This window comes from Psychrobacter sp. TB67 (assembly GCF_000511065.1).
In the GTDB taxonomy this organism is placed as follows: domain Bacteria; phylum Pseudomonadota; class Gammaproteobacteria; order Pseudomonadales; family Moraxellaceae; genus Psychrobacter; species Psychrobacter okhotskensis.
Window position 1 is genome coordinate 113,338 of record NZ_AYYA01000054.1, and the last position, 48,367, is coordinate 161,704.

General features: G+C 43.4%; 45 protein-coding genes and 1 rRNA gene (1 of these 46 cut by a window edge). 32 read left to right on the forward strand and 14 right to left on the reverse strand.

All coding sequences use genetic code 11. The features are described 5' to 3' along the window. Nucleotides 1-320 carry the 5' portion of an L-threonylcarbamoyladenylate synthase gene (locus tag W293_RS0109470; RefSeq protein ID WP_025652196.1) on the reverse strand. It extends 301 nt beyond the left edge of the window, so only the first 320 of its 621 coding nucleotides appear in the window; it begins with the start codon at nucleotides 318-320; the stop codon falls past the left edge of the window. Between the two features lie 253 nt (nucleotides 321-573). Then, the gene (locus W293_RS0109475) at nucleotides 574-1,308 is read right to left on the reverse strand and encodes an elongation factor P hydroxylase (protein WP_025652197.1); all 735 of its coding nucleotides are present in this window, start codon (nucleotides 1,306-1,308) and stop codon (nucleotides 574-576) included. Nucleotides 1,309-1,690: 382 nt separating this feature from the next. Here W293_RS0109475 and W293_RS0109480 point away from each other — a divergent pair, with 382 nt between their 5' ends. The 6 genes from W293_RS0109480 (at nucleotide 1,691) to lysM (ending at nucleotide 6,189) form a co-directional block, all read left to right on the forward strand. Then, complete coding sequence (locus W293_RS0109480) at nucleotides 1,691-2,284, forward strand: YceD family protein (RefSeq protein WP_025652198.1); 594 nt, start codon at nucleotides 1,691-1,693, stop codon at nucleotides 2,282-2,284. 318 nt (nucleotides 2,285-2,602) lie between these two features. Beyond that, nucleotides 2,603-2,785 (forward strand): 50S ribosomal protein L32, encoded by a 183-nt coding sequence (gene rpmF, locus W293_RS0109485; protein WP_010196743.1) that lies wholly within the window; start codon nucleotides 2,603-2,605, stop codon nucleotides 2,783-2,785. A gap of 423 nt (nucleotides 2,786-3,208) precedes the next feature. After that, nucleotides 3,209-4,177 carry an ACP S-malonyltransferase gene (gene fabD / locus W293_RS0109490; RefSeq protein ID WP_025652199.1) on the forward strand — a complete coding sequence of 323 codons (969 nt, stop codon included), beginning with the start codon at nucleotides 3,209-3,211 and terminating at the stop codon, nucleotides 4,175-4,177. After that, nucleotides 4,168-4,902, forward strand: coding sequence for a 3-oxoacyl-ACP reductase FabG (gene fabG, locus W293_RS0109495; RefSeq protein ID WP_240990841.1), 735 nt, complete (start codon nucleotides 4,168-4,170; stop codon nucleotides 4,900-4,902). Before fabD ends, fabG begins: the two co-directional genes overlap by 10 nt. A 272-nt stretch (nucleotides 4,903-5,174) precedes the next feature. Then, nucleotides 5,175-5,411, forward strand: a complete 237-nt coding sequence (gene acpP / locus W293_RS0109500) for an acyl carrier protein (protein ID WP_025652201.1) — start codon at nucleotides 5,175-5,177, stop codon at nucleotides 5,409-5,411. 268 nt (nucleotides 5,412-5,679) lie between these two features. Continuing rightward, nucleotides 5,680-6,189 (forward strand): peptidoglycan-binding protein LysM, encoded by a 510-nt coding sequence (gene lysM / locus W293_RS0109505; RefSeq protein ID WP_025652202.1) that lies wholly within the window; start codon nucleotides 5,680-5,682, stop codon nucleotides 6,187-6,189. A 145-nt stretch (nucleotides 6,190-6,334) separates the two neighbouring features. Here lysM and queG read toward each other — a convergent pair whose 3' ends face one another. Further along, nucleotides 6,335-7,561 carry a tRNA epoxyqueuosine(34) reductase QueG gene (gene queG, locus W293_RS0109510; RefSeq protein WP_025652203.1) on the reverse strand — a complete coding sequence of 409 codons (1,227 nt, stop codon included), beginning with the start codon at nucleotides 7,559-7,561 and terminating at the stop codon, nucleotides 6,335-6,337. 190 nt (nucleotides 7,562-7,751) lie between these two features. On the opposite strand from queG, the gene W293_RS0109515 reads away from it, so the two are divergent. After that, nucleotides 7,752-9,542 carry a bifunctional ADP-dependent NAD(P)H-hydrate dehydratase/NAD(P)H-hydrate epimerase gene (locus tag W293_RS0109515; protein WP_025652204.1) on the forward strand — a complete coding sequence of 597 codons (1,791 nt, stop codon included), beginning with the start codon at nucleotides 7,752-7,754 and terminating at the stop codon, nucleotides 9,540-9,542. Nucleotides 9,543-9,571: 29 nt separating this feature from the next. On the opposite strand, the gene W293_RS0109520 is transcribed toward W293_RS0109515, so the two are convergent. Further along, nucleotides 9,572-10,075, reverse strand: coding sequence for a DUF4124 domain-containing protein (locus W293_RS0109520; RefSeq protein ID WP_025652205.1), 504 nt, complete (start codon nucleotides 10,073-10,075; stop codon nucleotides 9,572-9,574). Between the two features lie 977 nt (nucleotides 10,076-11,052). Here W293_RS0109520 and W293_RS0109530 point away from each other — a divergent pair. The 9 genes from W293_RS0109530 to W293_RS0109570 all read left to right on the forward strand — a co-directional run bounded on the left by W293_RS0109530 (nucleotide 11,053) and on the right by W293_RS0109570 (nucleotide 19,787). After that, nucleotides 11,053-12,765, forward strand: coding sequence for an acetolactate synthase 3 large subunit (locus W293_RS0109530; protein ID WP_198015438.1), 1,713 nt, complete (start codon nucleotides 11,053-11,055; stop codon nucleotides 12,763-12,765). After that, complete coding sequence (ilvN, locus tag W293_RS0109535; RefSeq protein WP_025652207.1) at nucleotides 12,765-13,262, forward strand: acetolactate synthase small subunit; 498 nt, start codon at nucleotides 12,765-12,767, stop codon at nucleotides 13,260-13,262. The genes W293_RS0109530 and ilvN overlap by 1 nt, the downstream gene beginning before the upstream one ends. A gap of 164 nt (nucleotides 13,263-13,426) precedes the next feature. After that, nucleotides 13,427-14,443: a ketol-acid reductoisomerase gene (ilvC, locus tag W293_RS0109540; RefSeq protein WP_010196778.1), complete on the forward strand. Its 1,017-nt coding sequence runs from the start codon at nucleotides 13,427-13,429 to the stop codon at nucleotides 14,441-14,443. 238 nt (nucleotides 14,444-14,681) lie between these two features. Then, on the forward strand, nucleotides 14,682-15,107 hold the full coding sequence (locus W293_RS0109545) for a hypothetical protein (protein WP_025652209.1): 426 nt from the start codon (nucleotides 14,682-14,684) through the stop codon (nucleotides 15,105-15,107). 355 nt (nucleotides 15,108-15,462) lie between these two features. Continuing rightward, a complete protein-coding gene (locus W293_RS0109550; RefSeq protein ID WP_010196799.1) occupies nucleotides 15,463-15,675 on the forward strand; it encodes a cold-shock protein in 213 nt (70 codons plus the stop codon). Nucleotides 15,676-16,205: 530 nt separating this feature from the next. Continuing rightward, nucleotides 16,206-16,766: a DUF421 domain-containing protein gene (locus tag W293_RS0109555; protein WP_025652211.1), complete on the forward strand. Its 561-nt coding sequence runs from the start codon at nucleotides 16,206-16,208 to the stop codon at nucleotides 16,764-16,766. Nucleotides 16,767-17,216: 450 nt separating this feature from the next. Then, on the forward strand, nucleotides 17,217-17,966 hold the full coding sequence (locus W293_RS0109560; RefSeq protein WP_010196801.1) for an electron transfer flavoprotein subunit beta/FixA family protein: 750 nt from the start codon (nucleotides 17,217-17,219) through the stop codon (nucleotides 17,964-17,966). Between the two features lie 132 nt (nucleotides 17,967-18,098). Further along, complete coding sequence (locus W293_RS0109565) at nucleotides 18,099-19,031, forward strand: electron transfer flavoprotein subunit alpha/FixB family protein (protein ID WP_025652213.1); 933 nt, start codon at nucleotides 18,099-18,101, stop codon at nucleotides 19,029-19,031. A gap of 345 nt (nucleotides 19,032-19,376) precedes the next feature. Further along, nucleotides 19,377-19,787, forward strand: a complete 411-nt coding sequence (locus W293_RS0109570) for a hypothetical protein (RefSeq protein ID WP_025652214.1) — start codon at nucleotides 19,377-19,379, stop codon at nucleotides 19,785-19,787. 317 nt (nucleotides 19,788-20,104) lie between these two features. Here the strand turns inward: W293_RS0109570 and W293_RS0109575 are convergent, their stop codons facing one another. Together W293_RS0109575 and W293_RS0109580 are read right to left on the reverse strand one after the other, a co-directional pair. After that, nucleotides 20,105-20,899: a TrmH family RNA methyltransferase gene (locus tag W293_RS0109575; protein ID WP_037025324.1), complete on the reverse strand. Its 795-nt coding sequence runs from the start codon at nucleotides 20,897-20,899 to the stop codon at nucleotides 20,105-20,107. 99 nt (nucleotides 20,900-20,998) lie between these two features. Then, nucleotides 20,999-21,982: a class 1 fructose-bisphosphatase gene (locus W293_RS0109580; RefSeq protein ID WP_025652216.1), complete on the reverse strand. Its 984-nt coding sequence runs from the start codon at nucleotides 21,980-21,982 to the stop codon at nucleotides 20,999-21,001. A 390-nt stretch (nucleotides 21,983-22,372) separates the two neighbouring features. Between W293_RS0109580 and W293_RS0109585 the strand changes: the two genes are divergently transcribed. From W293_RS0109585 to W293_RS0109595, 3 genes are read left to right on the forward strand one after another with little or no spacing between them, the layout of a single operon-like run. Then, nucleotides 22,373-23,446, forward strand: coding sequence for an aspartate carbamoyltransferase catalytic subunit (locus W293_RS0109585; RefSeq protein WP_025652217.1), 1,074 nt, complete (start codon nucleotides 22,373-22,375; stop codon nucleotides 23,444-23,446). Nucleotides 23,447-23,505: 59 nt separating this feature from the next. After that, the gene (locus W293_RS0109590; protein WP_025652218.1) at nucleotides 23,506-24,717 is read left to right on the forward strand and encodes a dihydroorotase; all 1,212 of its coding nucleotides are present in this window, start codon (nucleotides 23,506-23,508) and stop codon (nucleotides 24,715-24,717) included. Next, nucleotides 24,710-25,258 carry a DUF2127 domain-containing protein gene (locus W293_RS0109595; RefSeq protein WP_025652219.1) on the forward strand — a complete coding sequence of 183 codons (549 nt, stop codon included), beginning with the start codon at nucleotides 24,710-24,712 and terminating at the stop codon, nucleotides 25,256-25,258. Before W293_RS0109590 ends, W293_RS0109595 begins: the two co-directional genes overlap by 8 nt. 216 nt (nucleotides 25,259-25,474) lie before the next feature. Here W293_RS0109595 and W293_RS0109600 read toward each other — a convergent pair whose 3' ends face one another. The 3 genes from W293_RS0109600 to W293_RS0109615 form a co-directional block, all read right to left on the reverse strand. After that, the gene (locus W293_RS0109600) at nucleotides 25,475-26,749 is read right to left on the reverse strand and encodes a cation:proton antiporter (RefSeq protein ID WP_025652221.1); all 1,275 of its coding nucleotides are present in this window, start codon (nucleotides 26,747-26,749) and stop codon (nucleotides 25,475-25,477) included. A 117-nt stretch (nucleotides 26,750-26,866) separates the two neighbouring features. Next, on the reverse strand, nucleotides 26,867-28,489 hold the full coding sequence (locus W293_RS0109610; protein WP_025652222.1) for a DUF2254 domain-containing protein: 1,623 nt from the start codon (nucleotides 28,487-28,489) through the stop codon (nucleotides 26,867-26,869). 117 nt (nucleotides 28,490-28,606) lie between these two features. Then, nucleotides 28,607-30,160 (reverse strand): YihY/virulence factor BrkB family protein, encoded by a 1,554-nt coding sequence (locus W293_RS0109615; RefSeq protein WP_025652223.1) that lies wholly within the window; start codon nucleotides 30,158-30,160, stop codon nucleotides 28,607-28,609. Nucleotides 30,161-30,488: 328 nt separating this feature from the next. On the opposite strand from W293_RS0109615, the gene wrbA reads away from it, so the two are divergent. Together wrbA and W293_RS0109625 are read left to right on the forward strand one after the other, a co-directional pair. Continuing rightward, the gene (gene wrbA / locus W293_RS0109620) at nucleotides 30,489-31,106 is read left to right on the forward strand and encodes an NAD(P)H:quinone oxidoreductase (RefSeq protein WP_025652224.1); all 618 of its coding nucleotides are present in this window, start codon (nucleotides 30,489-30,491) and stop codon (nucleotides 31,104-31,106) included. A gap of 38 nt (nucleotides 31,107-31,144) precedes the next feature. Further along, nucleotides 31,145-31,618 carry a hypothetical protein gene (locus W293_RS0109625; protein ID WP_025652225.1) on the forward strand — a complete coding sequence of 158 codons (474 nt, stop codon included), beginning with the start codon at nucleotides 31,145-31,147 and terminating at the stop codon, nucleotides 31,616-31,618. Nucleotides 31,619-31,722: 104 nt separating this feature from the next. On the opposite strand, the gene W293_RS0109630 is transcribed toward W293_RS0109625, so the two are convergent. Beyond that, entirely contained in the window at nucleotides 31,723-32,493 is a 771-nt protein-coding gene (locus tag W293_RS0109630) for a DUF3108 domain-containing protein (protein ID WP_025652226.1), read from the reverse strand. A gap of 525 nt (nucleotides 32,494-33,018) precedes the next feature. Between W293_RS0109630 and W293_RS0109635 the strand changes: the two genes are divergently transcribed. Together W293_RS0109635 and groL are read left to right on the forward strand one after the other, a co-directional pair. Further along, nucleotides 33,019-33,312 carry a co-chaperone GroES gene (locus tag W293_RS0109635; RefSeq protein WP_025652227.1) on the forward strand — a complete coding sequence of 98 codons (294 nt, stop codon included), beginning with the start codon at nucleotides 33,019-33,021 and terminating at the stop codon, nucleotides 33,310-33,312. A gap of 110 nt (nucleotides 33,313-33,422) precedes the next feature. Continuing rightward, the gene (groL, locus tag W293_RS0109640) at nucleotides 33,423-35,069 is read left to right on the forward strand and encodes a chaperonin GroEL (RefSeq protein WP_025652228.1); all 1,647 of its coding nucleotides are present in this window, start codon (nucleotides 33,423-33,425) and stop codon (nucleotides 35,067-35,069) included. A gap of 204 nt (nucleotides 35,070-35,273) precedes the next feature. Here the strand turns inward: groL and yaaA are convergent, their stop codons facing one another. Next, the gene (gene yaaA / locus W293_RS0109645) at nucleotides 35,274-36,086 is read right to left on the reverse strand and encodes a peroxide stress protein YaaA (RefSeq protein ID WP_025652229.1); all 813 of its coding nucleotides are present in this window, start codon (nucleotides 36,084-36,086) and stop codon (nucleotides 35,274-35,276) included. 493 nt (nucleotides 36,087-36,579) lie between these two features. On the opposite strand from yaaA, the gene W293_RS0109650 reads away from it, so the two are divergent. The 6 genes from W293_RS0109650 to W293_RS0109675 all read left to right on the forward strand — a co-directional run bounded on the left by W293_RS0109650 (nucleotide 36,580) and on the right by W293_RS0109675 (nucleotide 41,213). Then, nucleotides 36,580-37,737 (forward strand): Re/Si-specific NAD(P)(+) transhydrogenase subunit alpha, encoded by a 1,158-nt coding sequence (locus tag W293_RS0109650; RefSeq protein WP_025652230.1) that lies wholly within the window; start codon nucleotides 36,580-36,582, stop codon nucleotides 37,735-37,737. 74 nt (nucleotides 37,738-37,811) lie between these two features. Beyond that, nucleotides 37,812-38,192, forward strand: coding sequence for a proton-translocating transhydrogenase family protein (locus W293_RS0109655; RefSeq protein WP_025652231.1), 381 nt, complete (start codon nucleotides 37,812-37,814; stop codon nucleotides 38,190-38,192). Beyond that, nucleotides 38,189-39,586: an NAD(P)(+) transhydrogenase (Re/Si-specific) subunit beta gene (locus tag W293_RS0109660; protein WP_037025328.1), complete on the forward strand. Its 1,398-nt coding sequence runs from the start codon at nucleotides 38,189-38,191 to the stop codon at nucleotides 39,584-39,586. Before W293_RS0109655 ends, W293_RS0109660 begins: the two co-directional genes overlap by 4 nt. Before the next feature lie 159 nt (nucleotides 39,587-39,745). Next, nucleotides 39,746-40,309: an acyl-CoA thioesterase gene (locus tag W293_RS0109665; protein ID WP_025652233.1), complete on the forward strand. Its 564-nt coding sequence runs from the start codon at nucleotides 39,746-39,748 to the stop codon at nucleotides 40,307-40,309. Nucleotides 40,310-40,417: 108 nt separating this feature from the next. Beyond that, nucleotides 40,418-40,627, forward strand: a complete 210-nt coding sequence (iscX, locus tag W293_RS0109670; RefSeq protein ID WP_010196865.1) for a Fe-S cluster assembly protein IscX — start codon at nucleotides 40,418-40,420, stop codon at nucleotides 40,625-40,627. 106 nt (nucleotides 40,628-40,733) lie between these two features. Then, the gene (locus W293_RS0109675; RefSeq protein ID WP_025652235.1) at nucleotides 40,734-41,213 is read left to right on the forward strand and encodes a GyrI-like domain-containing protein; all 480 of its coding nucleotides are present in this window, start codon (nucleotides 40,734-40,736) and stop codon (nucleotides 41,211-41,213) included. 87 nt (nucleotides 41,214-41,300) lie between these two features. Here the strand turns inward: W293_RS0109675 and W293_RS0109680 are convergent, their stop codons facing one another. From W293_RS0109680 to W293_RS0109690, 3 genes are all read right to left on the reverse strand, one after another. Beyond that, nucleotides 41,301-42,044 carry a hypothetical protein gene (locus W293_RS0109680; protein ID WP_025652236.1) on the reverse strand — a complete coding sequence of 248 codons (744 nt, stop codon included), beginning with the start codon at nucleotides 42,042-42,044 and terminating at the stop codon, nucleotides 41,301-41,303. 17 nt (nucleotides 42,045-42,061) lie between these two features. Further along, on the reverse strand, nucleotides 42,062-43,270 hold the full coding sequence (gene dapE, locus W293_RS0109685; RefSeq protein WP_025652237.1) for a succinyl-diaminopimelate desuccinylase: 1,209 nt from the start codon (nucleotides 43,268-43,270) through the stop codon (nucleotides 42,062-42,064). 140 nt (nucleotides 43,271-43,410) lie between these two features. Continuing rightward, on the reverse strand, nucleotides 43,411-44,160 hold the full coding sequence (locus W293_RS0109690; protein WP_025652238.1) for a 2OG-Fe(II) oxygenase: 750 nt from the start codon (nucleotides 44,158-44,160) through the stop codon (nucleotides 43,411-43,413). Nucleotides 44,161-44,300: 140 nt separating this feature from the next. Here W293_RS0109690 and W293_RS0109695 point away from each other — a divergent pair, with 140 nt between their 5' ends. From W293_RS0109695 to W293_RS0109705, 3 genes are all read left to right on the forward strand, one after another. After that, nucleotides 44,301-45,176 (forward strand): 23S rRNA (adenine(2030)-N(6))-methyltransferase RlmJ, encoded by an 876-nt coding sequence (locus tag W293_RS0109695; RefSeq protein ID WP_025652239.1) that lies wholly within the window; start codon nucleotides 44,301-44,303, stop codon nucleotides 45,174-45,176. Nucleotides 45,177-45,234: 58 nt separating this feature from the next. Beyond that, nucleotides 45,235-46,146 carry a CDP-diacylglycerol--serine O-phosphatidyltransferase gene (gene pssA, locus W293_RS0109700; RefSeq protein WP_025652240.1) on the forward strand — a complete coding sequence of 304 codons (912 nt, stop codon included), beginning with the start codon at nucleotides 45,235-45,237 and terminating at the stop codon, nucleotides 46,144-46,146. Between the two features lie 679 nt (nucleotides 46,147-46,825). Then, a 16S ribosomal RNA gene (locus tag W293_RS0109705) occupies nucleotides 46,826-48,363 on the forward strand. The last annotated feature ends 4 nt before the right edge of the window (nucleotides 48,364-48,367 follow it).

Here is a 48,367-nt window from a genome sequence, read left to right on the forward strand (position 1 = left end):
GGCACATCTTTGGTGGCATTTAAAATGAATGTGATAGGGGCAGGGGTGTGTGCCTTGAGCTGTTTGAATTGTACATTGTCTACAGCAGCGTAATTGGCAATCTCACTTAGGTCACGACATAGCAAGGTAAATTGATGCTTTTCATCAAGTGCGCGTATTTGCTTGAGCTTTTCTAGCGCATCTTTGGCACCTAGACGACACCCAAAAGCATAGCTGGTATCGGTTGGATAGATAATCAACTGATCCTTACGCAATAAGTCAGCGGCTTGCTCAATAAGACGTGGCTGCGGATTTTCTGGATGGATATAGAGTACTTGCATAACAATTCCTTATTTTATAATTATGAGTTATAGGCTTTTAGAATGGTCGATCAATTATTTTTATTAAAATATCTTTAGTAATAAATTAAAATTTTATCAACTTAACATACTGTTGAGACTGAAATAGAAACTCTTTATCTAACAGTATAGCCTAAAGCCCATATAAGTTTATTGGCAAGGCGTTACGATGGGTAGGAAATCGTTAACGGATTAGAATTATGCCCGTAAGGGAAGGTATAGAAATTTATAGTGGCTAGGTACTGGTTGATTTATCGTTACAAACTTGCAGTAATATGCACAGTAAAGTTTTAGCATCCCGCGGTAATGTATGAGGGTCAGTAATATAAGCTTCAACTTGTAGATAAACGTCCCGAGCAAAAGTGCTACCGCTGGTATCGAAGTCGGCAAACAAATTATCTTGAGAGACTTGAAAGCGGCGGCCACAGGCAAGAGTGAATAAGCATTCAAGGGCTTGTGGTTTAATCTCTACACGCTCAAACGCTTGCTGCTGAGCGGCCGTACGTCCATCAGGTGCATACCAGTAGCCAAAGTCGCTTAAGCCTCTACGTTCTTTACCAGCGACACACCAATGGCTCATTTCATGCAGCGCACTGGCAAAAAATCCATGCGCGAATTCAATTCGTGCTGGCTGCTGGTCTTGAGCAGGGAAGTATTCTGGTTCACCATCACCGCGAGCTAATATCACTTGCTGTTCGGCAAATAAGGTATTAAATAGATCAATAAGCCAGCTAGTCGCTGCTTGTTCGCTATCTTCTGTAGAGTCAACTCTCTTAGAGATATTTTGCCATTGCACTGCCAACTCTTTTAGGTTTTCGTTTGTCTTATCATTGGGTATGCTAGTTTTTGACGTACTACAACAGGATTTTAACGCTTCATCTTCTAAATTCATCAGACACTGGAGCAGAAGATCTTTGTCAATAGACGACCATAATTCAGAAAAATTAGGATTAGTAGCAGGCGATATCATAAATAAAAGGGTGACCAAATAAGACAAAAGAGAGTACTAGGGCTCTATAGATATAAGCGAGTAATAGGCAATATAAAGATAGACGTAAACTGAGAACTAAAGCGTGTCTTCAATTCACTCGATAGTCATTTAAATGGGTTAAAAATGGCTAAATCTTGCCAAACATCGTCAAATAGCTGGTTAATGTCCTGATATTATCTGTGCTATTTTTCTTGTTTGACGGCAATTTATCTCATTTTTACCACCATTTCTGAAATGAAGACATGCCCTAGCACTAAAATTAGTACCAAAAATCTTAACATACTAGCGCTAGCGCTATTCGGTGCTTTCCGTTAGTATGGCAGGCAATATTATACACCGTTTTTGATGAATGAGGCCGCGTATGTCAAGCACCCCAGATAGTAAGCCGTCAGTGGTTAACGCTGACAATATACAAACGCCGATATCGACCAGCATGCCCGAACACATCTCCCTCAATAAATGGGAAGACACTGGCTTTGAATGGGAAGGGGAGATAGCCCCTGCTACTTTTGAGCGTCTTTCCGCTATATTGACGACCGAGCATGAACAGGCAAACATTCAGCTTAGTATTAATCTATATCGTCGTAGCAATGTCTTACACCTATCGTTCAAATTAGTAGGTGATGTATGGCTGACTTGTCAGCGTTGCTTGCAGCCGGTAGATATTAATTTGACCGATGATTATGATATCGCTCTACTCGATGATGAGAGCCAAGTGCGTCTAATTAACGAAGAGCAAGATTATCTATTGCTTGATGAAGTGGTCACTGAGCAATCGCCTGAGCGTTTATTGCCTTTGAAGAAACTGATTGAAGATGAGATTTTGCTTAAAACACCCATGGCGCCGAAGCATGATGACTGTGAAATGACTGTTGAGCAGTTTGGTGAAATACCAGAAGAGGAAGAAAATGAGAATCCTTTTGCTGCTTTAGCGTCGTTAAAAGGCAAACTATAAGTGTAAAGTTCTGCATTTAGCGGATTTAGGACACCTTTTATCGGCTTTGTGCAGAAGAGTGGCAAGCAGGGCTTTATTAATCGATGAAACATGCGTATAATGTCCCGTTTATTGCATTCTAGCAACACGTTACTTGCAGATAAAAACTGACTAGGCAAATTGACTATAGATTTTAGACGTAGTTAGCATTTTAATGCACGTGGCAATCTATTTAACTAATGATGCGTAAGACTTAGGTTGTTGTGATTATATAGCCTCTGTCAGTATCGACTAAAGCTGAATTTTAAGCTTATCCCTTTTAAGTATAGGAGCTATATCATGGCTGTTCAAAAAAGTCGTAAAAGCCGTTCTCGTCGTGACATGCGCCGTTCACACCATCGTATGGAAGTGGCTGAGCTGAGCGTAGATGCTACCACCGGTGAAAAACATCGTCGTCATCACATGACTAAAGATGGTTTTTACCGTGGCCGTCAGCTGTTCAAGGTCAGTCAAGACGCTTAATTGATTGACTATTTAATCAGTGATGCAACGATACGATAGTGCTGATGGCACTCTACGATTTTTTGCACTGCTATTATTAGGCAATACATTTTGAGCTAACGAAAGCCAAGTTATTCCGCTACCCTTTATTAGGTGTTGGGATAACTTGGCTTTTTGCTATTAAATTTTTATCCTGTCGTTTTTATAAGTGGTTTTTATAAATTGGTATGCCTAAAAACTATCGAAAGTTAAACGCCAAAAGATATCTTACTTCAACGCCTCATTTTTCCATCAGCTATGATAATAGTAGTGGTCAGTGTATAGTTTACCTATATTGAGCTGTCTGAGTGCTCCAATCAAAAATATAACTCTAGACTGCCTCTAATTCTACAATACTCCCCATTTTCTTTAGGGATGTTTCCAATTACATAAGGAATATTGGTTATGGCCTCTGTACCCGATATGATAAAAAAACAGCCAGCCCGCATTGCGATACTTTTCCCCGGACAAGGCTCACAAGCCCTCGGGATGACCAGCGAGCTTGCTGAAATTTATCCAGAGATTCGTGATACTTTCGCTGAAGCTAGTGCTGCGCTTGGTGAAGACTTATGGGCAATTTGTCAGGATGAAGAAAAGCTCAACCAAACGCAATATACTCAGCCAGCCTTATTGACAGCTAGTATTGCTATTTGGCGCATTCTACAACCAAAATTCAAAAAAGCGCCTTGCTATCTGGCGGGTCATTCTTTAGGTGAGTACAGCGCCCTTTGTGCCGCTGGAGTGATATCGCTTGCTGATGCGGTGAAATTGGTACATACGCGTGGTCAACTAATGCAAGAGGCCGTAGTAGGTATCGATACAGCGATGGCAGCAGTGTTGGGACTAGAAGATCATCGCGTGGAAAACTTGTGTGAGCAGGCAACCGAGCATGTTGATGGGGCGGTTGTTGGCGCGGCAAATTTCAATAGCCCAGGACAGGTTGTGGTTTCAGGAAATGCGGCAGGCGTTACGGCTGTTATTGATAAAGTACAAAATACTGGCAAAAAAGCCATTCCGCTAAAAGTAAGCGTGCCATCGCATTGTGCATTGATGGAGCCAGCGAGTAGTGCCTTAGCGGAAGCTTTAGCTGCCATTAAGTTTGATCAAGCGACGATTCCGGTCATTCAAAACCGTCATGCGCGCGTTGAAAGCAGTGCCGTGGGTATCAAGCAGGCATTAACCGAGCAGCTAAGTGAGCCAGTACTGTGGTCGAAAACCATGCAAGAGCTGGCTGATAAACAAATTAATATTTTAATCGAGTGTGGCAGCGGTAATGTACTGAGTAATTTGGCCAAGCGTCAAGCGCAACCGATTACCAGCTATCCTACTGACAAACCCGCCCGTCTTGATAAATTAATGGAGGTATTATCATGAGCCGTACGATTACTCTAGTGACTGGCGCCAGTCGTGGTATTGGCAAGGCCGTCGCCAAACGTTTTGCAAAAGAAGGACATTTTGTTATTGGCACAGCGACCACTGAAAAAGGCGCTGAACTCATTGACGGTTATCTACATGATAGTGGTGGTATTGGCCGTGTGTTAGATGTGCGTGATACCGCACAGGTTGATAAGCTATTTGAAGAGATCGAAAGCGTCTATGGTGCAGTGCAAGTATTGGTCAATAATGCTGGTATTACCCAAGATGGTTTGTTAATGCGTATGAAAGATGAAGATTGGGAAAATGTGATTGATACCAATTTGACATCAGTTTATCGCATGAGTAAACGTGCGGTACGCGGTATGATGAAAGCGCGCCGTGGTCGTATTATTAATATCACCTCTGTGGTCGCACAGATGGGTAATGCGGGTCAATCTAACTATGCTGCTACCAAAGCGGGCGTCGAAGGTTTTAGCCGTACGCTGGCACGTGAGATTGGCTCACGCCAAGTCACGATCAACTGTGTGGCGCCCGGTTTGATTGAGACCGATATGACTGATGAGTTGGATGAGCGCCTACTAAACTCGATGTTAGACGCAGTGCCAATTAGCCGTCTCGGTCAGCCAGAAGACATCGCAGCTGCTGTACATTTCTTAGCCAGTGACGAAGCCAGCTATATCACTGGTGCGGTTATTCCTGTCAACGGCGGCATGTATATGTAGTTTGCTAAACTGCGTTACATACTTATAATAAAAAACTGTGTGAACGAGTGTAAACTATAATAAAGGGTGTTATAATGACGAATACTTTTACGTCAAAGCCCTGTATGATAGCAGGGCTTTACTAGACATTAGACAAAACGTATAACGTGTCATAGAGTACTCAGACGGCAATGCTGATCTGGCAAATTCCATTTTATATACTAGGCGCTAGCGTTTAATTATCACGCTAGCGCAGTTTATTAAAAATAATAGATGATAAAGGAGTAATCTACATGAGTAATGATACCGAGCTAAGAGTAAAAGCGGCAGTAGCTGAGCAATTGGGTATGAACGTTGAAGACATCAATAACGATGCTTCGTTTATGGAAGATTTAGGTGCTGATTCATTGGATTTAGTTGAGTTGGTTATGTCATTCGAAAGCGATTTTGGCATCACTATTCCTGACGAAGATTCAGCTGAATTGACAACAGTCCAAAAAGCAATCGATTACGTACAAGCCCAGCTATAATTCGCTATTCATTTAGCAAGTTTTACATTACCGTTTATCTTGATAGATAAGCGGTTTTTTTATGACTGTCATTTAGCATAACAAAGCCAATATAGCATTAACATAAGCAGGGCTTATTTAACATTACTCAACATACTCTTACTATTCAAATGGAACATCTTTGCTATACTCAGAACGCTAGCAATAGCAAATGATGGTAATAATTAAAAAATTATCGTTAAAATAATAATGATTAATAATGAATAAAAATACTTCAAGGAGCAATTATATGGGTATGTTTAGTTTTGCAAAAGACATCGGTGATAAGATTTTTAACCGTGATGATGACAAGCATGATGCTAAATCAGAAACCAAAGCAGATGCTAGTACACCAGTCGCCAGTGGCGAGCCTTCAGCGCAATCGGTTGCCAACATTTTGCTGCGTCGCATTCAGCAGCAGAATCTCAATATTAGTAACCTAAAAATTAAATATAATGGTTCGACGGATACTGCCGAAATCAGTGGTAATGCTAAAACTCAGGCTGACCGTGAAAAAGCCATTATCGCTATTGGTAACGTTCAGAACGTCGCTAAAGTGATTGATAATATCGATATCGAAGAGGATGCCCCTGAATCTACGATGTATACCGTAAAATCTGGTGACAGCCTCTCTAAAATTGCTAAAGAAGTTTATGGTTCAGCGGGTGATTATACAAAAATCTTTGAAGCCAATAAGCCTATGCTTTCTGACCCAGACAAAATCTATCCTGGTCAAGTATTGCGTATTCCTAAGCCGTAATGATGCAGTTAAAGCTCCTAATCCATAATGCTTAAGTTTAATTAGCATTAGCATATTTAATAGACATAAAAATGCCTCTTATTAAAGAGGCATTTTTGTGTCTAGCATGAGCAAATTTAGCCCATTTAGAGGTTTATCTATTGAATTAAGGACACGCTCTAGTATTCAATTTCTCAGTTTGTTCGCTAAGTGCCCAATCAATATGTTCATCCAGCATGTCGTTATGCAAGCCTAACTTCGATCGTAGGTGAGTGACGATTTCTATACTGGGGTTAGCATTGCCAAGTCCAATGGCGATATTGCGCAAAAAGTTCACATAGCCTGTACGCCTGAGGGGACTGCCTTCAGTTTTTTTCATAAACTCTGCTTCTTGCCATTGCCATAGCTCAAGCAAACTGCTGTTATCAAGCTGATGCCGTGGTGTAAAGTCTTCTACGGTTGTAAGGTTGGCGTAGCGATTCCACGGACAAATAAGCTGACAGTCATCACAGCCAAAGACACGGTTGCCAATTGCGCGTCGATATTTGGTATCAATCACCCCATCATGCTCAATCGTTAAATAAGAGATACAGGCAGAAGCATTGAGCTCATAGGGGGCGACAATCGCTTGGGTTGGACAGATGTCAATACAGGCGCTGCAACTGCCGCAGTGCTCTTTTACTGGCTCATCATCTGGCAGCTCAAGACTCATAAACAACTCACCCAGCACAAAGAACGAGCCCGCTTGTTTGTTTAGCAGTAGCGTATGCTTGCCCGTCCAGCCAAGCCCTGCTGCATCTGCAATAGGACGCTCAAAGATAGGGGCAGAGTCACTAAAAGGTCTAAAAATAAATTCCGAGTCAGCCCCAATATCCAGATGCTGCCATTCGGCAAGCATCGCTTCTATCTTTAAAGCCAATTGCTTTAAACGGCTGCGCATGGTTTTATGGTAATCGCGACCTCTGGCATAGCGCGCAATGATACCTTGGTTGGGATGATCGTTATCAGTGACTGCCCGCGGAGTGGGTGTCTGAGTGAGATAATCCATACGCACGCTGATGATGGTTTTTGCCCCTTCTACCAGTTGGGCAGGATGCGCACGTAGGTGGTGATTGTTATGCATAAACTGCAATTGGCCTTCATAACCTTTATCCAGCCACCGTTGCAATTGTTCAATTTGTTGAGTAAATAAAGGATGATGTACGGATAAGAAGCCACAGTCGGCAAATCCTAAAGACTGTGCTTGGGCCTTAATCCATTGCTTTACCTCTGCGGTAGTGGCAAACGTTGGGCTATTATTCACATTAATTTTTTTTTCGGGCGCAGGGTTAGGCTGAGCTGATATCTGCTGAGTTGCAGAGATAGGCAAGTTTGCTTTAGAAGGATTATTCATGTGTGATAGCAGGTGATAGAGTGAATACCGATATGATAAGCCAGTGAGCTAAGAGCGCAAGCATAAAAGCAAATAAACTCACATTTCATATTGATACATACGTCAAAGTGAGCTTTTGCTAAGCTGAGATAAGCGAGTAACCAGCAAGTTTTAATATGATCAAACACCAATAAAAATAATAGAGGACATTATGAAAGCTCAATCTAAAGTATTCTTAGCAGACACAACCAGACCGATAGCGCTCTATAGCAGCGAGCAGGTCTACGCTATGGAGCAAGCTTGGTTTGCAGAGGGTTATGATAGCTTAGGACTGATGAAGCAAGCAGCTTGGCAAATGGCGCAGCATATCGAGCGGCTCTATGAGCAAAAATATCTCCAAGCTCGTGCCTCAGCTGATCATAAAGTTTATCGACGTAATAGTTGTCAGCAACGAGCGAGTATCTGGGTAGGAAAGGGCAACAATGGCGGTGATGGTTGGCTTATTGCCTACTATCTGCAACAGGCAGGCTGGCAAGTACAACTCCTCACAGTCGGTTATACTGCCGATGATCTGGAAACAGACAATCTAATGAATGCCTTTAACAAAGCAGACAAGCACGACGTTGTATCTGATGCTAAGCAAGCGCAACAAATAGCCCTATCTGCCAAGGTGCCTTACCAACGCTTTGAGGATAGTAGGGCCAGTCAAAGTGAGATAAGAGAAACGGACTCGCCAGCTGATATTTATATCGATGCATTGTTTGGTATTGGACTTGACCGTGCACCTGAAGGTGTTTATGAGCAGGCTATTAGCGCCTTTAACAAGATAACGCAACTAAATGATGCTTTAGCAATTGCCGTTGATATCCCGAGTGGCTTAGTGGCTTCTACTGGTCAAGTATTTGAGCGTATTGCTATACATGCTGACGTAACGTTGTGTTTGATTGCTCGTAAATTTGGCTTACATACCAAAGATGGTATGGACTATAGCGGAAAAGTGATTGATATACCGTTAATACCGACTCAGCTCAGCAACTCAGCCGCCACACTGGTAACTGTGGCTCATGCTTTAAATACTCGTCGACAGAACAGCTACAAAGGTAGCTATGGTCACGTCTTGGTCATTGGTGGTAATCGAATTAATGGCTCACAAGGTATGGGCGGCGCAGCCATTCTATCTGCTAGCAGTGTCATGGCGACCGGTGCGGGCAAAATTACTGTGGCTTGTCACGACGCCTTTCATGGCGCCCTATTAACATCATTACCAGATGCAATGACAATCGATTTGCATGATAAAGAAGGGGTGAGGAAATTAATTAAGGAAGCTAGCGTCGTTACCATTGGTATGGGACTGGGACGTGATGAAAAGGCACAAGCACTTTTCATTCATTATGTTCAGGCTGCCATAACAGAGAAGAAGCCACTGGTCATTGATGCTGACGGCCTTTATCATCTGGCATCGTTACAGATGGAGAGTCAGGAGCACGAACTCATCGCTCAGCTGCGACAACACAGTATAGATCATCAGGTTTGTTTGACACCGCATAGCGGTGAAGCGGCTAGATTGCTTGATAAGAAAGTTAGTATTGTAGAAGATGATCGATTGGCAGCTATAAAACAATGTGCTAACACTTATGGCGGTGATTGGGTGCTAAAGGGCGCAGGTTCATTGGTACTGGAGCAAAGCATATTAGAGCAGAAGGGTTCGCAAGCGCATGTTTATGTTTGCGGCTTGGGTAATGCAGGTATGGCAAGCGCTGGCATGGGCGATGTATTGTCTGGGGTGATTGCTGGGCTGTTGGCACAACAAGATCTAGAAGACGAAGCGCGCTGCTTGCACCAAGCGGTTCTTCTGCATGCGCTAGCAGGAGACGCTTTGGTGAATGATACTGACCATTACCAGCATAATAGCTCACTACTGATTGGACAGCGCGGGCTACAAGCGCAAGATATGCCAGCAGCCGTTCGTCATGTCATGCAATTGATTACCAATAAAAATTAAGTAGGGTAGTGTGCCGTATTAAATAAAAACTAGGTCGTAGAGCCATTACAATACTGAGTGATGGCTTGTTGCACGCGCTCACGCTTAAGCTCGATTTCGCGACCATCTAAGTATTCACGTTTGCCATCACTATCCATCTCATAGATACGCCCGCCAACGTTTAGATTGGTCAAGTTATTGCGTAGTGATTGGCAACGCTGCGCATTGGCTTGCGCTTCTTGATCCTTGATACGTGCTTCTAGTTGGGCCACCCGCTGTTCTTCTGCACTTTGAGTAGGCGTGTTTTGGTTAGCCTCTGTCTTTCCTGCTAACTGGCCTGCATTATTCTGTCTACCGTCACTACGAAACTCGATGACTTCAATATTTCTGCCCTCTTGCGGCGAGTGCTGGCTGTACTTCACTTCGCCATGCGTACCAATCGATTTATACACTTGGATAGCATGACTGGCATTCATTGACAGCATTATCATACACGCAGTACTGATACTGATAAGCAGCTTGGCAGGGGTATGTATGGTAGACGTGTATGCCATAGTAGCAATCCTCTTAAGGGGTAAAAAATGAAGGTAGACATTTATTTAAGGGTAGTATTTACATTGATAAATAACAATATGAATACAGTAGCGTTTGATTTTAGCAAATAATGCTTATGAATGTACATTATTTAATAACTAATAGTTAGGGGTGGGTTTTAGAAGTTTTTCTTGACAATAGGACTCAAACCATTGAATATAATAGCAGTTGATTGGTCAGTGAGCGGCTTTTATGATATTGCCGTGGCACTTGAGAATGAGAACTACGGGTTACTTATCGGTAGCTTACGTCGTTTTATTTTCTTTGTGATAATGATATGGCAAAAATGATGATCATAGCGATTATTATTAATAACTGTATATGTTGTCTCCGGACTTATCTGTCTACAATGACTAAGATAAACTTATTATTTGAAATACGCTAAGTGTGGATTTTTGCGGTTGTATTGCTTGCATTAAATGCAAGACAATATTCGGTTATGATATTTTTTATTAGCTTATTATAAGATCGGATGATCTTATGAAATAGTATTGGCTATTAGAATTATTTTATGACTTTAGCTATAGCAGCGCCTCTTTTATAAACACTATCGCTCATAAGTAATAAGCCTCTTTTATAGATGCACTCGCATCTTGTCATAGTATATCGATAAACTCCTGTCACAAAACTGACCCCAAATACATTGCTATGTTTGAGTATTCTCTTGCGTTGTACAATGCAATTACTTAAATATAGTGGGCACACATTCTTGATATGGACAAGGATTGGCAATCATTTTTATAAGACTTAAAATAACGCCCAAACGTGGTTGTTTTCTTTTATAAAATAACGCAAATTCTCGCCGCAAAAAAAGGTGATGACAGTGACGCAAACCACGCAAAGTCCGAATATGACGGGACATACCCAAACAGGTAATGCCGCCAAAAATTTTGAAGAAAAGCAACAACGTCTTGCCGAAGGTAGCAAGCAGCCTGTGATGCTATCTGGTGCTGAGATGCTGGTGCAATCGCTGACGGATGAGGGTGTCAAATATATTTTTGGCTATCCAGGCGGCGCAGTGCTGCACATTTATGACGCGTTGTTTCAGCAAGACAACATCGAACATATTTTAGTGCGTCATGAGCAAGCAGCTGGCCATATGGCTGATGCTTATTCGCGAGTGACCGGCAACACAGGTGTCGTGCTGGCCACGTCAGGTCCTGGTGCTACCAATACAGTAACCGCTATTGCCACCGCCTTCATGGACTCAGTGCCGATGGTCGTAATTTCAGGTCAGGTGCCAAGCAGTTTAATCGGTGAAGATGCGTTCCAAGAAACCGATATGATCGGGGTCTCTCGTCCTATCGTGAAGCATAGCTTTCAAGTACGCCATGCTAGCGAAATCCCAATGATTGTCAAAAAAGCCTTTTTTATTGCGCAGTCTGGTCGTCCAGGTCCTGTCGTCATTGACGTACCAAAAGATATGACCGCGCCTAGCGAAAAATATGCCTACGAGTACCCAGATGAGGTGTTTATACGTTCGTACCAGCCTTCAGTGAAAGGGCATGGCGGCCAAATTAAAAAAGCGGTTGAGACCTTATTATCAGCGCAGCGTCCTGTTATCTATGCGGGCGGTGGCGTGATTTGGAGTAAAGCCCACAAAGAGCTGACCGAACTTGCACATCGTCTAAACTTGCCAGTGACCAATACGCTAATGGGTTTGGGAACATTCCCTGGCTCTGATCGTCAGTTCTTGGGCATGCTTGGTATGCATGGTACTTATGAAGCCAACATGAGCATGCATCATGCAGATGTTATTTTGGCAGTGGGTGCGCGTTTTGATGACCGTGTCACTAATAATGTCAAAAAATTCTGCCCGAATGCGACCATCATTCATATCGATATCGATCCAGCTTCTATCTCCAAGACTATTTTTGCCCATATTCCTATCGTTGGTGACGTAAAATCAGTACTTACAGATATGTTGGAAATTATCGGCGAAGATAAAGAGTTGGAGCAGCATGCCTTACTAGACTGGTGGGCACAGATTAATGAATGGCGTAAGCGTCATGGTCTGCGTTATGACACCAACACTGACAATGGCATCAAGCCCCAAGCGGTCGTTCAAGCACTAGATAAAGTGACCAACAGCAACGCTATTATCACCAGTGACGTTGGTCAGCATCAGATGTTTGCCGCGCTTTACTACACCTATTTAGAGCCGGGTCAATGGCTCAATTCGGGTGGTTTAGGTACGATGGGTGTTGGCTTACCGTATGCGATGGCAGCCAAACTTGCCAATCCAGATCGCGATGTGGTTTGTATTACTGGCGAAGGCTCTATTCAGATGAATATCCAAGAGCTATCGACGTGCTTACAGTACAATCTACCGGTCAAAATATTGAACCTAAATAACGCGCAGTTGGGTATGGTGAAACAGTGGCAAGACATGCTGTATGAGGGTCGTCATGCGTCATCTTATATGAATTCATTACCAGACTTTGTCAAGCTAGCTGAAAGTTATGGTCATGTTGGTATCAAGATTACTGATCCTACCACCATGGAAGCACAGATTGCAGAAGCCATGGCAATGAAAGACAAGCTGGTATTTATTGACGTTTATGTCGATCGTAATGAGCATGTATATCCAATGCAAATCGCTGGACAGACGATGCGTGATATGTGGTTAACCAAAGGGGAGCGTACCTAATGCAACAACAACATCTGATTTCGGTATTGATGGAAAACGAAGCGGGTTCGTTGTCGCGGTTAGTCGGCTTGTTCTCACAACGTGGCTATAATATCGAAACCTTAAACGTCGCCCCAACAGAAGATCCGAGTATTTCGCGTCTGACGTTAACCACCATTACTTCCCCTGAAAGAATTGAGCAGATCACCAAGCAATTGCATAAATTGATTGAAGTGGTTAAAGTGCTTAATCTATCAGACACCGTTCACGTTGAGCGTGAGTTAATGCTAGTCAAAGTTCGCGCAACGGGTAGCGTACGTGAAGAGATCAAACGCAGCGCAGATATTTTCCGTGCACAAATTGTTGACGTCAATGCCAATCTCTATACGATTCAGATCGTTGGCGATACGGCTAAGCTGGATGGTTTTATCGATACTATCGGCCGAGAACGTGTCTTAGAAGTGGTACGTTCGGGTGTGATTGGTATTGCACGTGGAGAAAAAACACTGAGTATTTAATACGCTTAGTGGCTGAGCAACTGAATAGTTAATCAAAATCATTTTAGTTATAATCTATCTACCATTAACATAACGCTTATGTTAGTGACCATTTTACGATAATGGCTACTGCATAAGCGTTTACTATCCATGGCACGCCATGATTGAGGAAAAGGACTCTATTTATGAACGTTTATTATGATAAAGATTGCGATCTATCGATTATCCAAGGCAAAAAAGTTGCGATTATTGGTTACGGTTCACAAGGCCATGCACACGCACTTAACCTACAAGATTCAGACGTCGATGTGACTGTTGGTCTACGCGCGAACTCAAGCTCATGGAAAAAGGCGGAAAACGCTGGTCTAAAAGTTGCTGAAGTGGCTGATGCAGTTAAAGCTGCTGACGTGGTTATGATTTTGACCCCTGATGAGTTCCAAAAAGAGCTTTATAACAACGAGATTGAGCCTAACATCAAAGAAGGGGCTACGTTAGCTTTTGCTCATGGTTTCGCGATTCATTATAACCAAGTCGTTCCTCGCAGCGATCTTAACGTTATCATGGTTGCGCCTAAAGCACCTGGTCACACCGTTCGTAACGAATTCACCAAAGGCGGCGGTATTCCAGATTTGATCGCTATCTATCAAGATGCTTCAGGTCAAGCCAAGCAATTAGCTTTGTCTTACGCAGCTGGTGTTGGTGGTGGTCGTTCAGGTATCATCGAAACCACGTTCAAAGATGAAACTGAAACCGATCTATTTGGCGAGCAGGCCGTTCTTTGTGGTGGTGCTGTTGAGCTAGTAAAAATGGGTTTTGAAACGCTAACAGAAGCGGGCTATGCGCCAGAAATGGCTTACTTTGAGTGTTTGCACGAGCTTAAGCTTATCGTAGACCTCATGTATGAAGGCGGTATCGCTGACATGAACTACTCAATCAGTAACAACGCTGAATATGGCGAATATGTGACTGGTCCTGAAGTCATCAATGAGCAATCACGTGAAGCTATGCGTAATGCGCTAAAACGCATCCAATCTGGCGAATACGCAAAAATGTTCATCAGTGAAGGCGCAACCAACTATCCATCAATGACGGCTCGTCGTCGTAACAACGCTGAGCATCAAATCGAAGTGACTGGTGCTAAATTGCGCGGCATGATGCCTTGGATTGGCGGCAACAAAATCATCGATAAAGACAAAAACTAAGTCAATACTTATGATGGTAAGGCTTAATAAGTCTTAACAGACCCCGTGTTATCAAGTGATAGCACGGGGTTTTTATTGCTATCAGCAGTGCGTGATGGTTCGATATTACCTTTCACTCATTATAGCGGTTGAAAACCAGTAACCCACACCCAATGTAGGCAAGCGTCGGTTCAGTTACCTGACTATGTCGGTGACTATTTCTCTTCTTATTTTTTCCATAGATTACAGGTTGTATGTTGTGCAAATATCTTTTCCAGACTGGCTAACGCCGCAATTCGTGTATATTACTCTTAGTGCTGTCGTGGCTGTTTTGATTTGGATCGAAGGTGAGATGCTCAAAGGCACCGATGGCAAGCTGCCACAATCTAAGTTTTTTCAAATCAGCTCACTGCTAGACACTTCATGGTTTTTTATCTCTGTGGTAATGTTATATGTGATCGATCTAACGCCTTTGGCGGTTGCAGTGCCTGCCGCATACGGGATTTATACGGTGTTTGGTTGGGTTTACGGCACCAGATTGTTAAAGCGTAAAGGTATCCCAGACTCACCCAAAGATTTGGTCATACCAACTAAATATATCGCGTATAGCCAATCGTTTTCTTTAATATTTTTTGCCCTTTGCTTACTGGTGCTAACCTCGCCTTGGCTACCCTTGACCCAATAAATGTGCGCAAAAGATAGGGAGACTTAATTTTTATTATTGAATATATATAACAAGAATATTGAAATTGAAAGTAATAAACAGGGTCTATATGAGATAACAAGCCATCAAAATATGGTGACAAAAGGTTATTGAAGGGTTCTTATATTGTTTACAAAACTCTGCAATTTAATATGTTGCAGTCAAAAAAAACTGTTATAATCAAGCTGTACTCAATGGATTTGAGGCAAAAACCATAAGTTATCTTCTTGATATATTATGAGTTTGAGCCGTCGCATTCAGCAAAAAATCTAGGGTATATATCAATTAATCGGTGATGACACACGTCTCGCCAACAGTTAAAGAGTCAGGAAAATTTATGTCAGATAAAGTTGAAGGCACTGTAAAGTGGTTTAATGAAGCTAAAGGTTTTGGTTTTATCGCTCAAGACAATGGCGGACAAGACGTATTCGCTCACTACAGCGCTATCCAAGGTGGCGGTTTCAAAACCCTAGCTGAAGGCCAAAAAGTATCTTTCATCTTAGGTGATGGCAAAAAAGGCCCACAAGCTGAGCAAATCGAAGCCATCTAATTTTAACGGCTGTTGAGTATCACTGTTAACAGTATTCTCGGCAATGTTAATCTTAATAAGATGTACAGATTTCTTTGTTTGTTAAAAAAATAAAAATACTGTTTAGACTTTAAAAAAAAGCAACCTCTCATCAGGTTGCTTTTTTTATACCATTTATTTCACATCGAAAATAGGGTCTGTTGAACATTCAAATATTAGGACTGCTGATTGCTAAAATCGTCCCAAACTAGGCGTAAACCGACGATAATGTCGAGACCTTAGCTAGGTTTACAACAACGTTTGGGGTGATTTTAGTATCAGCCTTTCAGGGCAGGGCTATTTTTTGCCAATACATGGTGAAATTATCTAACCTAGAATGACTAGGCGTCAAAAATTTCACTGCGTATTGTCTAAAAAATAGCCACTGCCAGTGCCACATTTAAATATTCAACAGACCCTAATAGTCGTTAAATATTAGCAGTTTAAGCAGTCGATGATTCCAGATAATGTAACGTATTTACGTAATAAAAATGCAGGAAAGAGGGTATTTTATGAAGTGGCAGACATGGTTTTCGATTGAGTGGCAGCAAGTGCTGGGTATTTCATTATCAGCGCTTGGGTTTTATTTAGGCTTAATGCTATTTACACGATTAATGGGGCTACGAAGTTTTTCTAAGCTCTCGAGCCATGATTTTGCCATGACAGTTGGTATTGGTAGCATACTGGCCTCAACAGTATTGTCTGATAGTCCGTCTTTGTTACAAGGCTTGTTCGCCGTTGCTGTGCTATTTGTGATTCAAGGGGTTATCTCAATTATCAGACGTAAAGTCAAACCGTTGAAATCCTTGATTGACAATCAGGCCATCATATTGATGGCGCATGGGGAATATTTTTCGGATAATTTAAAAGAAGCAAACCTGAGCACCAGTGATGTGCAAGAAGTACTACGCAAAAATGGACTCAAATCTAAGAGCGAAGTCTTTGCAGTAATTATGGAAACAACAGGGGACATGAGTGTCATTAAAAATGATAACACCCCTCCTGACTGGTCGCTGTTTGATGATATTCGTGACAGTCATTTATTAATTAAGCCTGATAACAGCCTTTCATAAGATATTTTGGACGTAAAAAGCTTTAACGTGAGTAATAATAACAAAACGTTAAATAAATAAGGCGTTGATAATGCTATAAAGGGCAAAAGGTTAAGCACCTTATTAGGATAAAACCGTGAAATAATAGGTCTATAAACTATTTTTTAAAAAATAGTGACAAATTTATGACGCATTATTCACGGCACTTCCTTGACCTTAAGGCGCTGCTCGCGCAAGATAGATAGGTCTGATAATAACGGTTGGCTTAGCTTTAACAGATTTGATGAGTAGAGAATAGCAGACCGATACCCTTTGGTATTGTTTTGGCATTCTTGAATATTAATTTGCTGTTGAGGCAGTAACGACCTTAAGTAGCATTTTGAACGACGATTTGAACCACAGTTTAAAAGATGAACCTTTGGTTCTTAACTGACAATTTTTTAATTCATAACATTAATAAACGAGGAACGTATGAAAGCATTAGTAGCGGTCAAGCGTGTCATTGATTATAACGTAAAAGTTCGTGTAAAAGCTGATAACTCTGGCGTGGATCTATCTAACACCAAGATGTCAATCAACCCTTTTGATGAAATTGCAGTAGAAGAAGCCGTTCGTCTAAAAGAAGCGGGTGTGATTGACGAAATCATTGTTGCGTCTATTGGTCCAAAAGAGTCACAAGAGCAAATCCGTGCAGCGCTAGCATTGGGTGCTGATCGTGGTGTTTTAGTATTGACTGACGCCAAGCCTTATCCACTGCAAATCGCTAAGATTCTGAAAAGCATTGCTGAGTCTGAATCTACAGATATTATCCTATTGGGTAAGCAAGCGATTGATGACGACAACAACCAAACTGGTCAGATGCTAGCCGCATTGATGGGTATTGGTCAGGGTACGTTTGCCTCAGAAGTGAAAGTTGAAGGCGATAAAGTCAACGTCACACGTGAAATCGATGGTGGTTTACAAACGCTTGCACTTGACTTGCCAGCAGTGATTACCACTGATTTGCGCTTGAATGAGCCACGTTATGCCAAACTGCCTAACATCATGAAAGCGAAGAAAAAGCCACTTGATGAAAAAACGCCAGCTGATTTTGGTGTTGATATGGCTTCTAAGCAAGAAATTATTAAAGTTGTGCCACCTGCTGAACGTAAAGCTGGTATTACAGTTAAGTCAGTTGATGAATTGGTCGATAAGCTAAGAAACGAAGCAAAAGTAATCTAGTACTTTGTTATAGCGTATTCTGTGTAAAATTATCATGACGCTGCTCGTGTATTTTAAAGCTAAGCGTATGCATAATTTTATGAACAGATGACCACATGAATAGATGATACGAACAAATAAAGGATAAAAATAATGGCAATTTTGGTATATGCAGAACATGACAATGCCAGTCTAAAAAAGGCAACTTTAAACACTATCGCTGCTGCTAAACAAATGGGTAGTGATGTCCATGTATTGGTCGCCGGTAGTGGTGCGCAAGCAGTGGCTGATCAAGCAGCAAAAGCTGAAGGCGTGGCTAAAGTACTATTGGCTGACAATGCAGCTTATGAGCATCAATTGGCTGGTAACATAGCGCTATTGGTTGCTGATATTGCTGGTGATTACAGCCATATCATTGCACCTGCTACAACGACTGGCAAAAACTTCATGCCACGTGTTGCAGCATTACTTGATGTGAGCATGTTGTCAGAAATCTCTGCTGTCGTAGATGCGCAAACTTTTGAGCGTCCTATCTATGCAGGCAACGCAACAGCGACTGTTAAAACATCAGAAGATAAAGTGGTATTGACGGTACGTACGACCGCGTTTGATCCAGTCGCGAGCGAAGGTGGTTCAGCCACCGTCGAAACGATTGACAACGTGCAAGAGTCTGGTAAAGCAAGCTTTGTGAATGAAGAAATGGCGAAATCTGACCGTCCTGAATTGACCTCAGCAAGCATCGTTGTTTCTGGTGGCCGTGCATTGGCCAATGGCGAAAACTTCACCAAGTACATTGAGCCATTAGCGGACAAATTAGGCGCAGCGGTTGGTGCATCACGTGCTGCTGTTGATGCAGGCTATGTACCAAACGATATGCAGGTCGGTCAAACGGGTAAAATCGTTGCACCAGATTTATATATCGCTGCTGGTATCTCAGGTGCTATTCAGCATTTGGCTGGTATGAAAGACTCTAAAATCATCGTTGCTATCAACAATGACCCAGAAGCGCCTATCGCAAGCGTTGCTGATTACTTCTTAGAAGCTGATTTGTTTACAGCGTTGCCTGAGCTGACCAGCAAGGTTTAATGATTTTTGCTGAACAGCTGATAATAGAGCGTTTCAAACTATTATTGATGGTTCGCTACGCTACTAATATACACTGATTTATAAAGCCCTCGACCAGTTTGGTTCGAGGGCTTTTTTTATAACTGCGTTAAAGTCTAAAAATCTTATCTAAACTTATCAATCTATGGCCAATATCTCGATATTATCTGCGCTATTTTCCTTGTTTGGTTGCTATTTTTTTTCATTTTTCTCAGCATTTTTAAAATGAGGGCACGTTCTATTAGGAGATTGGTTTAGTTAAACAAACGAATGTGCGATACTATTATTTGTCTAAAACTTTCAGGGATAAGATTACAAGGAGTAAACATGAACGCAATTTTACAGCTAGAACCCACTTGGCAACAGTGGATTGCAGAAAACATCGAGCGCGGCGTACCCCCTAATAAGATTATCAGTACTCTCTTTGAAAGAGGGTTTTACAGTGCTGCTTACGAGTTAATGTCACAACAGTCGGATGTTATCAATATTCCCTACATAGACATGACTCACAATTCGATAGAATTGCCAGATAAGACGGTCAAGTTGGCATCAACTTTTCATCCCCCTTTTGTGGCTGTCATAGAGAGTTTTTTGAGTCATCAAGAATGTGACCAACTTATAAAAAGCACTGAAGGTAAAATGAAGGAATCCAGAGTCGTCAGTCCTACTGATGGCACTTTTGCCGCGCATCATGCCAGAACCAGTTGTAGAAGCTGGGGGTGGTACCAGTTTTCCTAAAGTAAATCTTGAGGTGCGACCCAAAAAGGGCATGGCTTTATATTTTGCTAACACTAAGTTTGATGGTAGTGTTGAACCTTTAAGTCTGCACGCTGGTATGCCAGTGATAAAAGGTACAAAGTACTTGGCTACTAAGTGGTTACGTACTAACCCTTATATAGGCTAGTTTGTATTCGTATCAAGAACAGCATCAACGGACAGTTCTATCGGTAAAAGGGATAGAATATTGTTCTAAAACCAAAAAAATAGCTGGATAACCATATGTAGTTATTCAGCTATTTTTTGGTTAATATTTCTTCATACAATCAAAATTAAGGTTAACAGTACTTCCTTTGACGCAACGTCTCATATAGACATAATGAGCCTGCAATGGCGACATTGAGGCTTTCTTGACCATTAGGCTGTGGTAGAGCAATAGGGGTGGCACACTGCATCAGTTCATCACAAACGCCTTGTCCCTCATGACCCAGAATCCAAGCGATTGGTTCTTTTAAGTCATGTTGGTAAATTACTGTATCGGTATGTGAGCTGGTTGCTAATAGGGGTACTTGGACATAATCTAATATATCTTGCACGCTGAGACCTTCATAGATAGTTAGGGCAAACTGCGCACCCATACCTGCTCTTAGCGTCTTAGGAGACCATGCTTGTGCTGTGGCATCGGTACAGAGTATGTTCTTGATGCCAACTGCTGCTGCAGTGCGTAGTAAAGTACCAACATTACCACTATCCTGGACATCATTAAGGATCAGGCAATCATCATTAATTATCGTTAAGCCATGGATTGGTATATTGATAAGCGCCATGATGTCGATACCCGTACCCAAGCTACGAATACTCTCATATAGCGAGTCTGATAACGTTAAGATAGGCGTATAAGTCGGCAGACGAGTTAAAACCTGCTGAACCTCAGAGTTATTATGGGCAGATTCGGCTAGCAAAATTTGGGTAAACGGGTAGTCACTACGCAGAGCCGCATCAATGAGATGAATCCCTTCAATGACAGTCTGACCTTGTTTTTTACGCTGGCGTGCCTGCGCCAATAGTGCCTTTACCAGCTTGACCGTCGTATTCTTATCTGAGGTAATCAGCTCGGTGGGATTTGCTACCATAATGGATCGCTTAAAAAATATAGAGAATTTGAACCATCAGTATAAAACCATATAATTAATAAAGTTTGTACTGATGGCTATCAGATTGATTCGGCTAATTTATTGACCAGCATGCTTTACATGTAAGTCTTTAATGTAGGCCACTTCGTTTTTGCTACCAAGTACCACTGGGACACGCTGATGAATATCTGTCGGTTCAATATCCAGAATGCGATTAACCGCATCCGTTGCACCGCCACCCGCCCGCTCAATCAATAAACTCATCGGGTTAGCTTCGTACATTAAGCGCAATTTGCCTGCTTTATTGGCATACTTGGTGTCAAATGGATAAGTGAAGAGACCACCGCGACATAAGATACGGTGCACGTCACCAACCATGGCGGCAACCCAGCGGGTATTGAAGTCGCGACCACGCACACCAGCTTCGCCAGCGATTAATTCATCGATATACTGCTGCATCGGTGCGCGCCAATAGCGATAGTTTGAGGCATTGATAGCATATTCACTGGTATCGGCATTGATTTGGACATTGTCTTCAATCAGTATATAGTCATTAGTGTCGGGATCTAAGCTAAACATAACGACGTTATTTGCGATGGTCAGCGCTAGTACAGTGGAGGTGCCATATAATAAATAGCCAGCTGCTAGCTGCTGATTGCCCGCTTGTAAGAAGTCGCTATTTTCACTGAGTTGACCTTGGCGCTGGTAGGGGAGAATAGAGAAAATAGTGCCAACCGCCATATTAATATCGATATTTGATGAACCATCTAGAGGATCGAACAAGACCAAGAGGCTGCCATCGGCATTGGCGGGAGTCGCATCATCAAGCTCCTCTGAAGCAACCCCTGCGCAATGAGTATTTTTTGCCAAAGCATCTAACAATAAATCATTGGCCAATACGTCTAGCTTCTTTTGCTCTTCGCCTTGGACGTTTTGATTGCCGGCTTCACCCAAAATATCTGCTAACGCCCCTTTTCTAAGTAACTGCGAAATGGTTTTGCCAACGCCTGTGACCGTCGTAATGACGTCGTTCAGTGCAGGACTGTTCGCATTGGTGTTTAAATAATGTGCTAAGGTCGTCATGAGGCTTCCTAATAAATGGCATGAAAAATTGAGAAAAGATAAGCGTTAAAGGAATTTAACAGGTAGTACGAGCTACTCTCTGAACAAGTAAATCTTCAAATAGGTGGCATAGCGTCTTTGTCCTGACCACAAAATCAGCTACACTATCGCTATTATTATTTATTGATAGTTTTACAATGCTGGTTTTCTATTGTGGTGGGTACCGGTCTATGCCTATTATTTAATAGGGTAACTGAGTGAGTTTTATATCGCTTATATGATTACAGTAAATTGTAGCAAATAAGCGTCTAAATGTCCCCGTATCTGTGCGTATCCGCTATAAATCAACAAACAAAGATGAATAAACCCGTTATTATTGACTCTATAAACCAACGATAAAGACTTGCCATTATGTCAAATTCTACTGATAGCAGTGCAGCCCATAGCATTTCACCGACAGATTATGCCAAATTCGATCCCGATACCATTCATCAAAAATTGAATACCTCATTGAGTCGTCCACAGCTTAATGTAGATGGTGGTATCCGGCATTTTTTGGGCGTGGAAGGGTTAAATAAAGCACAGTTACAGGCAATTATTGCCAAAGCTGAGACATTTTTTGATGATAATGGACAATTGATCAATCGTCCTGAGCTGGAAGGCTACACGGTGATGAATCTGTTTTTTGAGCCATCAACGCGTACGCGTACGACCTTTGAAGTGGCTGAAAAACGTCTGGGTGCCAATGTGCTGAATATCGATATCGAGCGCTCTAGTACCAAAAAAGGCGAGAGCCTGCGCGATACCTTGTGGAATCTGCAAGCCATGACGGCGGATATCTTTGTCGTACGCCACTCTGCCTCAGGCGCTGCCCATTTTATGGCGACGGAAGTCACACCTGATATCGCTATCATCAATGGTGGCGATGGCTGGCACGCGCATCCAACCCAAGGGATGCTTGATATGCTCACCATTCACCGCGAAGCGCCGCGCCCCTTTGAAGCGCTGTCGGTTGCGATTGTTGGGGACATTAAGCACTCACGCGTCGCGCGCTCAGATATCAGTGCCTTGCAAACGTTAGGTGTCAAAGATATTCGTGTCTGTGCGCCACGTACTTTGTTGCCTAAAGGCATTGAGCGTTTTGGCGTACAAGTTTATGAAAATATGAATGAATGCGTGACCGACTGCGATGTCATTATGGGTTTGAGAATACAAAACGAGCGTATCGGCTCGCCGCTGCTAGCATCATCGAATGAATACTATAAGCACTATGGTATTACCCCAGAGCGTGTAGCTTTAGCCAAGCCTGATGCGTTGGTGATGCACCCAGGTCCGATGAATCGCGGTGTTGAGATTGCCTCTAGCGTTGCTGATGGTGCCCAATCTGTGATTCTAAAGCAGGTTAATAACGGTATTGCGATTCGTATGGCAGTATTGTCACTCGCGATGGAAGGTCAACGCGCTCATCAAGCAGCTGGTAAATAATAGCTGCTGCACTGTCTTATTTTCACTTATTTCATTTTATTGATACGGTAATAACGCTCATGTCCACTATGCTTAATACTGATGCACCGCTAATCGATCATCTTCCTGATACCTTTAAGGCATCACTTTCAAATACTGTGAAAGCCAAACTGGCCAGTCTTGAAGCTGGACGCGAGATGTGGTTGCTGCCACCGTTGGTTGACTTGTGCGCCCGTCTACGTGAACCAGGACAACAGCAACACGGCACGTTAGAGTCAGAAGGGCGTGCAGCCCGTGCCAATGGGTTTTTGCATGTGGTTATCCCACCCGATACCAATCCTATTTTAGAAAATGGCTCGCTCTTGAAAGGTTTGCGTGAGCGCGCGCTTGAAGATGGCGGTATTTATTTACATATCTTGGGTGCATTAACCGCAGGTTTGGAAGGAGAGCGTCCGTCCAATATTGCGGGACTCAAAAAAGGGGGCTGTATTGCCGTCTCTAATGCGCGCCGACCTTTTGCCAATGATTTGGTATTACTGCGTACCTTAGAATATGCCGCGACTTTTGGGATGAAGGTATTCTTTTATCCTGATGAACCAAGTCTCTCGGGAGATGGGGTAGCGCATGAGGGTTATATTGCCTCTTATCACGGACTACAAGGTATACCGTGGATTGCTGAAACCGTTGCCTTGTCTACACAGCTATTGATGGTAGAAGAAACGGGGATTGCTGCGCATTTTAGTCAATTGTCTTGCAAGTCTTCGATAGAGCTGATGCGCTGGGCGAAAGACAAAGGCTTGCCAGTGACTTGTGATGTAGCTATGCATCAGTTGTATTTAACCGATGACAATTTAGAAGGTTTTAATGCTCAAGCCTACGTGTTACCGCCACTACGCAGTAATACCGATCAGCAAGCTATCCGTCGCGGGCTCAAAGATGGCACTATTGATGCTATTTGTAGTCATCATGAACCTTTGAATAGTACTGCTAAAAAAGCACCGTTTGCCGATTGTACGCCTGGCATCTCAAACTTTGATACTTTTATGGCGCTGGCATGTCAACTGGTCAATGATGACGTACTTACTTTAGTGCAGCTAGTCGATAAAATCTGTCTGAACCCTGCAAAAATCGCTGGTATTAATACGCAATACGAAAATGCAGGCGGTGCCGTCTTGGTCGATCCGAATATTGAGTGGCAAGTCACGGCGCAATCAATGCTATCCAATGGTAAAAACACGCCATTCTTTAATCAGCAACTGCACGGGCGCGTCGTGGAGACGTTCTTTGGCTAATTTGCCCCAACGGGATGAGCCTTTAGAGCCATCCTCGAAGGGTAGCCGTCATGCAAGGCTCGGTCGGGATAATAGGCTACGCGGTGAATCTAGCGAGTCGATCAAAGCGGTGGCCGTCTATGAAGTGGCTAAAGGCATTGGCGCGCTACTCGGGGCAGGCGCGTTATGGCTATGGCATACCGACCTTGAGCGTTGGCTTGCCACCGCCACAGCAACCTGGCAGCAGAACTTTGGTTATCTTCTTGCACCGCAAGTAGAGAGTACGGTACGAATTGCCCAACAAGCCAGTAAAAACTGGCCTCTATTTTTATTACTGATATTTATTTATGCAGCGATACGCTTTATTGAGGCTTATGGCTTGTGGCAAGATAAAACATGGGCGTATTGGTTTAGTGTCATCGGTTATGGAATATTTATTCCCATAGAGTTATATTATCTGCTTGCTCGTCCGTTTGATTGGTTTAAACTGGCTATTTTTGTTTTAAATATTATCATCGTTATTGTGGTATACCGTAATATGAAGCAAAAAGGTCTAATATAAAGTTTTATAGTCAGAGCACTTTTAAACCTCTACAGTGTTACCCGTCCTAGATGTACTTAGTGTACTATCTGCGGTCGGTCGCCTTGTAGCGATTCTGAAATTCCTTGACTATAGATACTGATTAAAAAACCCAGCATAAAGTTAATCGCTTGTGCTGGGTTTTTGTTATCCGCAAGCTTTTATAATTGATAGCTTTATTGTTTATAGTTTTACTTTTTATAGCTCAACTGTTTTCTCTTCAGTGCGAATGCTTCTAGCGACTTTACCGACGCTCAGGCCTTGCACTAAAATAGAGAAAATTACGACTGCATAAGTAAGCGCCAATAAAATGTCGCGCTCTGTGCCCATAGGCAATTGCAGTACTAGGGCGACTGAGATACCACCGCGTAATCCGCCCCATGTCAGCACCTTCCACGCACCCGTTGGCAAGTTAAGTTGACGACTGAACGTCTTGGTTGTCATACCAACCACGATCAATCTTGCTAGTAGGGCGATGATAATAGTCAGACCGCCTGCGATAAATAAGTTACCCGAATAAGCGATTATCACTACTTCAAGACCAATCAAAACAAATAAAATGGCGTTGAGAATCTCGTCTATTAACTCCCAAAATAAATCAATATAATGGCGAGTCTTATCACTCATTGCCAGCTCACGCCCACGGTTGCCGACCATTAAGCCCATCATTACCATAGCGAGTGGTCCTGATAGATGCCAATGGCTGGCCAGCGCGTAGCCGCCTATGACGCCCGCTAACGTTAACAAAACCTCTTCTTGATAGCTATCAATGCTCTTTAGTAAATAATACAAAATAGCACCTAGCACCAAGCCAAAGACAACACCGCCACCAGCCTCGACAGCCAAGGTATGTGCCACATAATTGACCGTTGGAATATCACCGCTAGATAAAATGCCAAGCAACAAGACAAAAATAACAACGCCGATACCATCGTTGAATAAGGACTCGCCAGCGATGACCGTTTCGATGCTTTTTGGCGCGCCAGCTGATGCCAGAATACCCATCACGGCAATCGGATCAGTCGGTGATATCAAAGCACCAAATAATAAACACCACAGAAAAGGCAAACCAAAATCAAATAGCGGCAGCATAAAGTAGAGGGCAGTAGCAATAAGCAATGCTGACACTATCGTGCCAAGACCGGCAAGGATACCAATAGGTAGCTTGTAACGTTTTAAATCACTAATATTGACGTGCAGCGCCCCTGCAAACAGCAGCATAGAGAGCATGCCATCGAGCAATACTTCCGTAAAATCAAGCTGCTCTAAGAGGCTGACTTCATAATCAATGAGCTGATCAAAGCCTAAAAACCCCAAAAATATCGCGCCGATAGACAAAAGAATGGAGATGACCATGACGCCAATGGTGGTGGGTAACCCGACGAAGCGATGATTGACATAGGTCAACAAAGCAGTAATTGATAAAAAAATCGCGCTGATTTCAAGGATGGTCAGACTGGTAGTAGATGCCATGAAAGAAGTCTCAGGTGAATATAAAAGTATCTCTAAGCCAAAAGCTTATGAGCGTGTTATAAATAGGAGGTTTGTTCTTATTTTACTAATATTTGGTATTACTAATAACTCAGATCGCTAGCTTGATTCTGTCTGTAACGCTTTATCGATGTGGGCGGCAAACTCACTCACGTATGCAAAATATTGATGGGTAGCATCGTCATTAAGAATAAATTGCTTTGCCTGCTGACACATGGCCTTTAAATCGTTGACCAACTCGCTATAGCTCAGATTTTCCTCGCCTGCACGCGCCACCAAGCTCAGCTCATGCAGTAAGGTTTGTTGCTGTGCGCCATTCACGCGCGCGTAGTTAAGGTCGACCATCGCCTGACAGAGTGCTTTTAATACCATCAGGTCAGCCGTCGCGTAACGGCGTATCTCGCCAAGCGAAGTATCAATAAAGTCCGATATCTTGGGTGTATGAGTGACAACAGCCAAGATAGACACTCGCTGCTGCGGCACAAAATTTTCAGAGGTTTCGTCGTTATCTTGCGTTGGTGAGTAAAAATGGTATGGACTTGGTGGCTGACGGCGCATCATGGTACTTATGCAAGTAGTCAATGATTGCACGCAATTGACAGCCGTTTTAGGATCGTTGATACCAGGAGACAGCGCCCGTACCGCTATCTCAGTCATTTGTCCTAGGCTATACGCGATGTCATTAGAGTGCGTCACCCGTTGCTCAAGGCGTATGCAAGTGGCAAAGCGCTGCCAAAATATGCCGTCGGGTGCACGCGGTATCACCGCAAGATGGTTTATCTTAGTCTTTTTCAGGTTGTTTGGATGGTCTGCTGGGCGCTGATAGAAATAGCCGATGACATTTTTATCAGTGACAAAATGGCCCAGATTGGTATGGAGTTGTACCACGCCACCGTAGTCTTGTGTCAAAGTAATCAGAGATTCTAAATAAATTTGTTGCAGGTAGCCGCAGCTTGGTGAGTAGATGGGTGTCGCTAACCAAGTGTGAAACTGCTCAACATCATGATGCTCGATATCACGCTGATGCTCGATATCGCAATGGTCGCCATACCAATAGTGAATGTTTTTAAGCGCATCGTTGCTGGCATTTTCAATGACATGCGATGCTTGAATGGCATGCACCATATGTTGCACGAAGTATACCAACAATAAGGCACAGATAATCGCCATAATAATGGCAAAGGTCACCGCCAACTGCGGCACACCAAAGTCAACGTCATACTTATGAATCGACTTTAAAACCAATAAGCTATAGCTAAAAGTACCGATAAACGCGCCTAAGACAAACTGATTCGGCGTATCTGTCAAAAAGTTACGTAATAATCGAGGGCCAAATTGTGAGGAGGCCATCGACAGTACGGCAATAGTAATCGAAAATGTAGTACCTGCGACGCCAAGTACTGCACCTGCAATCGCAGTCATAATTGCGCGCGCCGCATCATCATCACCAGTAAAGGCAAAACTCAGCTCCCTAACGGTTTCACGGTCAAAGTGCTCATCAATCGTGACTAAGATAGGGGCAAGTAAAATACCCGCAAGCACACAAGCGGTTGGGATAAACCAATAAGAGCCAATTAATTGCTCCCACAGGTTTTTCAAGCGATCAGGCAAGTCGGTTAGCGTCTTTAGCGACCATAACTGTGCGAGGTTTTTTAAGCCGTTCTGCCCTGTATCGACCGCGCGGGTAAAAAGAGTATTTTTAGTATGGTTGTCGGCTGCCATAAGTCTTAAGGTATCCAAAATAATAGTTATTCGACAATTAATAGATATTTATTAGCTAAGGCACATTAACCGCCATCACGCTCACTAATAATTTTTACTACTTATTTATTAGTTTATTTATATTGCTTTTGGGTTGTCTGCTTCAGTAATGATAGCGCTTTTACCGCCACGTCTATCAGTGTCAAGGGCTGCTGGTTGTTCGTCGGTATCTTTAGGAATCACAATTTCGTGGTTATGATTGTCGCAGTCTAGATCGCTGTCTTTATCATAAGCCGCAGGGTCAAAATGCGGGGCATCATGATGAATGCCTGAGTCGTCTTTGGCTAATTGCTGAGTTGAAGTAGTCATCGTTTTTCTAAACAGTTTGTTTTTATTCTGCGAGTGAGCGCTGGCTTTGTCATTTGCTGACTTTTTGCGCGGCTCACTGTTGGTAAAGATAGTGCCCAATGGCAAGTTCAGCTGCTGTTTGGCAAACGCTTCAGTATTCTCAAAGCGAGCCACCAATAAGCTTAGCCAAGGCTTTTGATCTTCTTGATTCATCTCATCCAGCTCATCCTTGATGGGTAGCGGATAAGGCAGCGTGCGATAAAAATCCCATAACGTCATGTTGCTCAAGTCTCTTTTGAGTACATAGTCATCATCTTCGGTCATGGTAATGAGATTGCAGTCCTGCAGATAATTAATATAGATATACCATTTCGGTAGCTCTTTGCGACCTAGCACATTACGCAGCGCTTGTTCGCTCACCGCTTCACCCTCTAAGTGATGGGTATACACGAGATTCAACATGTCTAGCAAGCTAAGCAGCGGATGGCGCGGGTAGACTTCCTCAGTTTCAAAAATCGTCAAGGTATAGCTAATCTCGACCCCTAATAAAATTAAGTTCCAAGACAAATAGATCCATAATAAAAAGATAGGTAGCGCGGCAAAGGCACCATAAATAGCCTCGTAGCTGGTAAAGTTGGCCATTACCGTACCAAAAAGATGTTTCATCAGCTCAAAAACAATGGCGACAAAGATACCAGCAATCGCTGCATTTTTCGCTGGCACGCGGGCTTTTGGGATAAACCAATACATTCCTATAAAGCCAGCAATGGTTATGCCAATTGAGACGGCTTGTACCCAAAAAGACCAATCAATACCATAACCTGCAATTTGGCGGTTTAAGAAGCTCAGGCTTTGCACGGCACTTGAGGCGATAAAGGCTGTACCCAAAACCAGCGGCCCCATAGTAACGATGGTCCAATAGCGCAGCATGCTTTTGATGCCACCTGAACGATTTTCTACCCGCCAAATTTGGTTAAAAGCACGCTCAATGGTCGTCAAGGTCATGATGGTGGTAAAAAACAACACCATCGCACCAATGATAGTCAGATTAGATGATTTTTCAGCGAAGCTATTAATGTACTCACTGACTTGCATGCTCGATTGCGGCAGTAAGTTACTATAAATCACCTCATAAATCTGTGCTCTGACCGAAGCCAATGCTGGTACCGAGGACAGAATCATCAATAGTACCGTCAGTATCGGTACAATAGATAACATGGTGGTATAGGTAAGCGATGCTGCTTTTTGCTGGCAATTGTCTTCAAAAAAGTGCCGGGTTAAAAATCGTAAGAACTGAAACCAGCGTTGGTGTAAGAACGGGAGTTTTTTTAATAGGTTTTCCATGTCGACCATTTAGCAGCGATAAGAGTGACAATAGTGTAACAAAAATGAGTCGCAGGCATCTGCCAAATAATTGTGTCAAAATGCACAGCAGCAACCGTTACCGTGTTTGGCTCGCTATAATGTCAAGCAGGGTTTGTTTGCATGTCAGTCAATGACTCGGGCATAATGTGCACATACATTTTGCTGATAAATTCTGCAAAATGCATCGCAATGGCTGTGTAAAAATGAACAACCTGCTGGCATATTAAAACGCTGGTACACTGCCAATGCTATTAAAGATAATAATTGAAGACAATAACGTCGATGATTTTATGAGGAAGTTTTGCTAATGAGTCAGACCGCCCCTTATGTTTTGGTACTCTATTATTCTAGTTATGGTACGACTAAGACATTAGCATATGCGATTGCCCAAGGAATTGAAGATGCTGGCATAAGCGCGCGTATCCGCACTGTGCCTACCGTTGCCCCCGAAACCACGGCAAGCAAGCCTGCGATACCAGATGATGGTGATCTGTATTGCACCATGGATGATCTAAAGGACTGTAGCGGTCTGGCGCTTGGTAGCCCGACGCACTTTGGCAATATGGCCGCGCCCATGAAATACTTTTGGGACAATACGGTCACCCTTTGGCTGGCAGGCAATCTACAAAACAAGCCAGCGTCGGTATTTACGGCGACCGGCTCGATGCATGGCGGCCAAGAGACGACACTGCTGACCATGATGTTACCGTTGATGCATCATGGCATGATGATCGTAGGTATACCGTATGCAGAGCCCGCCCTCAATCGTACTAATCGCGGTGGTACGCCTTATGGCGTGAGTCATGTCAGCGGCGCGTTGCATGATCAACCGGTATCTGCTGATGAGCGTGAATTGGCAATTGCGCAAGGTCGTAGACTGGCTATCACAGCGACGGCTTTATCACAGGCTAACTTTGGTCGCTAAGCTGCATTGATATATTGCTGATAAGGAAAAACCTTCTAATGGCTACTAACCGCTCTAAGAACAAGGCCAATGCCCCAGTAGAGAATACTGCTGACACTGGCAAGTCTATTGCACCGATGCGCCAACGCTTGCTGCTAACGTGGTTGGTTTGGGTGGCATATCGGTTGCTGGCCTTGCCGATTATGATCAGTGTTTTTAATCCGACTAGCCCCGATATCATTGGTGGTATCGCTTGGCAAGCGCTGTGGTTGATTCCTGCCTTTATCCTGACACCAGTGATATTACGTGGTCGCTCGCCCTATATGTTATTGATTGGCAGTATGCTGACCCTAGTATATTTAGGGGCGAGTGGAGTCGTGTTATTCACCCGCGTCTATGGCAGCAGTATGATTGAAATTATGGTTTATTTGCTTGATTTCGTGCTGTTGTTCTTGATTAATACTTGGTTGTTTTTACTACTCAAACGTCTGCCTTCGATGAATAACGTGGTTAAGCAGCCTCGTTCTCGCTAGTCGTTCTTTATCAATTTGAGACATCCATTTAATCCCATAAAAAAGCGGTGCCCCATGCAGAGCGCCGCTTTTTTTGTGTTAATTATTTATTGTGAAATAAGTAATTAGTTAGCTTTGGTCAACTCTAAATCCATCTTTTTACCATCGTTGATTTGGCTTACTTTTACTGGTAGATAATCTAAGCTTGGTGCGAGCCAAAAACTGGTAGAGCGGCTGTTGTCATCATGGATGCGATCGACACGCACGGTATCAAAGGTACCGGCTGGCACGGTGATTTTGGTATTGCCAGATTTTTTAAAGGGTGTTTTCTCAATTTTATCTTTCTTTGCCATATAGTAATTGCCCGAGAACTTACCGTTTAATAAGTCTTGGCGAATTTGCACCTCAAGGCTTAAATCATCAAAAGCTTGCTGCGCCATATTTAGGGTTGTTGATTTGCCTTTATAGTTACTGACGACTTTTTTACTGCTTGGGTTAAAGTCTAATTTATGCGTACGCCCAATTCCTAAAAGTTTATAAGTGGTACTGGCTTGAGTTGGAATGACATTATTACCATTGATGGTAAAGGTACTATTTTGTGCGGCGCTTGCGACACCGGCTACCCGTGCACTGACATTATATTTCCACGTATTGCCTGATTTATTAAGCGTGCGAGTAGCCGTGCCTTTGTATTTGTCTTCTACTGTAAAGCTATAATTGGCGCTTGATGGTTGAATGGTTTTTGCGCTGGCAAGGGTAGGGGCAGTCATACTCAAAGCTCCGATGGCAGCAATACTAGCGCCCGTGGTTAAGGCGGTTAAGAATTTAGATTTACTGCGCGTTGTATTATTAGCGTTAACGATTGATGGTTTTTGATTGATTGATAAAAAACTCATGGATATTCCTTAATTTCTATCTGTAGGATGGTTTATAACTATTATTATGTTATTAAGCACTATAATGGTCATACTCTGTTACATTTTCAAGGGTCACCGCAGAGTCAGACGTGTGGCTCTTGTAGCCGATGTTACTGACAGTTGATCTTATTACTAAGAGTAACTTACTGTGAGCACCTTACTATAAAGCGCTTTAGAATAGGCAAAAACGGCTCTGACTTTGCTTATTATGGCAACTCGTTAAAGCTTCTATGACGGGTTATCGTTTTTATATTGAGGTCTTTATTTTAGGGCGCTTTGAGCGATTCTTGGTTATTCGTAGATAAATGCGCTACTAACTCAAAAATTCTTGTAAATTTTTGGCGTTTACACTTGAACCGAACTCACCTTGCCCCCACTTTTTGAAACAAGCTCAACACTTATCCTTATTATGCTGTTTAAAAAAATAGCGTTTGAAGATATAAGTATTGAGACACTCAAACCAAATAAACTTTTAATTCAAACAACCAACTTATTGGAGACATATTGATGAATATTCGTCCTTTACATGATCGTATTGTTGTCCGCCGCATAGAAGAAGAAACCAAAACGGCCGGTGGTATCTTGTTACCTGGTTCTGCTCAAGAAAAGCCTTCACAAGGTGAAGTGCTAGCCACTGGCAACGGTCAGATTCGTGACAACGGTGAAACTCGCGCGTTAGATGTAAAAGCTGGCGACAAAGTCTTGTTCGGTCAATATGCTGGTCAAACCGTGAAAGTTGACGGCGAAGAACTACTTATTATGAAAGAATCTGATGTATTGGGTGTGCTAGAAGGCTAGTCCTTTTTGAGTATGTTTATACTCAGCGCATTTAAGACAATTGTTCTTAACAATACTGTATCGACTCATTCAATTGTATTTCTATACTTATAATAGTGGAGTAATTTAACATGGCAAAAGACGTAAAATTCGGCATTGATGCCCGTAAACAAATGATGGACGGCGTAAACGTTCTAGCAAACGCAGTAAAAGTTACCTTAGGCCCTAAAGGTCGTAATGTGGTGATCGATAAATCTTTCGGCGCACCTACCATCACTAAAGATGGTGTATCGGTTGCCAAAGAAATCGAGCTTGAAAACAAATTTGAAAACATGGGCGCTCAATTAGTCCGTGAAGTCGCTAGCCGCACCAACGATGTCGCTGGTGATGGTACAACGACTGCGACCGTATTGGCTCAGTCAATCTTGCAAGAAGGCATGAAGTCTGTTGCTGCCGGCATGAACCCAATGGATCTTAAGCGCGGTATCGATAAAGCGGTTCGCGCTGCTGTTGAGCAAATCCATTTGCTATCAACCCCAGCTGACGATTCAAAAGCAATTGCTCAAGTGGGCTCTATCTCTGCCAACTCAGACACTAAAATTGGTGAATTGATTGCTCAAGCGATGGAAAAAGTCGGTAAGCAAGGCGTCATCACTGTTGAAGAAGGTTCAAGCTTTGAAGATACCTTAGAAGTTGTGGAAGGTATGCAGTTCGACCGTGGCTATATCAGCCCGTACTTTGCGAATAAGCAAGACAGCTTAACCGCTGAGTTTGAAAACCCATACATCTTGCTTGTTGATAAAAAAATCAGCAATATCCGTGAGATCGTGCCATTACTTGAGCAAGTCATGCAGCAAAGCAAGCCATTGCTAATCATTGCTGAAGACGTAGAAAATGAAGCATTGGCAACATTGGTTGTGAACAACATGCGTGGCGGCTTAAAAACTTGTGCGGTTAAAGCACCAGGTTTTGGCGATCGTCGTAAAGCTATGCTAGAAGATATCGCCACGCTAACTGGCGGTACGGTTATCTCTGAAGAGATTGGTCTGAGCCTTGAGACTGCTACTCTAGAGCAATTGGGCACGGCTAAGAAAGTCACTGTCGGTAAAGAAAACACCGTTATCGTTGATGGCGCTGGTAACAAAGCTGACATCGAAAACCGTGTTGAGTCTATCAAACGTCAAGTAGAAGAATCAACGTCTGACTACGACAAAGAAAAGCTACAAGAGCGTATGGCAAAACTTGCTGGCGGCGTTGCCGTTATCAAAGTGGGCGCTGCGACTGAAACTGAAATGAAAGAGAAGAAAGATCGCGTTGATGATGCGCTACATGCGACTCGTGCAGCGGTCGAAGAAGGCGTTGTTCCTGGCGGCGGTGTTGCCCTAGTTCGTGCAATGAATGCATTGTCTGAGCTACGTGGTGATAACGACGATCAAAACGCGGGTATCAATATCTTACGCCGCGCAATGGAAGCCCCATTACGTCAAATCGTGACCAACTCAGGCGAAGAAGCGTCAGTGGTTGTGAACGAAGTGAAGAGCGGTAGCGGTAACTACGGTTACAACGCAGCTTCTGGCGAATACGGTGATATGCTAGACATGGGTATTCTTGACCCAGCTAAAGTTGCTCGTTCAGCACTAGAAAACGCGGCATCTGTTGCCGGTCTTATGCTTACGACTGAAGTCATGATTACTGAACTTGCTCAAGGTGATGATGGTATGGCTGGCATGGGCGCTGGTGGAATGGGCGGTATGGGTGGAATGGGCGGCATGATGTAACTCTACTTCTGCTACAAAGCGATTTCTCTTTGTTAGACGCGCTTAATTTACAATAGGTACTATTTTCGTGCGTCATCTGCGACAAAGCGCTTTTCGCCAGAAGTATGACTTTGTCATAAAGTCTATTTAACCTAGTTCAAATAAAACCCCGATAGGCTTTGGCTTATCGGGGTTTTTTTATGCAAATTGGAGGGCTTTTAAAAACTATTGAGCCGCCTCATCCCGTCTAAACACCCACGTCTTATCATCCGACACATCTGCACAATAATAATAACCCGCCAAATCAAATTGCTTAAGCTGCTCAGCATTGGTCAGTTTGTTATCTGCCGCATACTTTACCATAAGGCCACGCGCTTTTTTGGCATAAAAGCTAATCACTTTATAGTGACCATTTTTCTCGTCTTCAAATCGTGGTGTGATAATTTCAGCATTTAGCGCCTTTTTTTTCACCGCTTTAAAATACTCATTGGAAGCCAAATTAATCAATACTTTGTCATCGCTATCAGCCATACGCGCATTGATGGTATCAGTAACTTCCTCGCCCCAAAACTCATATAAATTATCACCGCGCTCGTTTTTTAGTTTAGTGCCCATCTCTAAGCGATATGGTTGAATCAAATCGAGAGGTTTCAATACCCCATAAAGCCCCGACAAAATACCCAGATGTTCATTGACATAAATGGCGGTATTTTTATCCATATGATACATATCAAGGCCCGTATAGACATCGCCATCAAATAAATAACCAGCGGGTTTAGCGGTATTACCAGACGCGTCATCGGTAAAGGGCTTGTCTTTGCTCCAACTCCATTGTTGGTTGCGCTCAGCATTTAGCTGGGCCAAATCGTCGGAGATGCTCATCAGCTCTTGCAAATCAATCGGCTCTTTCGATTTTAATGTTTTCATTAGCGCCTGTGAGTGCTCAATCAGCTCAGGCTGACTATAGTAGTTACCTAAGTTGACTGGCACCGCGTCTTTCTCATTGAGAGATTTGGCAGGGGAGAGTACAAAATACATAGTTATTCCTTATTATAGTGAATCCATGATCAATCTATGATGACCAACCTATTAAGGTGTCAAGCTTTCTCATTATACGATATACACAGGTTTAACTTGACTTACTCGGCACAGTTTTGTGTTTTTTACGCTATACTGGCAGCTCGCAAGTATTCTATAGGTCGCAGTTAGTTCCCTCAGCCTATATATCATAAGGTCTAACGAGTTCTTTAAAAAGTAAAATTTTTTAATATAACAATAAAAGTTATGCAGATGGTGTAAATGCCTAACTTTTTATTTTACTTGTGGGTCATCATTAGGCAATGAAAGTTAGCGGACGTTATCTCTATAATAAAAAGGCATGATGGCAAATTCGCTATCATTTATTAAATTGATAATCTTTGGTGGTTAATGTTAAACCAATAGTGACCAAAGGTTTTTTTGTCCCCTGTGCTTTTTAAATGTGCGTTGAGGGTATTAAAGGTAGTCATTAAGACGTAAGTAAGGAGACGGTATGAAAATCGGTGTAATCAGTGCAGATATCGCGAGCGAGAGTCGCGTAGCGCTAACCCCAGACGCGGTCAAAAAATTGCGTAAGCTTGGGTTTGAAGTCGTCATACAGTCAGGTGCAGGTCAAGCAGCGTATTATGCTGATGAGTTGTATCAGGCTGCTGGTGCCGATATTGCCAATAGCAGCGCCGAGGTAGTCACCCAGTCTCAGATTATTACCACGGTGAATGACTTGCCTGCTGCGGTGACAGAGAGCCTAACAACGGGTCAGATCGTCGTTGGTATGCTCGACCCCTATCGTAATAGCCAGCTAGATACTTATGCGGCTAAAGGCGTTACTGCCTTTGCCATGGAGCTATTACCACGCACCTTGTCGCGCGCACAAAATATGGATGTATTGTCTTCACAAGCCAACCTTGCTGGTTATAAAGCAGTACTACTAGCTGCCAACGAATATTCGCGTCCGTTCCCGATGTTTATGACCTCAGCCGGTACGGTTAAACCTGCCAAAGTCGTCATTTTAGGTGTCGGTGTTGCAGGTTTGCAAGCCATTGCAACGGCGAAGCGTTTAGGCGCCGTCGTTGAAGCCAGTGATTTACGTCCGACTGCTCGTGAGCAAGTAGAGTCATTAGGTGGTAAGTGGCTTGATGTGCCGATGAGTGCAGAAGAAGCTGAGACAGCTAAGTCCACAGGTGGTTATGCTTGGACACCATCGGAGCAATATGTCAAAGACCAAGCAGCGGTGGTGGACAAAGCCTTAAGCAATGCTGATATTGTCATCACGACTGCTCAGATTCCTGGTCGCCAAGCGCCGCGCTTAGTGCACGGCGCCACGCTTGCCAAAATGAAGGCAGGCTCAGTGCTGATCGATATGGCGGCTGGCACAGGCGGTAACGTCGAAGGCAGTGTGCCTGATGAAACCATCACCACGGCCAATGGCGTGCGTATTGTTGGGGCGGCCAACATCCCATCGCAACTGGCAGCACAGTCTTCAGATTTATATGCCAATAACCTTGTTAACTTTATCACAACCTTAATTGCTCCTGCCGCTACAGATGACGCTCCAGCAACTAAACTGGCACTGAACTTAGATATGGAAGATGAGATTCAGGGCGCACTGGCAGTGACGCATGAGAGTCAGGTACGCCTCGCTAAGCGCTAGGTTTTAACCGCCTGTCACTTCACTATTTGTCACCATACATTTGCCAGACACGAATAAATTTTTAGGAGGATTAGATGATTGCCACTGTTTTAGCTGCAGCGCCAGCCGGTGCGGCCATGAGTAGCACACCATTTGTAGCGATTTTTACCGTATTTGTGCTCGCTATTTTTGTCGGATATTACGTCGTTTGGGGCGTCACGCCTGCATTGCACACGCCATTAATGGCAGTGACCAATGCTTTATCTAGTATTGTCATCGTTGGTGCGATGCTACAGACTGTCAATATTGACGGCGCTATGTTTACCCCAACCAGTTTGCTAGGTGCGTTTGCCGTATTTTTAGCCAGCATTAACATATTTGGTGGTTTTGCCGTGACTGAGCGTATGCTTGCAATGTTTAAACCCAAAGCAAAAAAAGCCCCAGTGGTAACGACTGAAAGCGGAGGCGACGCATGAGTGATTTAACAAGTATGATTGCAGCCAATGCTGACTGGTTTTATCTAATCGGTGCCATTCTTTTTGTCTTGACCTTACGTGGTCTATCTAGCCCAAAAACCGCCATTCGTGGTAACCGTTTTGGTATGGTGGCCATGGCGATTGCCGTTGCAACGACATTCTTCTTAGCGGAAGGCCCTGTGCTTTGGTTGATTGTTGGTGCCATGGTGTTAGGTGCTATCGTCGGTATGTGGAAGGCAAAAACGGTCGCAATGACTCAGATGCCAGAAACGGTTGCTTTAATGCATTCATTCGTTGGTTTGGCAGCTGTTGCCATTGCTCTAGCAACGGTACTTCATACTGAACAACAACATGGTACGGTTGCCCGTTTAGAATTGTTCATCGGTTGCTTTATTGGTGCGATTACTTTCTCAGCGTCTGTCTTCGCCTTTGGTAAATTGGCAGCGAAGAGTTGGGCCAAAACATTGGTCGGCGGTTGGGTCAAACCCGTGCAAGCTATCTTGTTCATTGCGATGATTGGCTTTGGTATCGTCTACTTTATGACTGATTCATTGCCTGCTTTCTACGCGATGGCAGTACTGGCGGTGGTATTCGGTTGGATGTGGATTGCCCCAATCGGCGGCGGCGACATGCCAGTCGTTGTGTCTTTACTGAACTCGTTCTCTGGTTGGGCGGCGGCCGGTATTGGTTTTACCCTTGGCAACTCGATGCTCATTATCGCCGGTTCGCTCGTTGGTTCGTCAGGTGCAATCTTGTCTTATATCATGTGTAGAGCCATGAACCGCTCATTACTTAACGTATTGTTCGGTGGAATGGGTACGGCAGCTGTGGCAGCAGGTGGCGATGATGGTGCACCAAAGAATTATAAAGCTGGTTCAGCAGAAGATGCTGGCTTCTTGATGGCCAATGCCAGCAACGTGGTGATCGTACCGGGTTATGGTATGGCGCAAGGCCGTGCACAGAATGCGGTAAAAGAGCTATATGAGCTATTAAAAGAAGAAGGTGTCAATGTTCGCTTTGCGATTCATCCGGTCGCTGGTCGTATGCCAGGACACATGAACGTGCTATTGGCTGAAGCGGATGTGCCGTACGATGACATCCTTGAGATGGATGAGATCAACTCAGACTTCGCCAGTACGGATGTGGTCTTGGTCATCGGTGCCAATGACGTGGTCAACCCTTCTGCAAAAGAGGATCCAACCTCACCTATCTTTGGTATGCCCATCTTGGAAGTGACCAAAGCTCAAACAGTGATGGTTATCAAACGTTCGATGAGCACGGGTTATGCAGGGCTTGATAACAGCTTGTTCTACATGGACAAAACTATGATGATCTTTGGTGATGCCAAGAAAATGGTAGAAGAGATGGTACGTAGTATCAATGGTGCTCATTAATCGCTAGAATCGGTTTTTGAATACGAGCTTTCAAATATAAGATTTCAAATAAAAAAGTCACTGAGGTGGCTTTTTTTGCGTTAAGGTATGCCACATTTACACTAAGTCGCTATTCATACAAATTAAGCTTATACGAAATAAGCGTTAAGAGAGTTATTTATGAACATGTTGCTCCGTTTTTTTATTATGGTCAGTTTGCTAAAACAGCAACTCAAGCAGCAATCAGTGAGTGAGCGGCTGAGTGTTGAATCCTTGACTGCACCGACGATTCGGCATTATCGAGTATTGCCACATGACATGGGCTTTCGAGATCATTTGCCCAATTATCGCTACTTGTCTTTTATTGAGCTGAACGTTACCCGTTGGCTAATGGCATGCTGTCATCAAAAAGGTATTAATAATTTAGGTTGGGTCATCGCTATGCAAGAGATGGTCTATCTTAAAGAAATTAAATTCCTTAGTAAATTGACAGTCAATAGCGTGCTGGTCGGTTGGGATAAAAAATATATCTATTTTGAAACGCGTTTCTTTGTAAAAAACCAGTTGATGGGCGTTGGTATGACTAAGTTTGTATTGACCAATAAAAAAGGGAAATGTGCGCCTGAGGTATTGGATATGACAGGGGAGCGGATGACCGAGGTGATTACGACGTGGAATAAGCACCAAGTGGCGATTAAGTCTACCAAATCTGCTGAGTCGTCGAAAGTAACAGAGAGTGCTTAACGAACTTGCCTATAATCATAGGACGAATTTTGATAGGATAGGGGCTATTAAATCAACCGTTAATTCGATCACATTTTTTATTAAAATTATAAAAGTTAAGGAGCCACTATGATCCCGCAAAAACTAAAATGGACCGACAGCTTAGATATCGCTATCGAGCTTTACGAAAAATTCCCAGAGACTGATCCACAGTACATACGTTTTACTGATTTGCATCGCTGGGTGACCGAGCTTGAAGGCTTTGATGATGATCCACAAAAATCCAATGAAGGCATCTTAGAAGCCATTCAGATGAATTGGATTGATGAAGCGGATTAGATGAACGCTGCAACGTTAAGCAAGTGATTTAAGTATGGCTTTAGATAGTAGAGTTTTAACTTTATCTCAAATAAAAATCGAATAAATACACAGCATAGGCGATATCATGACTTCACAAGTTAAAGAGCTGTCCGACGCGATAGTTTGCAAAGGCATCAGTGCTCGTACCACTAATAATGCTGAAATCAGCCATGACACGGCAAAATTGGGTCGATTATGGCAAAAGTTTTATCAGAACCATATGAAAAGCCTTTCTGAAGGTGAAGATATTTATGGCGTCTTTCATAACTACGAGAGCGATGATTTAGTGGGCGCTTTTGATGTTGTGGCGAGTTGGAAAGCCGACAGTGACGATACGACTAATGCGAGCGATGTGGTCACAGTGAGTATTCCTGCCGGAAAATACTTGGTATTTTCAGAAAAAGGCAATATGCCTAACACTGTGATGAATGCATGGGAAAAGGCTTGGGAGTACTTTAATAATCCAAGCTGTGAGCATACACGCACTTATAAGGTCGATTTTGAGCATTATATTGGCGGTAATTTAGAGTATGGGCAGGTAGATCTCTATATTGGTATTGAGTAGAGTCGCAACTCTATCACGCAATATTGTATGTGATGTAGGGTGGGTTAGCTCAATCGTAACCCACCAATTAGCATAAAAATGTAATCATCAAAGCGGCTTAATACTCACACTCTTTTTAAACACGGTGACATTAAAACCCGTTAGCTGCTTTAACTCTCTTTCTAAATTTTCAAAATCAGACTTAGTCAGTTTTTTGGGATAGTAGCTAATTGAGAGGCTAAGCTCTGAATCACCTGAGTAACCGACAGATTGCAATTTAGCGCCATGCATTTCTACAATGCGTGCAACTTCGTTAACATGTTCGTCATTATAAATCGAAAAATCTGCTACCTGAGCTTGGTTAATTGCTGATAGCTCTAAAGTTTCCAAGCTTCCCATCGCATCGATGACCCTACTGTCTAAAATGTTTATTACGATAGGTGCTCCTACCAACTTTGATAATGTTTTAGTCAACTGTAAGCGTTTAGCGTCTGATATATCAGCATTTGGGACATAAATATCAGCAGTTTCTAGGATTTTAGCATCACTATAACCTAAGCCTTGTAACTCACCGCCGTAACTAACGACAATACGTTTTATCTCATTAACTTGTTCATCACTATTGAATGTAGACCATTGTGTTTTAGCTGCAGAATTAGCTGAAAAGTTGACTTCGCTCTGCGGCGTTGGCACTTTATCGAGATCATTACTGTTATCTGGGTCAGTTAGTTTTTTAGAACCTACCTTTTCTGCATATATTTCAGGCTGCATTTTTTCGATATTGTCACAACCACTGACTAATAAACCAAAACTTACGAGTGCCAAAAGTAAATGAGATTTATTAATTTTCATAACCACTTTCCTGTAGATTAATCATCACCTAACAACAAATTCTCCAAAATTCCCTCATAAATCTGCGCCAATTTACCCAAGTCATCTACTTCTACCTTTTCATCAACCTGATGAATCGTCGCATTACGTACACCCAATTCGACGACTTGCGCACCAGTCGGAGCGATAAAGCGTCCGTCAGAAGTGCCACCAGAGGTTGATAGAGTAGCGTCAACGTCAGTGACGGCTTTAATCGCTTGTTGACACGCTGAGACCAATTTACCTTCTGGCGTTAAAAACGGCTGACCAGATAATTTCCAATGAATATCATAACTGGCTTTGCTGTCTTTAAAATATTTATCAAATATCGCATGGGTCTTTGCTTTTAGCTCATCTTCGGTAGTTTCTGTTGAAAAGCGAAAGTTAAAAACAGCATCAAGCGTTTCTGGAATGACGTTGGTGGCGCCTGTACCACTATTGATGTTCGAGATTTGCAAGGAAGTTGCAGGGAAGTAATCATTACCGTTATCCCAAGTGGCGTTTGTCAAATCTGCTAAGGCTGACATGGCGGCGTGGATAGGATTGGACGCCAGATGCGGATAGGCGACATGGCCTTGCTTACCAGTGACGGTGAGTACTGCACCCAATGAGCCACGACGACCATTTTTGATAATATCGCCTAGCGTATCAGTGCTTGATGGCTCGCCAACGAGGCAATAAGTAATTTTCTCTTGACGCGCTTCTAAGGCTTCAATGACTTTGACTGTACCATTGATGGACGGGCCTTCTTCATCTGAAGTAATTAAAAAGGCGATAGAGCCATTGTGCTCAGGATGATTGGCAACGAAGCGTTCAGCGGCGATAGTAAAAGCGGCAATGCCCGTTTTCATGTCAGCGGCACCGCGCGCCCATAGATAGCCATCAGCAATGGTTGGCGTAAATGGCGGATAAGTCCAATTATTTTCATCGCCCGTTGGAACGACGTCGGTATGACCAGCAAAGCAAATGACCGGATCAGCTGTGCCACGGCGTGCCCAAAGGTTTTTGACCTCGGCATGCTCACCGCTTTGCTTTCTATCACCGAAATACATAAACTCACAGTCAAATCCGGCCTGTTTTAGTCGAGACGATAGTATATCTTGGCAACCGTCATCGTCTGGGGTGACCGAAGGGCGTTCCAATAACGCAATACTTAAGTCTAGGGTCGCTTGTTGATGGGTAAGGGTTTGTTTATTGGCGTCAGACATGGATAAACCTTTTATTTTTAGTTAAATTATTAATTTACTTCAAATCGTATATTTTTATGCGCGTAGATTGGATTAAAAATTTAGCTTACAACTACAACCGTTTTTGATAAGTTAGGAGTAAGTGGTCAATAATACTTTTTCTAGCCCTCAACAAACGGCACCAAACCATCTCGGCGCATCCACGTCGCGATAGAGTAGCGTTGACGATGGGCGATTTGTACTTGGTGTTGTAAGTCACTGTCAAATATGATTAATCTATTGGCAACTGGCATGACATTATGATGAATGCCATGTTTATCAACGACTTCTAGAGCGCCGCCATCACTATCGCTCCAATCATCATTAAGATAAAATACTGCTGAAATAACGCGCTCATCACGACCAGTCGGATTGTCACTATGCCATTGATAGCCAAAGCCTACAGGATAACAGGCGTAATGTGCTTCACTATGGCGAATACCGGCGAACAAACTGCGATTGAATAAGGCGGCAAGCGCATTGATACTTTGCAAATAATAATAGCCTGCAAAGAAATTTTCGGTGATCCAGCGAATGCGGTCACCACGAATATTGCTCACACGAATACCAGCCGTCAGCTCGGCATCACGGTAGTCGATAAAGCCACTTTCTGCCTGCAATGCTAATAGTGCTTTATCCTTAAAGATATCATCAATAACTATCCAACCGTCATCTACAAACTTATCAAGCTGCGCATCTGTTAGCTTGTCTGACCAATTGACGTCAAAGTCCGACATGTTTAGGACGTGCTGACTTGGTGGCTTCGCGCCATTGTCCAGAGTCGGCAAAAAAAGCATGGGCGGATTATCCTGACCAATAGGATTATCGACCACCAACTGTGTCACCTCAAGATTGCTAATAATCTTTGTCATTTCGTCTCGCCGTTATCAGTAAACAGTCAATTCGCTTGCAATACAGCGTCAATCAATGCCTTTTTACCAAAACCATCGTTATCTTTTACTCTGCCTATGCTACCATAGATGCAATTTTTCTTATTTAAACTTTTGAACTTATGAACTATAAACACGCCTACCACGCTGGTAACTTTGCTGATGTGGTTAAACACATTTTATTGGTACAATTGCTCAATCAACTGGGGCAAAAAAACAAACCTTTTTATGTGCTTGATGCTTATGGCGGTCGTGGCCTGTATTCACTTGCCAGTGAAGAGGCTCGCAAAACAGGGGAAGCTAAAGGTGGCATCCAAGCGTTAGTAAACGCCGATGTCGCAAAAGCGCCACCTGCTGTCAAAGAGTATATGGAAGGGATCAAGCAAGCCCGTTTCACTTACGACAAAAAAGTCTATCCTGGCTCACCGTGGTGGATCGCCCATCATGTCGAAAAGAACCCTGATGCGGGCGTACGCGGTGAAGCCTTTGAAGCCAAAGCCAGTGAGTACGATGCTCTGAACTATCAGCTGCATAAATTGCCAATCGGTATTCATCATCGGGACGCCTTTGAAGGTATTCGTGCGGTTATTCCACCACAAGAACGTCGCGGTCTGATATTCTTAGACCCTCCCTACGAGCAAGAACACAAAGACTTTACCCGTCTGATTGATCTATTGGTGCACTCTTATAATAAGTGGCCACAGGGTACTTATGCGTTGTGGTTTCCGATTAAAAATATCGAAGCGGTAGAGCTGTTCTATAAGAAGTTAAAACGTACTGAAATGAGACGTCAGTTGGTTTGTGAGCTGAATATCTATCCAAATGATATCGCCGTGGGTCTTAATGGCACGGGAATGCTGGTTATTAATCCGCCGTGGCAGTTCGATAACCATGCTCGTGAAATTCTACGTTTCTTACAGCCAGTACTAAAAGTGGCTGATGCGCCAGACCTAACGCCTGATAGTGCCACCAACGTTCGCTGGCTAGTCGGCGAATAGTGACGTCAGTAGATAGCGGTGTCAATGAATAGCAATGTCGGTGAATGAGGGTATTAAGATGACTACTGAGCAACCACCTAAAGGTCAATCAAATAGCGAGCATCTGAATGATGGTTTGGTAAAAGAGCCACTGTTACAGGACAATGCGGCAACGTCGCCGCCTTTTGTTGATGAGCATGAATTTAACATTCGCTTAGCGGACAATGATAATTATGATGGTCTGACTTTTGAGGTGATTGAAGCAGAAGTTGCCGAAGGCAAGCGCGTGGTCAGTCGCGGCGTATATCTAGCGCCCAATCTGATTACCACCTTGTCGCTGCTATCCGGTTTTTATTCGATTTTGGCCAGTACTCAAGGCGAGTTTTATAAAGCCTCGCTAGCTATTTTCTTATCTGCCATACTAGATGGTGCAGATGGGCGGGTTGCGCGTATGCTTAATGCGCAAAGCCCCTTTGGTGAGCAGTACGACTCGTTAGCTGACATGTTGGCATTTGGTGTGGCTCCAGCTATTTTGATTTATAGTTTTGCGCTGCAACCTCTGGGTCGCGTCGGTCTGGCCTGTGCTTTTGTGTTTACGGCTTGTGGTGCATTTCGCTTGGCGCGCTTTAACGTGCAGGTTGGTATCGTTGACAAAAAATACTTTGTTGGTTTAGCCAGTCCACTGGCTGCAATTCTGGTCACTGCGGCTGTTATGGTTGCCATCGATCACAATCAGTGGATAGGCGAATACGACACACTAGTGATGTTCTTATTCGCGGCTTGGGTGGTTATTTGCGGCTTGCTCATGGTTAGTAACGTTAAATACTATAGCTTTAAAGAATTTGATAAAAAGAAAGTGCCGTTTGTGGTTCTTATCATTGGTGTATTGGTCATGAGCATCGTACTATATGACATACCTGTAGGTATTCTAGCCATTGGTATCATTTATGCGCTATCAGGTATTTTTACTACGTTAAAAAGTAAAATGTAAGAGCAAAGTTGAAGTGGAAGCGTTAAATCGTAAGTAATCAAGGGGTTAGGATATATATTAATTTAAATCTCCAAACCCCCTTGACCCTCTTTCAAATACGCGTATAATGCGTCCCAGTCGGAAGGGGAAGCGGATTAGGAGATGGGTTACCATCGAATCGTCCAGCTGACCAAATAAATTACTTTTAAATAGAATAATTTATTTCTTGACACAGCATTAAAAGCGTCTATAATACGCACCTCATTAAGGCAAAGCAGGAAAGCTTATATGTAATTACATATAAATAACCTGACTAACTTACTGAAACAAATTATAAAAAAGCTTGACAAATCAAATCATTATGATAAGATAGTCGGCTCGCTAGATAGCTTAACCCGCAAGGGATTAGAGCTAAATGGTGAAAGAGACACCCTATATAATCACCTACTGGACGACAGTAGATGAACACTATTTAAAAGCATAACTAAAGAACAACTTGTGTGGATTTTTGCTGATTCAGAATGCTAAAAAATAAAGTTGACTATCTTTTCTTTTCGGAAAGATTATTAACTATAAAAATTATCATTTAAGACAGCAGAAAAACTCAAAGTTAATTCATTACGAACATAATTTTTAGCGATTTTGCCAGATTAGATGAGCCAAGTTTAGTAGCCTCTTTAAAGGGTTACATAGCAAGATTAAACTGAAGAGTTTGATCATGGCTCAGATTGAACGCTGGCGGCAGGCTTAACACATGCAAGTCGAGCGGAAACGATGGTAGCTTGCTACCAGGCGTCGAGCGGCGGACGGGTGAGTAATACTTAGGAATCTACCTAGTAGTGGGGGATAGCTCGGGGAAACTCGAATTAATACCGCATACGACCTACGGGAGAAAGGGGGCAGTTTACTGCTCTCGCTATTAGATGAGCCTAAGTCGGATTAGCTAGATGGTGGGGTAAAGGCCTACCATGGCGACGATCTGTAGCTGGTCTGAGAGGATGATCAGCCACACCGGGACTGAGACACGGCCCGGACTCCTACGGGAGGCAGCAGTGGGGAATATTGGACAATGGGGGAAACCCTGATCCAGCCATGCCGCGTGTGTGAAGAAGGCCTTTTGGTTGTAAAGCACTTTAAGCAGTGAAGAAGACTCCGTGGTTAATACCCACGGACGATGACATTAGCTGCAGAATAAGCACCGGCTAACTCTGTGCCAGCAGCCGCGGTAATACAGAGGGTGCAAGCGTTAATCGGAATTACTGGGCGTAAAGGGAGCGTAGGTGGCTCGATAAGTCAGATGTGAAATCCCCGGGCTCAACCTGGGAACTGCATCTGATACTGTTGAGCTAGAGTATGTGAGAGGAAGGTAGAATTCCAGGTGTAGCGGTGAAATGCGTAGAGATCTGGAGGAATACCGATGGCGAAGGCAGCCTTCTGGCATAATACTGACACTGAGGCTCGAAAGCGTGGGTAGCAAACAGGATTAGATACCCTGGTAGTCCACGCCGTAAACGATGTCTACTAGTCGTTGGGTCCCTTGAGGACTTAGTGACGCAGCTAACGCAATAAGTAGACCGCCTGGGGAGTACGGCCGCAAGGTTAAAACTCAAATGAATTGACGGGGGCCCGCACAAGCGGTGGAGCATGTGGTTTAATTCGATGCAACGCGAAGAACCTTACCTGGTCTTGACATATCTAGAATCCTGCAGAGATGCGGGAGTGCCTTCGGGAATTAGAATACAGGTGCTGCATGGCTGTCGTCAGCTCGTGTCGTGAGATGTTGGGTTAAGTCCCGCAACGAGCGCAACCCTTGTCCTTAGTTACCAGCGGGTTAAGCCGGGAACTCTAAGGATACTGCCAGTGACAAACTGGAGGAAGGCGGGGACGACGTCAAGTCATCATGGCCCTTACGACCAGGGCTACACACGTGCTACAATGGTAGGTACAGAGGGCAGCTACACAGCGATGTGATGCGAATCTCAAAAAGCCTATCGTAGTCCAGATTGGAGTCTGCAACTCGACTCCATGAAGTAGGAATCGCTAGTAATCGCGGATCAGAATGCCGCGGTGAATACGTTCCCGGGCCTTGTACACACCGCCCGTCACACCATGGGAGTTGATTGCACCAGAAGTGGTTAGCCTAACTTAGTGAGGGCGATCACCACGGTGTGGTTGATGACTGGGGTGAAGTCGTAACAAGGTAGCCGTAGGGGAACCTGCGGCTGGATCACCTCCTTATAGA

Bases quoted from the DNA above. Each gene is read 5' to 3' on its own strand.
- W293_RS0109570 (WP_025652214.1), top strand. From the start codon at position 19,377: ATGAACGCAATTTTACAGCTAGAACCCACTTGGCAACAGTGGATTGCA.
- rpmF (WP_010196743.1), top strand. From the start codon at position 2,603: ATGGCTGTTCAAAAAAGTCGTAAAAGCCGTTCTCGTCGTGACATGCGC.
- W293_RS0109630 (WP_025652226.1), bottom strand. From the start codon at position 32,493: ATGAGTTTTTTATCAATCAATCAAAAACCATCAATCGTTAACGCTAAT.
- W293_RS0109615 (WP_025652223.1), bottom strand. From the start codon at position 30,160: ATGGAAAACCTATTAAAAAAACTCCCGTTCTTACACCAACGCTGGTTT.
- pssA (WP_025652240.1), top strand. From the start codon at position 45,235: ATGACTACTGAGCAACCACCTAAAGGTCAATCAAATAGCGAGCATCTG.
- W293_RS0109575 (WP_037025324.1), bottom strand. From the start codon at position 20,899: ATGGTAGCAAATCCCACCGAGCTGATTACCTCAGATAAGAATACGACG.
- acpP (WP_025652201.1), top strand. From the start codon at position 5,175: ATGAGTAATGATACCGAGCTAAGAGTAAAAGCGGCAGTAGCTGAGCAA.
- W293_RS0109650 (WP_025652230.1), top strand. From the start codon at position 36,580: ATGAAAATCGGTGTAATCAGTGCAGATATCGCGAGCGAGAGTCGCGTA.
- W293_RS0109555 (WP_025652211.1), top strand. From the start codon at position 16,206: ATGAAGTGGCAGACATGGTTTTCGATTGAGTGGCAGCAAGTGCTGGGT.
- W293_RS0109520 (WP_025652205.1), bottom strand. From the start codon at position 10,075: ATGGCATACACGTCTACCATACATACCCCTGCCAAGCTGCTTATCAGT.
- W293_RS0109515 (WP_025652204.1), top strand. From the start codon at position 7,752: ATGAAAGCTCAATCTAAAGTATTCTTAGCAGACACAACCAGACCGATA.
- W293_RS0109480 (WP_025652198.1), top strand. From the start codon at position 1,691: ATGTCAAGCACCCCAGATAGTAAGCCGTCAGTGGTTAACGCTGACAAT.
- fabD (WP_025652199.1), top strand. From the start codon at position 3,209: ATGGCCTCTGTACCCGATATGATAAAAAAACAGCCAGCCCGCATTGCG.
- W293_RS0109600 (WP_025652221.1), bottom strand. From the start codon at position 26,749: ATGGCATCTACTACCAGTCTGACCATCCTTGAAATCAGCGCGATTTTT.
- wrbA (WP_025652224.1), top strand. From the start codon at position 30,489: ATGAGTCAGACCGCCCCTTATGTTTTGGTACTCTATTATTCTAGTTAT.
- W293_RS0109625 (WP_025652225.1), top strand. From the start codon at position 31,145: ATGGCTACTAACCGCTCTAAGAACAAGGCCAATGCCCCAGTAGAGAAT.
- lysM (WP_025652202.1), top strand. From the start codon at position 5,680: ATGGGTATGTTTAGTTTTGCAAAAGACATCGGTGATAAGATTTTTAAC.
- W293_RS0109565 (WP_025652213.1), top strand. From the start codon at position 18,099: ATGGCAATTTTGGTATATGCAGAACATGACAATGCCAGTCTAAAAAAG.
- ilvC (WP_010196778.1), top strand. From the start codon at position 13,427: ATGAACGTTTATTATGATAAAGATTGCGATCTATCGATTATCCAAGGC.
- groL (WP_025652228.1), top strand. From the start codon at position 33,423: ATGGCAAAAGACGTAAAATTCGGCATTGATGCCCGTAAACAAATGATG.
- W293_RS0109690 (WP_025652238.1), bottom strand. From the start codon at position 44,160: ATGACAAAGATTATTAGCAATCTTGAGGTGACACAGTTGGTGGTCGAT.
- W293_RS0109680 (WP_025652236.1), bottom strand. From the start codon at position 42,044: ATGAAAATTAATAAATCTCATTTACTTTTGGCACTCGTAAGTTTTGGT.
- W293_RS0109655 (WP_025652231.1), top strand. From the start codon at position 37,812: ATGATTGCCACTGTTTTAGCTGCAGCGCCAGCCGGTGCGGCCATGAGT.
- W293_RS0109610 (WP_025652222.1), bottom strand. From the start codon at position 28,489: ATGGCAGCCGACAACCATACTAAAAATACTCTTTTTACCCGCGCGGTC.
- W293_RS0109665 (WP_025652233.1), top strand. From the start codon at position 39,746: ATGAACATGTTGCTCCGTTTTTTTATTATGGTCAGTTTGCTAAAACAG.
- W293_RS0109590 (WP_025652218.1), top strand. From the start codon at position 23,506: ATGTCCACTATGCTTAATACTGATGCACCGCTAATCGATCATCTTCCT.
- W293_RS0109675 (WP_025652235.1), top strand. From the start codon at position 40,734: ATGACTTCACAAGTTAAAGAGCTGTCCGACGCGATAGTTTGCAAAGGC.
- queG (WP_025652203.1), bottom strand. From the start codon at position 7,561: ATGAATAATCCTTCTAAAGCAAACTTGCCTATCTCTGCAACTCAGCAG.
- iscX (WP_010196865.1), top strand. From the start codon at position 40,418: ATGATCCCGCAAAAACTAAAATGGACCGACAGCTTAGATATCGCTATC.
- yaaA (WP_025652229.1), bottom strand. From the start codon at position 36,086: ATGTATTTTGTACTCTCCCCTGCCAAATCTCTCAATGAGAAAGACGCG.
- ilvN (WP_025652207.1), top strand. From the start codon at position 12,765: ATGCAACAACAACATCTGATTTCGGTATTGATGGAAAACGAAGCGGGT.
- W293_RS0109585 (WP_025652217.1), top strand. From the start codon at position 22,373: ATGTCAAATTCTACTGATAGCAGTGCAGCCCATAGCATTTCACCGACA.
- W293_RS0109550 (WP_010196799.1), top strand. From the start codon at position 15,463: ATGTCAGATAAAGTTGAAGGCACTGTAAAGTGGTTTAATGAAGCTAAA.
- W293_RS0109660 (WP_037025328.1), top strand. From the start codon at position 38,189: ATGAGTGATTTAACAAGTATGATTGCAGCCAATGCTGACTGGTTTTAT.
- dapE (WP_025652237.1), bottom strand. From the start codon at position 43,270: ATGTCTGACGCCAATAAACAAACCCTTACCCATCAACAAGCGACCCTA.
- W293_RS0109695 (WP_025652239.1), top strand. From the start codon at position 44,301: ATGAACTATAAACACGCCTACCACGCTGGTAACTTTGCTGATGTGGTT.
- W293_RS0109580 (WP_025652216.1), bottom strand. From the start codon at position 21,982: ATGACGACCTTAGCACATTATTTAAACACCAATGCGAACAGTCCTGCA.
- W293_RS0109530 (WP_198015438.1), top strand. From the start codon at position 11,053: ATGCTATCTGGTGCTGAGATGCTGGTGCAATCGCTGACGGATGAGGGT.
- W293_RS0109560 (WP_010196801.1), top strand. From the start codon at position 17,217: ATGAAAGCATTAGTAGCGGTCAAGCGTGTCATTGATTATAACGTAAAA.
- W293_RS0109475 (WP_025652197.1), bottom strand. From the start codon at position 1,308: ATGATATCGCCTGCTACTAATCCTAATTTTTCTGAATTATGGTCGTCT.